This window comes from Chryseobacterium sp. BIGb0232 (assembly GCF_024810195.1).
GTDB classification, from domain to species: Bacteria; Bacteroidota; Bacteroidia; order Flavobacteriales; family Weeksellaceae; genus Chryseobacterium; species Chryseobacterium pennae.
Genome location: NZ_JANUEH010000015.1, coordinates 57672 through 115342, shown reverse-complemented (window position 1 = coordinate 115342; position 57671 = coordinate 57672). Strand labels below are relative to the sequence as shown.

The following is a 57671-nucleotide window of genomic DNA, read 5'->3' as shown; positions in this document are numbered from 1 at the left end:
AAATTCTAATCTTTTGTCAATATAATATTGCCTATTAGGAATTTTTTGAAGTATTGAATTTGAATAATTAGTTTGTGAGTGCATCCAATTAATAACCGAAGGATCTTTCAAATTTTCTAAATTTCTATACTCATCAGCTATTTTGACTCCAAAGTAATCATCGGTAGATGTAACTGATGGTGCTAAATTACTTTTTTGGGCAGTAATTATTCCAAAAATGAAATTGATAAAAAAAAAGAGAATTGATCGACAGGTCATATACACAAATTATCTTGTTTTCCCTGTTCCTGTTGGCTCTCCTTCACCTTCTAAATCAGTATTTAGGTTATATCCTCCTACACCTGCATAGCCTCCTTTTATTATTTTAGCATTACTAATTCTAACCATTTGTAATTTCTCCAATGAAATTTTCTTTTCTGCTTGTTTCTTATTTTTCATAACGTACTCTATTTTTTTATTTACAAAGAAATAAAGATATATATATTTTTTCAAAAAAAAGATACCGAAATTTATAAATTTCGTATCCAAAAAACGTATAAAAAGCTAATAATCAACATTAAAGCTATTTATTATTTTCCTGTAAGGCTTTCATAAAATAAGAAGGCAATGTATCTGTTATTTTCTTAAAAGCATTGGTAAAAGACTCCACATTATTGTATCCGGCTTCATCAGCAATGGCAGCTATGGTAAGTTTCTGTAGATTTTTATTTGTTTTTAATTCACTGACAATATATTGAATCCTTAACGCATTCAGATATTGTGAAAAGTTTTGTCCTTTCAATTCGTTTACTGATCTTGATAAATAGGCTCTGTTTGTATTAAATTCCTTAGATAAAAGATCTAAATTAATTTTCTTATCTAAGAATCTCTTTTCTATTTCAAATTCATTTAACTGCCTGCTTAGTTGTTCCAGCTTATCGTTTGACAATGTTGCTTTAGGTTTCTCTTTTTGAAAATCTACTGTTTCAATACTATTAGTAGGAGGAGGAGGACTAACTGGATATTCTGTGAGTAAATCAGCTTTATTCTGGTAGTTTTTTAATTTTTTCCTGTTTTCCTTGTATAAATAAACCAAATATATCATGATTCCTCCGACTATTCCCAGGATCCAAAATAAAGTATAGTTCTTCGAGTTTAAATCTGAAATTAATATTTCTTTTTCTTTTAAAAGAAGCGGGGTATCATATTTATTATTTATTTCAGTAGTTAAAAGCTTATTATTTTTACTTAAAATACTATCTACAGACAACAAATGTTCAATATAAAACAATTGTTTTTCTTTATTTCCTGTTTTTTTATAATATTCTATCAGTATTGGGTACGTATTTCGTAACTCGTAAGATACATTTTTCGTTTTAGTAATGATAGAATCCACTTTTTCAAATCTATCTAAAAACTTTTCATTATTTGCATGATATAAAATCTTACCTATATAATATTCAACTAAAGCAATGTTTTGAACATTATTGGGGTTTTCTTTAAAAAGTTGAGACGCTTCATTTAAGATTGGCAAAGCGAGATTATAGTTTGCCTGTTTAAAAGTATTGATACCTAAAACCAGTGATAAAGAAGCATAAAGATCCTTATCCTTACTTTTTAAATTTTGTTCAAATCCCCGTTTCACATAATAATTTGAAGAATCCAGCTTATTACTTACATGATAGGCATAGGCTAGATTATATAAACATTTTTCGTAATTGATATCATTCGTTAATTTATTTTTTTCCAAATATTGCTTATAGCCTAATAATAAATTCAAAGCTTCCCGATAATCTTCTAATTCAAGCTTCAGTAAACCTATACAGGAATTAATATTATAAAAAATTTCACTTCCTTTTTTAGCATAGTTTTTAGCTATCAGGTAATTATCTAATGATTTTGAATACTCAGCTGTATAGTAATAATAAACTCCTTTATTTCGATAAGCTTTTGATAAATATTCGGAGTCCTGTATTTTTTTTGACACAGTAATCATACTGTCCAGGTACAATAATGCTGATTTATCATTATTCAGCTGGTATAACATCTGATATCCTTCAGCGATTTTCTCGTTATTTCTATTCTTTTTCCCTTCTACAAGGGCTGTATTGGCATAGACTTCAGCTTTAGTTTTATCGGTATAAAGAGTTTTTTTGAAAGAGTTTTCTACTTGTTTAATATTTTTATTTCTCAGAGAATCAGGAATATGAAATCCTTTTATACTTTGTGAAAAATATAAATTCTGGCAAAGAATCAAGAAGTAAATAAAGATTTTCTTTTGCATACAAGGTCTTAATACACAAAAATACATATTTAAAAGTTTCTCTTATACAAGCAAACAACAAAATAAAATGGCTCACTCAAAAGTTAACAACTGAAATCTCCTTTTATTATTATAAACATTGAGCAGTACCCATTTCTTCCAATCTAAAGAATATATACTTTCGGTATTCTTTTTAACAAGAATCTCGCTTCTTTTACCCTCTGATTTATTTTTTTGCATTTCCAATGATATTCTGCTTTTAATTGATAGACTATATAGCTGGATTCTTAGTTAAATTCTTTCTTATTTTACGAATAAATGATACTCTTTCACTTAGCCTCCCGTTGTCTTTACAAATACAGAATCAAAAACACAAAACACTGACAATCAAACACTAAAAAGCCATTTTTTTATCTGAATTTATAAATATACTATTAGTTTTTCCCGAAATTTATAAATTCAGACATACTTTCCTTGTGTCATTAAAAAAGCACATGCATCTTTGTCTCAGGTAAAAACACAATGATTTATTTTTTTGTATGTGTACAGTACAAAATATAAATATATGGGCTGATCAGCACCTTCCCATGCCAGGGATAAATGGCAAGTAAATATTAATACAAAAAAATTTTAACAATGAAAAAATTAACAGGAATGAAGAAAGGATTTTCTTCTCTAGAAAACAAAAAACTTAAAAGAGACGATTTAAAAGTGATTGATGGTAGCTTAAGATCTTATGCTATCGAATCTAGTGCTGCAGTTACAACACCAGGATGCTATGAAGCAGACCATTATTCTTCTAACGGAGGTTCTTATATTGGTAGACTAGAAGTTTGCTAAGCATATGAATAAAGGAAAAGGGAGGGTGAATTTCCCTCCTTTTTATCCATATATCATTAAATTGAATTGTTTATGAAAATTTCACCGTCAATAAGATATAGTCTCTCTCTTATCATTTTATTATTCCTTACCTCTTGTAAAAAGAACTATATCACTTATTATAACAGAATTAATGATGCCGACAGCATATACAGGTTAGCTAACAATCCTAAGCTAGCTGTAGAAGAGTATCGGGAAATTTTCAAAGATTATGCTCCTAAAAATCAGGACCGTATTGAAGAATATGCGACTTATATAACTCTTGCTGACCAGTATCATGAAGACTTTGGTGGAAAAAAAAGTCTTTATCAATTGATTTCTCTGTTAGCTCCTTATGGTGAAGAATACAAAAAATATTTACCCCTTTTTAATAAATATGGAATAGACAATCCATCTGTAGAACAAAAAATCACAGAATGGAAACAAGGACTGGATAAAAAACTGGTTGATTCTTTTAAGATTGCCCTACAAAGGGACCAGATGGGACGTCCCCTTGATACAGCATTAACCAGAAAGAATGTGGAGAAAAATGCAAAACTTCTGATATGGACCTTTAAAAATCATGGATTTCCAACACCTGAAAAGATAGGCTGGTTTCCAATGCCAACCTTTATCACTCATATGGTTGAATCCAAAAAAGACTATCCTTTTATAAAGGAAAAATTATTGGAATATGTAAAATCGGGAGACCTTTCACCTCGTGATTATGCACGAATGGATGACACTTACTTAGGAGCCCATAAACAAATCACACTCTACGGTTTTAATATGATCCCTGTAAAAGACAGTGCACAGACCAACCGTAACCGGAAAACCCTGGGCATCCCAAGCATGAAGCATAGCTCCAAAATAAGAAAAGATTTTTTTAAAAAACTAAAACAGAATGATTCTCATAATATCGAATAACGGAGACTCTACCACTACAAGAGTTGTCAAATATCTTTCAGCAATGGGAAAGAAGTTTATTCGTGTTCATGAAGATGAGTTTTTTGAAATTAAAACAGATAAAAAAAGAATGTATCTGGCCAGTGAGAGAAACAAATTTTTCCTGGATGAGATTACAAGTACATGGTACAGAAGAGGAGGACTAAAATTCAAACGTCTTTACTATGATAATAATGCTGCCAACCACCATATGGATGAACATCAGCACTGGCTTGAAGATTACGTGATAAAAAAACTGGAATCACAAAAGACTATTAATAAACAAAGTAACAATCACGTCAATAAACTCCTGGTTCTGGAACAGGCAAAAAAAACAGGATTAGATGTTCCTGAATATTTTTTAGCAGAAAATACAGATGAAGTCATTATCAATGAAACCATTACAAAACCTATTACAGAAAATGTGATATTAGATTCTGTCGATAGAAATTTCAACGGCATCATTTACACTTCAGTAGTACAGGAAAAAGAGAAAGAAGATTTTTTTATCACATTTTTTCAGGAAAAAATTGAAAAAGATTTTGAAATAAGAACTTTTTATCTGGATGGTAAAATGTGGTCTACCGCTATTATTTCTCAAAATGACGAGCAGACTAAAACCGATTTCAGAAAATATAATTATAAAAAACCCAACAGAAAGGTGCGATATCAACTTCCTGAAGATATAGAAAAAAAAACACACCAGCTCATGCAATCGCTGGACTTAAGCTGTGGCTCAATAGACTTTATAAAAAGTGGGGATACCTTCTATTTCCTGGAAGTAAATCCTACGGGGCAGTTCTTAGGACTATCAGAAATCTGCAACTACTCATTGGAAAAAGAAATAGCACAATATTTATGAAAAAATTATTTAAAGAAGAAAAGAATAAATTACCTCTTACCTTTAAATTTATTGAGAAGTTGGGCTCTAAAAAATCCAATGATAAGGAAAGCATTAGCACAAACTATATAAAGTGTGAAACTTATCAGACGGATTATCTTATGAGGGAAAGACCAATAAAAGCACTTACTAGACTATTATGAGACATTTTAACCTATTCAGTAATATTTTAATCACCAAAGGAGCCGGAAGAATCCTGATCTCTGATCTTCAGAGGAAGATCTCTGATCTTTATCCTTTGGAATTGTATGATGTTATTGAAGAGTTGAAAAATGAGTCAATTGAAAATATCTTAGAGAATTATGACATTGAATCTCAACAGATCATTCATGAATATATAGACTTTTTGCTTGAAAAAGAATATGGTTTTATCACTCATGGGGATTGGGATAAAAACTTCCTTCCATTGTCCAATGAGTTTCAGGAAGTAAGCAGAATTTCCAATGTTTTCATTGAAATTGATAATGTCATTATTTTAGACAAAATAAAAAACTCTGTCAACAACTTAGGGGTAAAATATTTGGTAATTTACTGTAACAAGGAACTTTCTCTTAAAGAATATCAGGATATCGACAATAAATTTAAAGACTCTGTTTTAGAAGGAATAGAAATATACGCACCATTTCATAATGCCTTAAATAAAGAGTTTTTTCAAATCCTTAATCAAACAACCACAAGAATTTATAATTTCGTTTTCTATAATTGTGACGAGGTTCCTTTGAAGACCAAAGAAGTATTTAGATTTAATATCAACTTTAACCATGAAAACCTCAAAATATCCGCTTGCGGAAAGGTAGATCTAAAATATTTCAATACTAATCTTCCAAAGGTTCTTGAAGCAATCAATCACAATTCCTGCCTGCACAAAAAAATAGGAATTGACATCCATGGTAATATTAAGAACTGTCCATTAATGCCTGAAAACTATGGAAACATTCATCATTCGAGTCTTGAAGAAGCCGTGATGCAAAATAATTTCAAAAAATACTGGAACCTTACCAAAGATAGTATAGAAACCTGCAAAGACTGTGAATTCCGTTATATATGTACAGACTGCAGGGCCTATACAGAAAACAATCACAATAATAAAGATGGACTTGATGTCTCGAAACCTTTAAAATGCGGTTATAATCCATATACCTGTACCTGGGAAGACTGGAGTAAAAATCCTTTGAAACAAAAGGCTATGGAACATTACAATATGGAAAATATACTGAATTAAAAAATTAAAGCACAAATATGTTTTTCCAATCCCACAGATGCGCTAATTATGAATGCAAACATTAACCATGAAACTCTTTATATATCCATCTGTGGGAAATTGGAAACAAAAATCAACAAAAAACTTCTATTGAATATTTTTCTTTCAGATTTATTTTATACCAGATAAAAATACTTTTGCAAATTAAATCCTATAAAATAAAATATTGAAATTCAAACTATATTTAGTAACTACCGGTTATATCTCACTAATAAAAGAAAAATATTTTTGTTAATTTAAAACATCTGTGTATTTTAGATGAAAATATTAATATGATTTTTGATAAACTAATTAACTATCTCAAACTTGATAAACAGGAATTTATTTTCCAGTTTAATTCTCACCCCAACTATCCGTCAGCATTGGCTTTCAGTGATACACTAAACTTTTTGGGGGTAAAAAATGATGCATACCAACTTGATAAGGAATATTGGGATGAACTTCCGGAAGAATTTATTGCTATTGTTGACAATGCATTTTCTTTAGTAAAAAAGTCAGGAAGCAGTTACTCCGTTTATTCAGAAAAAGCAAAAACTTTAGATAAAGAAGAGCTTTACAAAACCTCTACAGATTTTGTATTGCTGTTTGAAAAAACAGAGCAGGCAGAAAATAAAACAGCATTCAATTTCAAGCCGGTTTTATATGCTGTTTTTGCTGTCATTCTTATTTATTCTTTTATATATCAGAATCTCTTTGAAGCAGTTTTTAATCTTCTTTCACTAGCAGGTGTTTATATCTCTATGGAGATATTCAATCAGAAATTTGGTAATACATCTACTGTGATAGGAAGTATTTGTGGCGCTGCTCCTGCTACTCAAACAGCTAACTCCTGTGACAGGATTATCAAACAGGACAAAACAAGTATCCTGGGATTAAAATTCTCAGATTTCTCATTGATTTACTTTACCGGGCTTGCCATATTGGGATTATTTTTACCAGCTACAGCCTATATCCTAAAGGGATTTACCTTTGTTTCTATACTTGCCATTGGCTATTCACTCTACATCCAGGCTTTTGTTGAAAAAACATTTTGCAGGGTTTGTCTTTTAATTATCTCTATTCTGGTGGGGCAATTGGTGATCAGTGCTTTCTTTTTCCAGAATCTTTCCTTTGGAATCGGAGCGCTTTTACTGACAGTCATTTTATGGGCAATAATCTTTTCAGCAGTAATCTATTTCAATACCCTGCTTGAGCAAAAAGAAGAACTTCAAAAATCCAACGCCAAGAATCTCAGATTCAAAAGAAACTATGAACTATTTAAAAGTCAGTTATTGGAAAGAGACAAAGTCGAATTTCAGGATACTGAAACATTCTCTGTGGGGAAAAAAGATGCAAGACTTCGTATTTCCATTATTTCAAACCCTTACTGTGGTTTCTGTAAAGATGGTCATAAACTTGCTGAAAGTCTTTTAAAAAAATATCCTGAAGATGTTTCCCTGCAGATGAGATTCAATTATACAGCTGAAAGATCCAATGAGAAGTACAATGCATTGATCTCAGATTTTACATCTATCTACAACAATAAACCGGAAAAAGAATTCCTGCACGCTGTGGAAGAATGGTTTGAAACAAGGGATGAAAATAAGATCAACATTTTAGCAGGAGGAACTCCTACATCTGAAAACCTGGATCCATTGATACAAATGACTGTAGAAAACAGTAATGCAGGACTTAACTTCACCCCTATCCTTGTGATCAACGGGTATCAGTTTCCTGAAAAATATGACAGAGAAGACATTCTGTTCTTTGTGGATGAATTAATAGAAGACGAAGAAATTTAGTCAGCATCCGTGATTTTAAAATTCATTATCTTAGGAAAAATAAAAGCAGTATCCGAAAAGCTATAAAAGAGTAGGTAAACCAAAACTATTTATTATGAAAAATCTAAAAGAACTTTCAAGAGAAAACCTAAGAACACTGAAAGGTGGTATTACTCAGGAATGCGCAAGGATTCAGTATGAAGCAAGCTATTGTGAATCCAAAATCAAAGCACCTAAAGAGGGCGCTGTAGATGCATGTAACAAATGGTGCTATTACTAGCATACCATTTCATTGAATTATAATATTGAATAAAGTAAAAAATGTCGTCAGCATATGACGGCATTTTATAATGATTAATAGCTTTGAAAAAATTTCCTTTTTATAAACAGCCAGACACAAAAGACTGTGGACCCACATGTCTTAGAATTGTAAGTAAATATTACGGTAAAAGTATCTCCCTTCAGCAGATCCGGGCCCTCTCTGAGACGACCCGTGAAGGAAGCAGTCTCCTAGGATTAAGTGATGCAGCAGAAAATCTGGGTTTCCGTTCACTGGGAGTTCAGGTCGACTTCAAAACTTTCGTAGAAGAAGTTCCGTTTCCATGTATCGTACACTGGAATAAGAATCACTTTGTGGTTGTTTATAAAGCCGATAAGAATAATAAAATTTATATATCCGATCCCAGTTATGGATTGATTACTTATACCCAGGACGAATTTATCAAATTCTGGATCGGAGAAAATGCCAATGAAACCACTGAAGAAGGAATAGTCCTTATCCTGGAAACGACACCAGCCTTCTTTCAAACTGAATTTGACAATGAAGAAAGCAAGGCAAGCTTTTCTTTTCTTTCAAGATATCTATTTAAATACAAATCACTTGTTATTCAACTGGCTGTAGGACTTCTTGCCGGAAGTTTACTATCTCTGGTATTCCCGTTTCTTACCCAAAGTATTGTAGACGTCGGGATACAGAATCAGGATATTAACTTTATTTATCTGGTCCTGCTTGCTCAGATTATGTTATTTCTTGGCAGAATGGGGATAGAAACGATCCGAAGCTGGATCCTTCTCCACTTATCTGCAAGAATCAATATTTCGATCATTTCCGATTTCTTTATCAAACTTATGAAGCTTCCTATAAGCTTTTTTGATACCAGAATGACCGGGGATATTATGCAAAGGATCAATGACCACCACAGAATAGAACAGCTCCTTACGAGTTCTTCATTAAATACCCTATTCTCTCTCGTCAATCTGATTATCTTCAGCATTGTCCTCCTACTTTATGATTACAGACTTTTCATTGTTTATCTCGTGGGAGCTGCAGCTTATATTGGATGGATCACTTTCTTCCTGAAGAAAAGAAAAGAACTTGATTATAAAAGATTTTCCCAGGTTTCTCAGGAACAGAGTAAAGTCATTGAGCTGATCAACGGAATGCAGGAAATCAAAATGCATAATGCTGAGAAGCAAAAAAGATGGGACTGGGAATTTCTTCAGGTAAAGCTATTTAAAATCAGAATAAAATCATTGTCCCTGGAACAATGGCAATCGGTAGGAGGAAACTTTATCAATCAGATGAAAGACATCCTGGTAAGCTTCCTGTCTGCAAAATTAGTATTAAGCGGAAACTTGACCTTAGGGATGATGCTTTCTGTACAATATATCATTGGACAGCTGAACAGTCCGCTTCTTCAACTTATTGATTTTATTAAACAAACTCAGGATGCAAAAATTTCCCTTGAAAGATTAGGTGAAATTCATGATAAAGAAGATGAAGAGCGTAAGGATGAACAATATGCTATGGAAATTCCACAAAAGGATATTGAGATCACAGATATGTCATTCCGATATATCGGATCTGATGTTCCGGTTTTTGAAAATCTGAACCTTACCATTCCTTATCAAAAAACTACAGCAATTGTTGGAGCCAGTGGAAGCGGAAAAACCACCTTATTGAAACTTCTGATGAAGTTTTATGAGCCAGACAATGGAGATATTAAAATCGGAAACACTGCTCTGAAAAATATTTCTCCGCGATTCTGGAGAGATCATTGCGGAGTTGTGATGCAGGAAGGATATGTATTTAATGATACAATTGCCAACAACATCGGAGTTGGTGAAGATCATATCGACAAAAAGAAATTAAGACGTGCAGTAGAAATCGCAAATATTAAAGACTTTGTAGAAAGCCTGCCGCTAAGTTACAATACCAAGATCGGAAATGAAGGTGTAGGAGTAAGTGGTGGACAGAAACAAAGACTTTTCATTGCGAGAGCTGTCTACAAATCTCCTGAATATATTTTATTTGATGAAGCCACCTCTGCATTAGATGCCAATAATGAAAAGGTCATTATGGAAAACCTTGAACAATTCTTCAGAGGTAAAACAGCAGTTGTTATTGCCCACAGACTTTCCACTGTAAAACATGCCGATAAGATCATTGTACTGGATAAAGGAAAAGTTGTAGAAGAAGGCAGTCATGCCGAATTGGTAGATCTGCGTGGTGAATATTACCGATTGGTAAGAAATCAGCTTGAACTGGGAAATTAATACTGAACCTATCACCAAGATAATAAACCTGAAGTCCTAATTTATTTACATTATATCCCTTTGAAATATAAAGTGGAAATTTTATCAGAAAACAATGAAAGAAGACGTTTTAGACAATATTGAACTCCGCTCAGAGAGCGTACAGGATATCCTTACCCAACCACCCAATTGGATGATTCGTTGGGGGAACACTTTGATATTTATAATTATCCTGCTCATTTTTGCAATGAGTTACATTATAAAATATCCGGAATTTGTACCGGCTCCAATTATAGTAACTTCTCAAAATCCACCCGAAAAATTAGAAGCAAGGATCAATTCTAAGATTGAAAAAATATTCATCAAAGATCATCAGGAAGTAAAGAAAAATGATGTGTTGATGGTCATGTTGTCAGCTGCCAATTATAAAGATGTTATAGCATTAAAAAAACTGGTTGATTCTATATCACCTAATCAGCTTAATAGTTTTCCTATTGCCCAAACTTCAAGGTATAAACTTGGGGAGCTGCAGGGAGAATACAACAGCTTTGCAAAGGCTTTCCAGGATGAAGAACTTTTTACAAGGCTACAGCCTTATGCTCCTGAAAATATTGCAACCAACCAAAGCTTATCTGAGTCCAGAGTAAGAATTGCTACCTTAAAGCAACAGAAAAGCCTGGAGTCAGCCAAGTATGACCTTACCCGAAAAAATTTCCAACGGTCTCAGGATCTTTTTAATCAGGGAGTAATCTCTGCTATGGAACTTGAGAATGAAAAAATAAAATATCTTCAGGCTCAGCAAAACCTTGAAAACATCAACATCTCAATTTCACAGACTGAGGAGGGAATTTCCAATCTTAACAAAACCAAAAGCGGAACGGTTATTAATACCGAAAAAGATAAAATCAACTATTCTTCTCAGACATTGCAGTTATTTGAACAATTAAGAAAGTCTCTAAAACTTTGGGAGCAAAATTATCTTGTTATTTCATCTACAGATGGTGTTGCCAGTTTCCAGCAGTTTTTTGGTGAAAACCAGTTTGTAAAAGCAGGAGAACCTATTGTATCTATCCTTCCGAAGAATAAAGAACAATTAGTAGGCCGAATGTCAGTTCCTACCACCAATTCAGGAAAGATTATTCCGGGTGAAAAAGTATTGATCAAACTAGACAACTACCGTTTCCAGGAATATGGAATCATTGAAGGAAAAGTTCAGAATATATCACTTATTCCTGATGATAAAGGAAATTACTATGTGGATGTTATTTTACCGAAAGGATTAAAAACAAGTTATAATAAAAATCTGAAATTTGATAAGGAACTTAGAGGAAGTGCAGAAATTGTAACTCAGGACCTGAGACTTATTGAAAGATTCTTCTATCAGATCAGAAAGTTATTAGGATATCAGGCCTAATAAAAGCTTTACATAAAATAAAACATGCCGTTCCAAAATTAAGGGACGGCTTTTTTACACCCATATCCGGTCTATTATTCAACATTGCATAATCAGATCCAACAATACAAAATAATTCAAAAAATACGCTATTAATAAGGGTTTACTAACATTTATTAGAACTATTTTTAAAGAAGGGTATTCTATGGATAATGAAGTTGAAAAAATAAGTTCTAAAAATGGGATAAGATATAACTATAAAGAAAATATAAGCCAAGGAGAATATTTCATTTTGAATAATGATATCCTTGAATTTTACAATGCGGAAGACAAAATATTTACGAAAGGAGGGTAAGCTTCAATAGACTGATTGACAGTTAAAATTAAGTTTTGTTTTCTCCTTTTAAAAAAGAAAAAAATGATATAAGATCATACAAATTAGATCTTTAATTTCATAATTAAATGTGCAAAAAATAATAAATTCAATTTCAAATCATAATAACTAACTATATATCAATCGTTAACATAATAAAATTTTTCCCACTAATTAGAATTAAATTTATATATTTGATTTAATATCCTAATCAAAATTCACCAATTATGAAAAAATTAAATGGAATGAAGAGTTTCTCTTCATTAGAAAACAAGAAATTAAATGATTTATCAAAAATCAATGGAGGGCTAATGGCAGAGACCAGTATGCAATGGACACATGAAACAGGAAGCGGTTCTGATACAGGAGTATACAGAGATAATAAATTAGTAGCTGTCATTACAGAGCCTAACTAAACAGATCATTTTAATTATTAGAAGCTAAAGAGAGAATTTTTCTTTAGCTTTTTTAATTTATAACAATTAGTGGATCTATTAAAATTTTCTTAATGAATAGTTGTATTAAAAAAAATCAGATAATAGGATTTTTTCTTGTTGTCAGTTTCTTATCCATGACTTCCTGTCGAAATAATGGGGCTGATTACATTTCTTACTACAATAGTGTAAATTCTATTGATAGTATCTACCGGATGAATAATGATACTCTTACCGCAATCAAGAAATTTAAAAAGCTATTCCGAAATTTTGACCCAAGAAATGATGAAAGAATGGAAGAATATGAAAAATACATTAAGTTTTCAGATAAATACAACAAAAAATTTGGAGGAAAAAAAAGCCTATATAAACTTATCCCCTTAGTCGCTCCATATTGGAAATTCAAACGAGAAGACACAGATTTTTTTAAGCTATATAAAAAGTATGGGATTGATAGGAATACAGTAGAGCAGAAAGTAGCAGAATGGAAAAAATCGTTAAACAAACAACTTATTGATTCTTTTAGAATAGCTTTTATCAGGGATCAGGCTAAAGATTCGATAACAGGGCAACAATCACTTAATAATTTTAGAAAAAATGCTGCGTTGCTAAAATGGACACTTACAAATTATGGCTATCCATCAATGCAAAAAATTGGACTTGAAACGGATGATGGTGTTTTTATGCCAATGTTGATTTATTTAAACCATATGGCACAAATAGAAGACTATGAATATTTCAAAACGAAGCTAGTAGACTATGTAAGATCCGGTGATCTAGCACCAAGAGATTATGTAGAAATGGTGGAAAGATATATTCAGATTAATCATTTAAAGCCTATATATGGCGTGAAAAGCACTGATGAAGAAATCATGAAGGATTCAGCGAATATCAATCGTAATAGAAGACTTATCGGGCTACAAAGCTTTAAAGTTAGAAGAAAAATAACAAAAGAATTTTTAAAGAATAACTCAAGTGAAAAATGATACTAATAATTTCTGATAATAATGATATTTCAACTACAGAAGTTATCAAATGGCTTCTTGTGATGCAGAAAAAATTTATTCGAGTGCATGAGGATGAAATATTTGAAATTAGAATTTGGGAAAAAAAATTTTTTTTAGAGAGCACCAATAACCATTTCTTTTTGGATGAAATACATAGTGTGTGGTACAGAAGAGGAGGATTGAATTTTAAACGTCTGCGATATAAAAATGAAGCCATAAATATCAATATGAATGAGGCACAGCACTGGCTGGAAGATTACGTGAAGAAAAAGCTTGAATCAATAAAACATATCAATAAAGAAAGTAACAGCCTTGTAAATAAACTTTTAGTATTAGAAGAAGCTGAAAAAGTTGGTTTAGATGTACCGTCCTATTTTCTTTCAGAAAATACTGATGATGTTATCTTCGGGAAAACGATAGTAAAAACTATAGCAGGAAACCCAATGCTTGAATCTTTTTACAAAGATTCAAATGGAATGATGTTTACAACGATAGTAGAAGAACATGAAAATGAAAATTTCTTTCCAACCTTTTTTCAGGAAAAGATCGAAAAGGATTTTGAAATCCGAACTTTTTATTTAAACGGAAAGTGTTGGTCAATAGCCATTTTTTCGCAAAATGATGAACAAACAAAAGTTGATTTTAGAAATTATAATTACGAAAAGCGTAACAAGAATGTAAGATACATGCTTCCAAAAGAGATAGAAGAAAAAATTAATCACTTAATGCAGAAGCTCGATTTGAACTGTGGATCTTTGGATTTTATGAAAAGCGGAGATCAGTATTACTTTTTAGAGGTAAATCCAATTGGACAATTTGGATATTTATCAAGTATATGTAATTATTCATTAGAAAAAGAAATAGCAGAATACTTATGAAAAATAAGCTGGGAGAAAAGCATAAACTCCCTCTAACATTTAAACAAATAACGAAATTTGGAGGTAAAAGTAATGTAAAGCCTAACAGTAATACAGTATACTTCTTACAATCCGAAAAATTCCGTTCCGATTTTTACATTCGAGAAAAACCGTTTAAAGCACTTACAAGGTTACTATGAAACATTTCAATTTATTCAGCAATACCTTAATTACAAAAGGTGCAGGCAGAATACTTATTTCTGATCTCCAAAGAAATACTTCCGAAGTATATCCATTAGAATTTTATGACGTAATAGAAGAATTGAAAAACAAGTCTATAGAAGATATATTATCTGATTATGATGATGAATCTAAAGAAATTTTTCAACAATATTTGAATCTGCTACTTGAAAAAGAATACGGGTTTATTACACAAAATGGTTGGGATAATAACTTTCCACCTCTTTCCTATCAGTATAATAATTATTCATCTATTTCAGATTTGTTTATAGAACTCAACGATATTTCTATTTTGGAAAAAATAAAACAATCTGTAGAGAATCTTGGAATAAAATATTTGGTGATACACAGTAAAAAAAAAATTACAATGGAAGATTTTATCCGCATTGACCAAACTTTCGCAAGTTCCGTTGTTTCTGGAATTGAAATTTTTGCCCCTTATCATGATGCAGTTGACAAAGAGTTCATCCAAGAAATTAATACAAAAACATCCAGAACATATAACCTTACTTTTTATAACTGTAAAAAAGTCCCATTCAAGGTAAAAGACGAGTTCAGGTTTATTGTAAATTTTACTAAAGATCCCATACATATATCTTCCTGTGGAAAAGTCGATGTAAAATACTTTAACACAAACATCACAAAAGTCATTGAAGCCATCAATCACAACTCCTGTTTACATAAAAAAATTGGAATTGATATACATGGTAACATTAAAAACTGCCCTTTAATGCCAGTAAATTTTGGTAATATCAATACACATACTTTGGAGCAGGTCGTTAATCAAAACGATTTCAAAAAACTCTGGAATCTCACCAAAGATAAAATAGAAATATGCAAAGATTGTGAGTTTAGATACGTCTGTACAGATTGTAGAGCTTTTACAGAACAATCCCATATAGATGAAAATGGTTTAGATACTTCAAAACCGCTAAAATGTGGTTATAATCCTTATACAAATATATGGGAAGATTGGAGCAAAAATCCATTGAAACAAAATGCAATTCAATGCTATGAAAAAATTGGTTATCATGAAGGTTTCCCTGTTTAGAAATATCAAACTAAGTCTAAATTCAATACACTTCTAATATAAAAGTAAAACTTCTTGTAAATTAATTTTTTACAAGAAGTTAATGTATTAAATTATGACCACAACAAATTAAAAAATCTACTTCAATTTATGAAAAATCTATTTGCAAAAGAAACAACTATAAAAACAACATTATTACTCTTGATGGGAAAAAACTCACCAAAATAATATTTAATCAATTGAACTATAAAAGTCCATTTAATGATATATTTGAGTTTACAGGTGACCTAATTTTAGGCTATGTGAATGAAAACTGAATAACATAAGTAGAGTTGTTGTTTTTCAAATGAAAAAAATAAAACCGCAACCATTAATAATGATTGCGGTTTTTGTAGCGAAGACGGGAATTGAACCCGTGACCTCAGGGTTATGAATCCTGCGCTCTAACCAACTGAGCTACCTCGCCGTTTTGGTGGTGCAAATATAGAAAAAATAATTTTAGCTATATTCCTATAATGCAAATAAAGACTAAATATATTAACACTTAAGTCTTCGGATAACATTTTCTAAGGAGAACGAACAATAATAGGAGAAAGTAATGCAAAAAAATAACAGCTTTCATATAAAAATTAAAACCGCAACCATTAATTAATGATTGCGGTTTTTGTAGCGAAGACGGGAATTGAACCCGTGACCTCAGGGTTATGAATCCTGCGCTCTAACCAACTGAGCTACCTCGCCGTTTTGGTGGTGCAAATATAGAAAAATATTCTTTACCTCCAAAATTATTTTACCTTAAAATATTCCAAAACATCTCCTACATGATCTGGCTTACTGATTATCTTACTGTTAGAATCTAAAATAAAATAGGTCGGAGTCGCATGAACATTGTAAGTATCTACGTAAGTACTATTCCAGCCTCTCAATTCTGAGTCATTGATCCATGGGAATGCAGCAATCTTTGTAGAATAAGAATTTTTATCCACATCTAAAGACAGAGCAATCACCTGAATATTTTTTGATTTCAGTTCATTGTATTTTTCCAATAGCTTTGGAAGTTCACTTTCACAGTGTGAGCATGTAGATGACCAGAATATAATAACCTTTTTATCAGCCTTTACATCATGAATTGATTTAGCAGTGGTATTGGTTGCTGACTGGAACTTATAATTAGGAAAGACAGCCCCCGTTTCTACATTAGCATTAGATTTTAATGTAGAAGCTAACCTATCGTTGATGGTACATTTAAGATTTTTAGCTAAACCAAGATATTTGTTCTTAAACTCATCCATCTGATAAACATCAAAAATATCGATAAGTTCTGATAATACAGTCTGCCCTCTTGGGGTTTCAACCTTTAAGCGGTCTAAAAGTTTATCTACAGAACCTCCGACATTAGTATTTCCTCCTGAATTCAGGTAAGCTACCAATACGGGTCTTAGTAATGATGAGCTTTCAAGCATATCGTTAGACTTATCCAGGAAATTAATAATATCATCCTGGCTAACCTTTTTATTATCTGCCGGATTTCCAATAAATTTGCTGTAGTTGGTATTATAATAAGCTACAAATGGATGTTTTGCTGCATCAACGGAGCTCGATGTACCGGAAAGTCTATCTATTTCAGTTTTCAGAGCTTTTCCAAAGTCTGTATTATCTTTATAATATTCTTTAATCTGGGCTAAAGCAGGAAGAATAAGTTCTTTCTTTTGTGAACCTTCCTGTTGTTTACTCATGATCTCATTAGCTTCATCCAGATAAATAACATCTTTCACTTTATTATTCTGAATATCCAATTTGATATTTACATTTTTATTTTCAGAAATAAAGCTGATTGTATTGTTGGTTGAAGGGAAATAGAGTTTCATCATTCCCATATAGTGATTTGGATATTTAAACGTCCAGGTATTATTCTTACTCTGTTCTTTGGTAACAATAATATCTTTTGAACCGTTTAATGTATATAGAATAGCATCTTTATCTGTAAAATCTGCCGGTGTCTGAACTGTAACTGTAAACTGAGCCTGCAGTGCAAATGTAGCTAAAACTGCAGATAGCGTATAAATCTTTTTCATAGAGTAAAAATAAAAAAACTCTCTGATTAATCAGAGAGTTTAGTATTATTTTAATAAAATTTTATGCTTTAATGCTTTTATATTTCTTTGTGTAGAATGCAATGAATGCAACAGCTACTACAGCAAGTAAATACACATACATATCAATTGGTGCTGATGGTGCTCCACCTGTACCGTGACCACCGGTTCCTCCTCCTCCGGGAACTGGCATATCATCAGGATCCGCACTTACCAATATTGTGGTAAAGAAAAACAATGCAAATACTAGTTTATTTATGGTTTTCATATTAATTTTTATTTTAAGATTTTGGTGTTAACTATTACTCCTTTATCCGAAACAACTTTTACAATGTAAGAACTCTTCACTGAACCATCAAGTTCAATTACGAAATCCTTAGATGTATCAACAGTTTTCTTAGAGATGATAAGTTTACCACTCATATCATAAACTTCAATATCTGCTTTTTTCCAATCTGGGTCAAATCTAACGATATAATTACTGATTGCAGGATTGTATACAACTGTTGTTCTGGAAAGTGTAGCAGTTTCCTTAGCTGCAAGAGTTCCTTTATTAGGCTCTCCATAATATAAATTATAAGATTTAGAGCTTACAGGAACTACATCTCCTTGTTTTGCTTGTTGTACAGATCCATTAGATGCTTTATAGTAGAATCCTGTTCCTGAAGACAACTGGTGTGTTCCGGCAGGAAGCATTTCTGCATTCTCTCTGATTTCAAATTTATAAGAAACTATTTTTTTATCCGGTTTGCTAAAATCAAAATTCCATAGTAATAAATCTTTTCCTAAGAAATCTTTTTCATTAGCTTCGTTGATATATAGCCAATATTTTGCATTATAGTTTGGATCATAACCTCCATTTGGTGCTTCCTCAAAAGTACCGATAAGATTACTGCTGCTAGCGGCAGCCTGTACTGTAGTTGCAATAGAAGTCTGGTGACCGGTAGTAGCTGTAGCAGAAACTACATAATAAGCTCTTCCAAGCTCATTACCATTAGCATCAAGACCGATAACTCCTAATTGCTTAATACTTGCTCCAGCAGATTTATTAGCTTTACCAGCCATTTTAGCAGCATTTACATTATAGTCTGTTCCATCAACTCTCACTACATCCTTAAATCGTCTAAGGGTACTGAAATTCAAATTTTGAGCACTATTGTCTCTAAGCTTAATAATAAATGGCTGCATTGGTTTAATAATTAATCCAATATCTCCAACAGGAGTTCCATTTAAATTAAATGTCTGCTTTAATGCGCCTGTAGTAAAAGTATACCCATTAGCCTGTGTTACCACTGAACCTGATGTATACTCAATACCCATGATATTAGCAACATTATTACCGTCTGTAATCGCTCCGCCTTCAATATAACCAATCTTAGAAAGGTCCAGATTTGTAAGGAACGGGTTACCAAACTGGTAAATATTTTTACCATAAGTTACATTCCACTCTCCGTTAGGAAGATCAAACTGATCCTGAAGGTAAGAGTTATAAGCTTCACCGTAACTGTTTGCTCCGTTACCGCCAGGACCGAAATATACATTTCCTCCATTTTGTAAATTCACAGGAGCAAAGGTAGCATATGGTCTACCGCTTATCTTATTCACGGAACCTGATACAGGCGTATTAAGATTTAGGTTGTTATTTCTAGAACCTAACATATAATATGCCGGACCATTACTGGTTGTACTTGACAAATCAGTAACATGATCAGATTTAGCCTGGGCATTATTCCATTGCAAAATAAGATCATTGTTTACATTACCAGGATTCTGAATATTTCTTACAGTACCGAATGTTTTTCCTAATTCGGTTGATAATGAACTGTAAGTTTTACCGAAGAAAGGAAGTGCAATTTGTTGGAAATAATTGCCGTTACCTTGTTTGTCTGTCAGGTATTCTTTAGTTACAATACCTGTAATGTTGGACTGAGTCAATCCATCAATGTACAATTGACCGTACGTAGAAGAAGCATAAGTACCAGGGGTATTCAGCCTTAAAACAATATTATCTCCATTGGTGGTTTTATCCGCACCTAATGCATCAATTGTTTTTAAAGCATCTGTACCTGATCCTACAATCATGACATTTCCACGTACATCCAGAACGCCTGTGTCTTTTGTTTGGACACCGCCACCGCTAAAAACTAGGGTGCCTTCGCTCACATACATTTTAGCATCAGTGTCTACGTGACATAATATCTGCGCCTGAACAGAATAACTGATTGCTAAAAGACCTATAGCAAATAAACTTTTTCTCATTGTATAAATTATTTGTGTGTTAATACAATCTTCACCCGCAAAGGTATTATTTTTTTCTTTAAAAAAAAAACATTTTATCTATTAATCAAAATATTATCTTCTGTTAAGACAATCTTTTTTTCTTCTCCGATTGAAAACATATAGTCTTCCAGAACCTTTTCTGTGGTACCTCTCAGACCTCTTGCTCCTAATCCTTTATCAATAGTTTCCTCCACAATTTTCTCGATTGCCCCGTCTGTAATTACCAAATCTGTGCCATCCATCTTAAAAAGCTCCACAAATTGATTCACGATCGAATTTTTAGGTTCTTTCATAATTCTTACCAGTGTCTCTTTTGTGAGTTTATCAAGGTAAGTGATGATTGGAAACCTTCCTAAAAGTTCGGGAATTAATCCGAAAGAACGTAAATCAATCGCATTAATATTTGTTAATACATATTCATCTTCATCTGTTTTATTGATTTTTTCTGAACTGAAACCAATGGCCTGCTTGTTCATTCTTCTTTCGATGATCTCCTTAATACCGTCAAAAGCTCCTCCGGCAATAAACAGAATATTCTGAGTATTCACCTGAATATACTTTTGGTCAGGATGTTTTCTTCCTCCCTGTGGCGGAACGTTTACAATACTTCCTTCCAACAGTTTCAGTAATCCCTGCTGTACTCCTTCTCCTGATACATCTCTTGTAATACTCGGGTTGTCTGATTTTCTTGCAATCTTATCGATCTCATCAATAAAGACAATTCCTCTTTCAGCTTTTTCCACATCATAGTCTGCCACCATCAATAGTCTCGAAAGGATACTTTCAACATCTTCCCCTACATATCCTGCTTCTGTCAGAATTGTTGCATCCACGATACAGAAAGGAACATTAAGCTCTCTTGCAATCGTTTTAGCCAATAGGGTTTTTCCTGTACCGGTCTCTCCTATCATAATGATATTGGACTTTTCCAACTCTACTTCTCTGTTTTCGTCCTGAGCATGAAGCAATCTCTTATAATGATTGTACACGGCAATGGAAAGCTGTTTTTTTGCCTGATCCTGTCCTATTACATACTGATCAAGAAATACTTTAATTTCTTTTGGTTTTTTAAGATCTTCCATATTGTCTGCTGGTGAATGCCCTGATTTCGAGGCACTGTCTTTTACAATTACATGTGCCTGCTCTATACAATTTTCACAAATAAAACCGTCCTGCCCAGAAATCAACATCTGTACTTCATTTCTTTTTCTTCCACAGAAAGAACATTGGTTTGGATTCATATTATATAATATATGTATATGTTAAAGAAAATCGTAAAAAATTACTTTTTTACGATTTCCTGTGTTTTAAGAATTAATAATTGAGTTTTGGATCTCTGTATATTCTTCGTTCGTTAATTTTAGTCTTTCATTTCTGAAGTTCATGTCTTCCATCTTGTTTAAAGGAATAAGATGAATATGGGCATGAGGAACTTCAAGTCCTACAACCGCTACTCCTACTCTTACACATGGAATTGCAGTTTTGATCTTCTTGGCAACCTCTTGGGCAAATCCCCAAAGGTTTTTGTATTCTTCACTTTCAAGATCAAAAATCAAATCCACTTCTTTTTTCGGAACTACTAAAGTATGTCCTTTCACCAAAGGCATTGCATCGAGGAACGCAATAAAGTTTTCGTTCTCAGCAATTTTATAAGAGGGAATTTCGCCGTTGATGATTTTTGTGAAGATAGTGCTCATTTTTTTATAAGTTAGAGATTAAATACTGGAAGTTTAGAAATGAAAGGGTGTATCAGACTATAGAGAAATGTCTAATACTTCAAAAGAAAGTTTATTTCCGTTTGGTAAAGTAATTTCAGCAGTTTCACCTTTAACTTTACCTAATAAACCTTTAGCAATTGGAGTGTTTACAGAAATTCTTCCTGTCTTAAGGTCGCTTTCGTTATCCGGCACCAATGTAAATACCTGCTCCTGCTTCGTTGCATTATTCTTAAGCTTCACTGTAGTTAAGATAGAAACTTTTGAAGTATCTAATTGGCTTTCGTCTATAATTTTAGAAGTTGAGATAACATCTTTCAGCTTGGAAATTCTCATTTCAAGCATTCCCTGAGCCTCTTTAGCCGCATCATATTCTGCATTTTCAGACAAATCACCTTTGTCTCTAGCTTCTGCGATCTGCTGAGTAATTTTTGGCCTTTCCACAGTTTCCAACTGTTCCAGCTCAGCTTTCATTTTCTCAAGGCCCTCCTTTGTTACATAGCTTGCCATAATTTTCAAAATTTAGTTTTAGTATAAAAAAATAATCCGACATTTGCCGGACAATGTTTTACGTGTTATAATCGTTTAATTTTTACAAATATATAAAAATTTAAATTGAAATGAAAAAAACTTTTTCGATACTATCTATTTTCATCCTATTGATTTTCAGTAATTTATCTATAAACTCATGTGGAAGCAGAGAAGATACAGTAAGCTGCTTTCCCAATGTTCCTATCAATGTAACCATTAATCTAAATACCATGCCTAAGTATAATGCTTTGAATTATGACAATGGCTGGGCTTACGTCAACGAACAGCAATCCGGAACCAGAGGATTGATCATTGTACGTACGGGAAATGTATTTAAAATATATGATCGTAACGCTCCTCATCTATGTCCGGATAATGATACAACACTTGAAGTTAAAGACAATATCGCTATTATATGTCCGAAAGATAATACAAAATGGATTTTAAGGACAGGTCAACCTGAAGCCGGCTCTAAAACTTCATTACCACCCAAAACATATCCTTACAATTATGACGAGGTTAGTAAAACTTTAAATATTTACTTTTAGAATAATAAAATGAAGATCGTTATACAAAGAGTTTCTGAAGCCAATGTAAAAGTAGACGGAAAAACCGTTGGCGAAATAGAAAAGGGATTAATGCTGTTGGTGGGTATTGATGAGAATGATGAAAAAGCAGATGCAGATTGGCTGGTACAGAAAATACTCAATCTGAGAATCTTTGGTGATGAAGATGACAAGCTTAATCTTTCTGTAAAGGATATTTCCGGGGAGATCCTCTGCATCAGCCAGTTTACTCTGATTGCAGATTATAAAAAAGGAAATCGTCCTTCTTTCATTAAAGCAGCCAAACCTGATAAAGCCGTCCCTCTATTTGATTATTTTAAAGAAGAGATGGCAAAATCCGGATTAAAGACAGAGAGCGGTATTTTCGGGGCAGATATGAAAGTTTCACTGATTAATGACGGGCCTGTAACCATCGTTATGGACTCAATAACCAAAAGCTGATTGCAGAAGTAAGTATATGAAGAACAAGAATATTATCATCGCTTATCTTGTATTGACATTGATTTTCCTGAGTGAAATTGTTTTAAATTTTAATAAATACAGTTATGCCGGATATTACACGGATAAAATTATGGGCTGGCTCTGGCTTGCAATGACTGTTTTTATCATTATCAGGCTTTGGAAGAAAAAAGCAATAAAGGCTTATTTTGGACTTTTGATTGCAGGAATTATTTTGAGTATCCTACCCATGATGATTCCTTTTTTTGCTATTCTCGGTTATTTCTCAACTTTTGACAACTACCAGAGAATTCAGCTTAATAATGACTACCGAATTGAGAGATATCGTCCCGGAGCACTGTCTAAACCGCATATAGCTATTTACAGGCAGAAAGGTATTCTGGAAAAAAATATCAGCAAAGTGCCCTATATTGATGTTTTGGAAAGAGTTTTACAACGTTCTTCGATTGACATTCCAAGTGATGAGAGACAGGAAGGAATTCAGGAAGCCAGATTCGTTAATGCAAACAAAGACAGCATCGGCATTGAATACCAGATCATGAATAAAAAGCAGATTTTTTATCACAGAATCTACGAAAATCAATTTGAAGATTAACCGCATTGATCCTTCACTGTATACCAATAAGGAAATACCTTTCAGCAAAACTGAAAGGTATTTTTTTTAGAAAAATATAATAAATCCTTTGCACAAAGGACAAACCGGTTCATTGAAAAATAAATTCACAAAAACGTGATTTGTTTTCATTTTATTATTATTTTTGATATTATCCAAACCAATTCACAACCATTTAATAAAAATAACATGAAAACAAAAATCAAACTTCTTACATTATCTGTATTCTGTTTCTCCTTTTCCTTTGGGCAATCTCAATCAACACGCAATGATGATCAAAACGATCAGATATACGTATGTTTTTCAAAGGGTATCCATTCGGAAAAGGCTGCATTTACCAGAAATCCTGAGCTGGAAAGGTTTGCCAGGGAAAATGGAGTTTCATTTACATATGATCTGGGATTCAGTGATGCAAAGATCAATGAAATGACAGAAAGCAGTAAAGTGAATGGAAATACCGGTGAATCTGTTCAAAAACTTAAAAGGATATTTAAAGCTGATCTTTCTGTTCAAAAGGACGGATCTTCTAAAAATCTGATTCGTATTCTTGAAAAATTCCCGGAAATAGAATATGTATCTGTGATGAGTGGCACTCCTATTGAGCCCCCATTTGTTAATATGTTTGTTGCCACTCCGGATCTGGAAAACCTTCAGACTTACCTGAATGACAATCCGGGAATCAATGCAAAATATGCATGGTCTAAGGGAATTACGGGACAGAATGTACGTATCCGTGATGTGGAATATGGTTTTTACAAAACACACGAAATGCTCTCCAACCAGAATTCAATTCAATTAGAACCCGGCTATTCTCCCAATTCAGGATTAGCCAACAATAACTATCGTGATCACGGAACAGCTGTGGTAAGCATTTTGGGATCTGTAAAAGATAATATCGGGCTTACAGGTGCGGTTTATAATGCGTCAGAAATAAAAGGATATATGGAATGGACTACTGTTGGATATAACAGAGCTTCAGCGGTAAGCAGATCGATCAATGCTTCTCAGGCCGGGGATATCATCCTGTATGAAATGCAGACTGGTGGAAAAGATGGCCAATATTGTCCTGCAGAGTACGACAGTGTGATCTGGGATCTTACAAAAGCGGCTACAGATTCAGGAATTATTATCATTGCAGCAGCCGGAAATGGAAATCAGGATCTTGATGATCCTTTTTATGCTGCATACAGAGCAAGAGGAAACAGCGGCGCAATCATTGTAGGAGCAGGAACTCCTAATACCACTCATTCTAAACAAAGCTTCAGTACTTATGGAAGCAGAGTGGATGTACAGGGTTGGGGAAGCAGTGTTCTGGCAGCCGGATACGGATCGTATGCAAAGTATGATAACGATAACAACAGAACATATAACTATTTCAGCGGAACCAGTTCTGCTACCCCTACTGTGGCTTCTGCAGCTGTACTTCTTCAGTCTTATTATCGTCAGAGTACAGGGCAATATTTAAGCCCTACCGCTATGAAAAATCTTTTAGTTTCTACCGGAATTCCACAGGGAGGTACTGATGTTAATAAAAAAATCGGACCTCTTCCTAATGTGAAAAATGCTATTTTACAACTGGAAAGCAAGTCTACGGTTTCTACTAAGGCTTTGCCTGCTTTGGAGGTAAAAATTTATCCCAATCCATCCAGCAGCTATATAGCTATTCAAAGTACTGAAGATAAAAGACTGAGCATAGAAATCATCAATATGCATGGAAGGTCAGTGATAAAAAACACGGTTTCTTCCGGTGAAAAGATTAATGTTTCTCAGCTTCCTGTAGGCCAGTATATCATTAATATCAATGAAGGATCAAGACGGGTTGTGGAAAAGTTTACTAAACTATAGTTAGGAAGCGGGAAGATTGAAGCTGGAGGTTAATACTAGCCCTAGTATTACTAAAGATATAATAAAGCGATCTTTGTAAAAGTAAAAAGGGACAGTAGTTATTCTGAATGACTTTGATAACTGTCATCTTCTATTCTTTCTTATTCAAAGTAAAAAACTCCTTTCAGCGATTGAAAGGAGTTTTTTGTTCTTAACTTTTATAACAATTATTTCGCAGGGACGCTGCTGAAATTAAGGGCTACTTTAATATTCATGTCTGAAGAGGTTTGGTTCTTCAGTTCATAAACTGTTCTTACCGTAAGTCCTGAACTTTTTACAATGCTATCCAGGAATCCTGTGTCATTCAGATCCAGACTCATACTGGATGAATTGGTAGAGATATTTGAGCGGGATGCGATCAGTTTTTCTCCTGTTCCACTGGATGAAACGTATACTTTAATAGTTTTAAATGCGCTTAAATTTCCTCCTGAAGGAGATACTACGGATATTTTAGCATCAGAGATTCTTACATCCTTAATCTGTGCATTATTATTTCCTCCAAACCAGGTTTGTACATTGGTAGCGGTTGCGGTTGAAGAGACTTCTTTATCAGCAGGCACTCCTGTAGAAACTAAAACATTTGCTGTATAGGGAAATGTATTCTGAACCAGCGACTGTACGGTTCCACAACTTACAAGTACAGCTGAGGCGGCCATTGCTGTTAGAACTATATTTTTCATAATTTTAAAATTTAAACTTCATGATGTTAATTTGCAGAAACTGTACCAAATTGACTGATGCTACTCAATGCTCACTGTAAAATGTCCTTTAGTGTTTCCAGAAGCCATATTACTTTTTCCTATGATCAGCCATACTTCTCCTTTTTCAGGAATATCATAGGTGATTTCTCTTCCGAAAGGCCCATCATAATTTCCATTGGGAAGTTTTATCTGATTGAATCTGATATTAAAGTCTTTCTCTTTCGTCGAAATCTTTGCTTTGATATTAGACTGCTCAAAATTGGTAAGCTTTAGAATAAGCTCCTGATCATCATTTTTAAATTCTTCTCCCAAGGTAAAAGGAAGCTGAGAAGCGTCTGCTGTTCTCACAATCTGACCTTCTTTTTCATTTCTCATCACGCCTTTACGTAATACTTCTCTGGTAGCAGGAGCATTGTTAATAATTGAATCTTTCTTTCTTAATGCTACTGAATCTGCCTTATGAACAGAATCCGGCATTTCCGTTACAATGGTAGAATCTTTATGAGACACATCCGTTACAGCAGGATCTTTTTTACAGGAAATAATAATCAATGGAATTAACAATAAGCTTTTTTTCATAATAATTAATTTTAAGGCTTGAAGAAGATGGAAGATGGAGGCCGGGAGATGAAAGTTATTGTAGTTTTCCATACTTCCGAAGTTACATTTGATTGAATATTATCAATACTTACATATTTTGAGATGTACCATCATTTTCCACTTTCAACACAATCCTGGTTAATCAGGTCTTTTTAAATGCTAAAATTGTTCCAACTCTCTTAACGGTCTATATTTTCAGGCTGCAAAAGCTTTTCGTTACTGTTTCTAATGAGCTTAAAAGTGAAATACATAAAATTGAGCATAATGCCCATTAAAAGGGTAACACCCCAGGTCTTTGTATATTCCAGCGGATAGATAAAACGTACTACAATATCATTGAATAACCCGAAAGGATTATTGAGAATATCCCAACTGTTCCATCTCAGAAATCTTCCCAGATACACTCCAAAACTGCTCATGAAAAGAAAAAGCGCTACAATACCGTTAATGATTCTCTCTTTGGTATAACCGGAAAGAAGTTTTTCAATATCGTTGAGACTTATAAAACCACATATTAATCCTGTCCAGGCATAAGAGAGGATAACAATCAGATCGTACCAGATAGGAATGGTATTTCTTGCCTTTAAATGAAAAAGATCGGTCAGAATATAGGGTGAGTTCGGAAAAAACAAGATCCAGACCACAATAATGAAGACGACAGATATTTTACTTTTCATATTGAATATCAATATCAGGCTACTCAGAAATAAAGGGATCCATGCCAGAAACAGATTCCAGTTCAGAAAGAAAAACACCTTTGTTTCGCTGATATAATATCTGAAAACAGAGAGACTGAAACAGAACAATGTCATGAATACAAGCAAAACATTTATTTTAAATCGTGGAGATTCCATTAACTTTTTCATTGCGTTCTATTGTTATTTGATCGTTTGATAATACATAATTTTTGAAAGGAAAGATTTGGATTTTTCTACCTTAATTTTATTCTGAAGATCCTTTTTAAGCTTTTGATTATTCTTTTCATCTGCATATTTTAGCAGACCTTTTTCACTGAAGTTAACTGACCCCAAATGATAGTTCACTGCAAAATCTTTCCGCTTCATATTCTGTGAAGTAATAATACCACCCCAGTTGATATAGCTGCAAATCAAAATGGTTCCATAAAGATACCACGCCATGGTATTGAAGAGGAAGGCATTTCTTTTTTGCCTTTGAATTTTAATGAAAGTTAAACCAAGTCCTGCCAGAGATAAAAGAAGGAATACAAAAACACCCAGCCTTTTATACGTGAAGGCGTAGTTGACAATATATTCATAGTTTTTAGCAGCTGCAGACAGAATAAGAATAGCATTCAAAATAATCCAGACTTTAGCTAAAATTTTCAGCAGCTTTGCTTTGGAATCAAAATTGAAACCTGATTTAAAATAGAACATGATCACCAGAATAGCCATCACAATAGACATAATCACAGCATTGACACGCTCATGCGTCTCTTCCGAAAGCTGAACCGGTGTTTTTGAAACTTCATAGAACTGCTCATAATTATAGGTGATAATGAAAAAAACCAGCAAAATATTCAGACAAAAGAAAGATATTACACCACTCGTTCTTTCTGCGTCCAGATCAAGGAACGAATAGGTTGACTTAGGTTCCTTGGCGTTTTCCTGAAAGTCATTATCCAAAAAATGATGATTTTTATAGATCAGCCTTTCCACAGCGAAGTTCCAGAAATTAAAAGCAATAAAAAATCCTAAAACGGAAAGACAGAAGACCTGCCAAAGATTGATATCCAGTTCATAATCTGTGAAAAGAGCTGCAAAATGATCACTTCCTGCGGCATAAATTCCAAAGAAAACGGAAATAAGGACTAAAGGAATGAGTACAAAGGCCAAGATCTTCTGCCACATTCCCGGAATGCTCTTTTGAGGCAGCCATTTATCAAGCATAAAAATTCTGCAGATTGAAGTACAGCCATTGGTTATAAAAACAGGAATTAAAAAAAGAACCTTCATTTTTTTGTTTCTTGATTTATAAGCTAATAGAAGCAGTGAACTTGCCACCGCCAGAAATGACGGAAAGTCTCCATACCAAGCAAATGCAATCCCCGAAAGTATACTTGTCCCTGTAAGCAGGTAAAATACTCTGGTTTTGTTTTTTTGAGGAGTTTTAAAGAAATTCAGAATTGCATATAAAATTCCAAGGATTCCAAAATTCAGCCCCATATCCTGATCATAAAATAGAATGACAAATAGGGCTGTTGTTAGAAATATATAGTGATGTGTTTTCATGATAATAAATATTTAAAAATTAAATTATGAAAAATTGAAAATAATAAGAAGATACATTGCTGCGATTGGAATATTTGCCAACAAAAGGAGAACAGAGTTTCCCGAATCTTTTCTTTCGGAAATATCCATCAGGAAATGAAGCAACTCATATAAAAGCACTGTCATGTTCACAGGTATTGCAAAAATTACATAGATCAACCCACAAATCAACAAGTCTTCATTTCTGGTGATAAAAAATAATAAAAACAAGAATGTACCAAGACCGAAAGAAATAAGAAAAGTATATCTCCCGTTAGAACTTAACTTTATATTTTCCACGTCATTTGCATTTTAATGTAAAACAACCGGATCTTTCTGTTGGATAAAATCTTTCAGATGCTCAAAGTTCTGCCAGAGTAAACCTTCAAAATCCCATTCGTAGAAGGCTCTCATCGTCTGTCCTTTCCGATAGGCATTAAAGTAAATTTTCATGTATTCCGGAAGAATAAGGGTTCCCAATACAATAGCTGCCAGCAAATGGGCATTGAGCTTTCCGTTTCCAAGCAAAAGATATTGCATGGCAATTTCATCCTCAAAGTTGGTCCCGCAGCCAGTGATCAGATGGTGAACATCATGATTTTCCATTTTGGGAATCATTGAAAACCCATGTTTATGGTAGAATTCTCCTAGTTTTCTTCCCAGTGAATCTTCCCGAAACTCCAGCAGCTGCCTTTCATTGAACTGCCATTGTCTTTTTTTCTTTTTAAAGTATTTTCTGTAGAGCTTTTGAGTTTTATCGTACACAAAAAGCAGAAACTGAACGCGTATTTTTTTCATAGTGTATGTATTAAAAAAAGAATGAGAACTATTATGATTTAAAGATTACCAATGTCCATCAGAAATTAAACAAATCCCGATGACAGCATACAGAATTGCAATGGGAATATTGATAGAAAGTATACCAATTGCTTTTATACAAGTTTTTAAACTGGATCGATTCACAAGTCCATGGATTAAAAAAGCGAGTACCAGGAATAAGTTAACGGGAGTAGCAATAATGAGCAGCATATAACCGGCCGCGACGAACGGCTCCAGTTTAAATACGCCTCCTAAAAGACAAATTGTTCCCAGGGCAAGACCCCCACCGAATATTGATTTACTTAAATTGATGATATCTTTATCTTCCATTGATGTAATTATTTAAGCTTGGGTTAATGTAAAAACAGTGATTTCGGGACGTACCATAAATCTTATCTGAAAAGAATGCCCAAGGGCACGATTGATATACAACTTTCTCCCATCTTTCAGATCAATCTCCCCGGAGATATATTCTTTATTCTTTACCGGAAGTATAGGGGTAATGATTCCTGGAATTCTACATTGCCCCCCATGGGTATGTCCGCTCAAAATCCAGCCTTGATACCCATTCCATATATCCAAATCACAGGCATCAGGGTTGTGACAAAGTACAATATTGGCTTTTGATGGATCATATTTCGCCATCGCTTCTACAGGTTGAAAGCGGGATGACCATAAATCTTCGAACCCTATAAAATTCAAACCATAACTTTCCTCCTGAGTATTCCTGAGCATCGTGATCCCTGAATTACTAAGTGTATCACATATTTTCTCTGAACATTCTATATCCTCCCAGTTTTTTCCATAATCATGGTTTCCTAAGATTCCAAAAGTTGCTAAAGTCCCCAGAACACAGTTTTCCATTACTTTTTTCAGATCTCTCTGTTCCTGAAGGATTCCTGTATTTACAAAATCTCCGGTGTACACTACAAAATCGGGTTTGTATTGTTTAGCTTTTTGAAAAGAATCAATGAGAAAATGCCAATCGAAATAAGCCCCTACATGCAAATCAGAAATCTGCATCAGTATCTTTCCTTCTAATGCCTGAGGTAAATTTTTCACAGGAAGCTTTCTTTGAACAAATTCTATCCAAAAAGGTTCTACCTGCCAAGAATACAATCCAGGGAAAACACCCAAAACTGAAATCTGTAAGATCTTTTTTAAAAATGTTTTTCTATCCATTACATCTATTTTAAAACAAAGAACTTTGAATTACAAAGTTAAAATTCAAAAAAATATAGGACTACCGTCCCAATAGTTTTTCAAGGGCATCCAGATGATCTGTAAAAGCCTGTCTGCCACTTTGTGTAACACGGTAAGAGGTCTTGGGCTTTTTTCCTACAAATTCTTTTTTCACTTCAATGTACCCTACTTTCTCTAATGCATTACTGTGACTGGCAAGATTTCCATCAGTAATCTCCAATAGTCCCTTCATTTCGGAGAAATCAACCCAGTCGTTCACCATAAGAACGGACATAATACCCAATCTTACACGACTTTCAAATTCTTTATTGAGTTGACTTATTTTGATCATTTTTAATTTATTTATTAGGAAAACATTGTGGTCCTATAGCTCCACCTCCATATTCAAGGGCTAGATTATGATTACGCAAAATATATTGGCAACCATCATTAAACATATTTCTGTCTGTATCCCTATTTTGAAAAACATTAAAAGAATACATTCCTAAGCCACTTCTTTTAAAGCCTATTTTAACAGGTTCTCCGTCTTTAATGGAAATACAATTCGCATTATCCAGTTTTTCCTTTAGGATTTTAATCTCATCGTCTGTCCAGTTTAATTCAGCTTTTAGCTTTGATACTGTTAAATCAGTAATATTTATATTCCAATTTTGGTAGGTCTGTTTACTCTTACTGAGATGAGTAATTGTTATCCTCTCCAAAACTTTATCATTTTTAAACTCTATATCAACAACTTTATCCGAAGGTTTGATTTTATAATAGTATTGAATCAGATCATTAATTTCAGCTTTATTCTCTAAATATTCTTCTTCAAGTTCTGTAACGGAATAGCCTTTACCTCCAAAATCAGAAAATACTATTCCTATAAAGACAATGCAACTTATAATAAAAAGAATCACCCCTCCAGCTAAACCGATAAAAATATAATTAAAGGTTTTAGACATTTTTACTTATATTTCTTATGCATAATAAGCCCGTAGACAATATGCAGAATACCGAAACCTACTGCCCAGAAAAACAATCCCCAACCCAGAAAAAACAGAGACAATAATCCAAGAACAACCTCACAATATCCCAGATATTTTACATCCGGAAGAGTGTATCTTTCAGCACTTATAAGGCCCAATCCATAGAAAATCAAAGTTGTAGGAGCAATCCATACTACTAAATGATGCTCAATAAGAGCTGCACAAAAGATTCCTCCTGCCGCTAATGGGACTGAAAAGGTGACTAAAAGTCTTTTGGTAGTGGCATCCCAGATCTTTAATCCTTTCTTTTTACTTTTATTGGCTGTAAAAATATACCCACTGAAAACTGCTGCTACCAGAACTACTAATCCAGTGATGACCAATTCCTGAACCAATTCAGAGGTAAAATGAAGTCTACCTCCGTTAATGTATTCCATTTTTTTACTTTCCATGGCAAAATAGGCATACCCAGCACCTAAAAGTGCTACTACACCAGCCACAACTCCTGAGAGCCCGCTCAAAGAAATAAATCTGGAAGACCGTTCCATCATGGAACGGATATGGGACAAATCTTCGTGATAGTTTTTTGAATCCATAAAAAGAACTTTGAATTACAAAGTTATAATTTATTTTTAATCTGCAAAATATTTTTTTAAAACTTATACTAATTTTTTATCAAGCCAGTCCTATAATTTTTAACTTTAAGATGATCAAAAATATAGCCCCTATGAACTGATCACTATTCATCCGGGAAAGTAAACAGAAGAATAATGTCCAATTTTAATTATCTTATTATGACAAAAGTTTTAATTGATTATTCTCAGATACACTTACAGGAAAATATTCCTTTAAACGAGGAAGAGCTCAATAGGATAGCCATCCACAAAAGAGATTTTTATAAGGATTTTTCAGGAGTTGTAATTGCCGTTATTATGATTGTCATGATTATGGCCGGTTATTTTTTAAAAAACGAGTTAAAGAATTTTAAATATTACCATTACCTTTTATTTATTGGTGTTGCAGTAGCATTCTATCTATTTTTTTTGCTAATGCATCGGCTTCTCTATCAATATTTCAAAGGGAGATGGAAAAAGGATATTAAAAACGGCAAAAACAGGTTGGAAAGCATAATTATTTCCAAGCATAAAACGGAAGGTGATGAGTACATTATTACTTTTGCGGGATGTCACAAAGGAAAAAAGATAAGGCTTCCTGTTGAGAAAACAGATTATGAGCAATATGAGATGGGAGCAAAAGTAGTGGTAAATTATTTCAAATACAGCCAGGAAGTTCTTTCTCTTGAACATTTTGAGAGTAAGAATTAAAAAAGCCGCTGAAGTGATCAACGGCTGAATATTTTCAAGAACTAAAAACTATTTTGCTCTTAGTCTTTCTTTAATAGCTTCAATATTTTTCTTAGCAGAATCTTCCAGAATAAGGCTGGCACTCATGTGAATCCTTGCTGGCATCAGTTCATTGAAATGATCTGTTCCTTCCCATGAAACCTTTTTGATCAATGCCAAAGCATCGCTGCTTCTGGAAGCCAGGGTCTGCATAAACTTGTCAAGTTTCTCATCCATTTCCTGAATATTTTCTGAAACAGAATGGTATACATTATGCTGTTCTGCCCACTCAGCCGATCTGAAGTCTGCATCAATAGCCATTGCTGAGAACTGTGATTTTCCGATTTTTCTTTCTACATAGGGTCCGATTACGAAAGGTCCGATTCCTAAATTGATTTCTGTAAGTGCTAATGCTGAGTCTTTTGTTGCAAAGCAGTAATCAGCACCACAGGCAATTCCTACTCCACCTCCGGTTGTTTTTCCCTGCACTCTTACTACCACAATCTTTCCACAGTTTCTCATTGCATTCAGAACTTTAGCAAAGCCACCGAAGAACTTAGTGGAAGCATCCAGCTCTTCAATGGCCAGAAGCTCATCAAAACTTGCTCCTGCACAGAATGCTTTTTCACCTTCACTTTTTACTAAAATAGCCTTTACCTCATCTTTAGCTCCTTCTTCTAAAATAGTCTGAGCCAGTTTTTCTAAAATAGCTCCCGGAAGGGAATTACTTTTTGGGGTTCCGAAAGTAATTTCGGCAATATTATTTTTGATTTCTGATGCTACGAATTCGTTCATTTTAATTTTTATTGGATTCTTACAAAAATACTAAATACAGTGCTTTCGGAGAAACTTAGAGAGAATAATTTCATGCTATTTTTAAGGTTGGAAGCAGGAAGAGAGAAGTCAGAAGCTATTATTGAGCTAATATCTACTATTAGTTTTTATTTTAAATATATAATTCTGTTTTTAAGAGTAGAAGAATATCTCTTTACGTAGAAATACGGAGTCTTCAATTTGGTATTTTCTACTCTACTGCAGCTTTTATATTAGTTGTTCCTTTGGGTTAGAAATAAACGGCGGAATCTGAAAAGCCATCAACAGAGTAAGACTATTAAAGGCTAAAAAATATTGACCATGGACGAATACATTGGAATCGTTAAGTTATTTGCAGGAAACTTTGCACCTAAAGGCTGGATGTTCTGTGACGGAAGTTTACTAAGAATCTCAAGCAATTCAGCGCTGTTTTCCATTCTGGGAACCACTTATGGTGGAGACGGAATCACCACGTTTGCTTTACCCAACCTAAAAGGGCGTACTGCTATTGGGGCTGGAAATGTAAATGCCAACGAATATTATCCACTCGGTGTAATGTCAGGAACTACACAAAACACTCTTCTACAGTCTAATCTTCCAAGCATTGGAGCTGGCTTTCAATTTAAAGTGGCAAACAAAAATGCCAATACTTCTACCCCTACTGCCGCAACAGCTATTGCTATCACTGGAACACAGGTAGGAAGAGACTTCAATCCTGTTACAAGTTTTGTAAATAATGCAAATCCCGATACGGCTCTTAATAGCCAGAGCATTTCTTTTATAGGACAAAATTTACCGGTGAATAATATGCAGCCTTACCTGGGATTGAATTATATCATCTGCATTGCAGGTATTTATCCTCCACGAGATTAATATATCATAACCTAATATTTAAAACAAAGATCATGAAAAGCACTACTATTTTTACAATTTGTAGTCTGCTCATTTCAATTTTCTCATTTGGGCAGACCAGTACAGAGCAATTTGAGACAGAATCAAACGGAAGCACAAGCTTCACTGACAATGGAGTGATTTTTAATGTCATTTCTCACGTGAGTGTTTTTGATATCCAGGCTAACTTTCCGGGAACAGGCTGGAATGGAACGGCCAATGATAACCGTTACATTGATAATTCTAATAATCCGGATTCTCCGCCATCATTTAGTATTAAAACCACTTCTAATTTATTTAAGGTGAACAAATTCTGGATGTATCTCTCAGCATTGAATCTTGAACTTAATGTAGCAGGTTCCATTACGATAACCGGAAGGTTGAGTGGTGTCACAAAATTTACCCAAACAAAAACAAATGGGTTTGCAACAAGTTTAGGTAGCACCAACGGATATACTTTAATTGACCTGACTAACCTAAATGGACAAAATTACTCAAACATTGTTATTGATGAACTTCGTATCACGGCAAACGGAGAGTTTAGGTATGTAGCTCTTGATGCTTTTACCTGGGTAAAAGACAGTAACATTGTGTTAGGAACCTCAGAAGCCAAAAGCACTCAAAAAAACTTGATTCTTTATCCTAATCCCACTCATGGCCCTATTTCTATTAATTCAGAAAAAAATTCGGAGGCCAAAATTTACAGTACGGATGGCAGAATCCTAAAAACTTTTCAGATTCAGAAAGGTTCTAATGAAATCAGCATTTCAGAATTACCGAAAGGAGTTTACTTTATTAAAACAGCCACTGAATCTACTAAGGTTATTAAAAATTAATATTTACAAGTCTCATATCCGATCTTGTTCCCACAAAGATTCTAATTCATGAACAACACCCCTTGATTATATTAAGGGGATTGTTTTTTATCTTGTCCATTTATGGAGGTGTTCTATTCTCCCATTTCTTTTTAAAAGGGCTTCAAACCTCAGTTTTAGCAAGATATTGCGGCCGTCAATGGTTCTTGTAAAAATAAGTTCTGATGCTCCAACGGTTTTATTCCAGGTTTTAGTAAAAAATTCTGCACTTTTTTTATTTTTTGCAAAAATTTCAGGTACCGGAAAATACTGTTCTTTTTTCAGAAAGAAAAAAATCTTTTTCTGTTTCAAAATATATCGTGGATTATCTACCGGAGAGACCATTTCCTGTAAAGTCTGAATAAACTGCGTGCTTTCATATTGACTGCCTCCTTTCAGGTAGCAGAATGCTCCTTCGCTGCTATTGGATGAACTTATAATATTCAACTGTTCAAAAGAGGTTCTTATCACTCTTTCATGAATCAGCCCGTGTAAGACTACTTCTGCAAGTGCTCCAAGTTGTTTCCCAATATCCCGGTATCTCCAGTATTGCTTTACTGATATATATAATTTTCGCCCATATACGATGAAACCTGCTAATCCAAATAAGGATACAATCAATGAAAAGGTTTTTACAGAATCAATCGCCTGTATATTTCTGAGAATACCGAATAAAAGATTCTGCCAGAATAATAATACGGAAGATGCCATTACCTTCACTATATTTCCTGACATTTTTCCGACATAGTCCATCTTCACGTCCTTCATCGCTGTCATATTGATGGAGGGAACCTGTATTTCTTCTACTAAAATATTTCCAAGATCAAGTGCTTTTCCCCAACGGCTGATAAGATTCTTTCTGTCCTGGGCCAGAACAAAAAATGACTGATTAATTTCTGAAATTTTGCTCTTAGTTTCTATGGTCTTAACATTAAGCCTTTCAAAATTGTTTTCAATAGTAGGAATATCTTTATTGGAAATCCCAACAAAGGTTTTAAACCGCCGCTTCATAATATTCAGATCCTGCCCGCCAGTTTCATCATTAGGATCAAAGCAGACAAGATGCCATATATTGCCTGTCTTATGAGGAATATCTTTATCTGTTCTTATAACTCTTCCCCTCATCTGATTGGACAGTACAAAGGAACTTATAAAGCTTGCCAGAATTAAAGTATTCATTTTTGGAGCATCCCACCCTTCTCCCAGCAATGATTTGGTTCCTATTAAAACATGAATACCTCCACACTGAAAGATTTCCGTAATAATGTGTACAATATCACGCTTTACCTGTTCCGTAAGGTTGATCATAAGATAATCCGGATCATAGCTCAATGGTGAAAGCCGTATCCCCAAAACTGCTCTTTTCATACAGAGTTCCTCAAATACACTTTTAGCATTTACCGGAATAATCACCAGACTCCCTGTAAGAATCCCTATTTTTTTCTGCCGGAAGTTTTCCCGCCTCAGTTTTTCAAAGATGGGAACGGTTCCTATTTTATCAAGGGTGAGGGTATTCTGGGTTCCGTTATTCAGATATTCTTTTTTTATAAAATCAGTTAGGATAACCATTCTCAGATCATCTTTAAGTACGGAAGATTCAAAATCCACGATATCCTGTATTCCCTGAAGTTTACCTATACTTGAATTGAGAATCTGATTTGTATTTTTATTATTAAAGAAACTCAGAGTATTCTGTTCCAAAAATCCGTGCCTTTTTAAACGGTTACCTAAGTCTGTATGGTGATCTTCATAATTTTTAAAATGAACTTCATCTACCAGTAAATAGAAGTCGAGAAGTTCTTCCATCCAGAAGAAATCAAATTCAGGAATATATTTCTGCTGATCACCGATAATTTCAAAATGAACTTCGGGAATTTCTTTTTTCCTGAAATGAAGATAAACCAGCCCGGAAGTATAGGAAGATATATTTTCATAGATCCAATCCAGGTGGCTCAACGGCTCCTGATATACAGGATGCTCCTCAATAGCATTGAGAAGAATATCGTCTTTTTTAATTTCTTCAAAGAATCCTAAGGCCTGCTTATGATAATATTCAATTTTCTTTTGCTCTTCCAGAGAGGGTAATGTAAAGTGTACCAAATCCTGATGTGGGCAAAGATCTCCTTCAATCATCAGTTCAGGAACTGATATTTCTGCATCTATAGGACCATTCAACTGGATATACTTTTGCCATTCTGTACCGGAAACATCAAAGGGAGGTGTCGCAGTAAGGGAAACAACAGTGGGTTCAATTTTATTTTTAAGTTCCGTAAGACTCCTCCACCAGGCATTTTTCAAATGGTGAGCTTCATCCAGGATAAGGGTTCCTACTTTTTGTTTCTGAAGGCGTTTTATAATTTCTGAAGCTGGTACTTTTGGAGATTTTCTCATAGTTTCCTCCTCTTCTTCAGCCGTTTCAGAAGCAGCATGAATTCCCTGATAGGTTGTTACAGTAATAATTCCCGGCTTTCTAATATCTGAAGATATCCATTCGGGAACCGTTTCTGTATTGAGGAACAGTTCACAAAATCTCTGAATCCACTGATTTTTTATGGCTAAGGTAGGAGCTACAATGAGTGTAGGTTTGCCAAGCCTCAACATGACTTCCAGCCCGAGAACTGTTTTCCCAGAACCTGGAGGTGCAGAAACATGAAGATGATTATCTATAAGATATTCGTCAAGATGGTCCAGAAATTTCTTCTGATAAGTTCGCCAGTTATATTTAAAAGTCGTGTTTTTAGGGAAAACATTCATGTTCACAATTTAATAAAAAACAGCCTCAAAGGAATTACTGATTTTTATCTTTTAATGATAAAATATATTTGTCTATATACAGCTGTTTTTCTTTTGATTTGTATTGCTGAATATATCGGGGATGCTCCAGAACCGTCATGGTATCGAAAAGCTGGGCCTCTTTATTGAGCTTTGAGATAAATTCAGCATTTTTCTTCCCAAGAATAAACACTTCTGAAGTATCCAGATTCAGGCTGATATGTTTTTTGAGGGAATCTATCATAAAAACTTTTACAGCTTCAAACAGTTCTTTATCGTCATAATAATTGGCATTAAGCCATCCGTTCTTTGTTTTTCTTACAATGGCTAAAGGGAATGGAGAATTGATATAAATATCTTTATAAAAAAGATCTGCACCACCATAATCAGCAATCATATCATACATAAATACGGAGGAAACTTCATGAGTACGGGCAGATTTCATTGGTATTCCACAGACGCTTTCCAATCGTTTGGTATCTGTAAAAGGAACTCCTGTTACTCCTGCCCCATGGCGGCTGGGATTAATACCAACAATAAACTTTCTTTTGCCGAAGTCGTTATAATATTTGTGATAAAACTTTTGCATGACCTCCATCGTCTCCGGATTGTCCAGATACGGATTCAATGCTTCAAAGCCTTCGGGAAGGTTTCCTGAATAGTTTAGATTTTCATTGAATTCAATAACCTGATCTGCAAAAGTTTTACTCATCAGTTTTATTTATTTTAGAAAAACAAAATTATCTGCCGGGCCTGTTTCTTGATCTTCGTCATCCTCCTCATCTTCGTCTTCATCATATTCAGACAATTCTAATTCAATATCAATAAAATGAATATATACTCCGCATAATTTGTCATTTTCATCATAAGCAAAGTAAACCGGATATACTCCATCTCCTACTCCACTTGCAAATATTGGAATCTGATATTCTGTATTGGGTACTTTCCAATTGATCCAGTCTCCCAGACCTCTTTGGTTTCTCGGATCTTCTTTATAACTTTTGGCAAACAGTTCTGCAAAATAATCATCGTAAATATTCTCTACGTCCAGTTCTGAAATAAACTTATCCACATGAGGAACCACTTCAGGATCGGTAATACACGCTAAACCGGCATCAACATTAAATCCAAAAAAACCGTCCTCACTGGCACTATCAATATTTTCTATACCAATTAATGCTTCTCTGTAAATAGCCGGTTTTTCTTTAGTAAATTCAACTTTTACTGCGGCATAGCGATCTCCCCAATCTTCCAGCTTTACTACGGCAATGGTTACAGGAAAATCTCCTTTGGGAACCTCAACAAAAAAAGGCTGCTCCTTCTGATTCAGATATACAAGGGGATCTCTTACAATTACTTTTCCTGATGGCAGGGAAACATTACCTATTCCCATCGTCTCCATCTTTTGCTCCATAATTTCATCAGAGGTAAAATAGGTCTCAATATCTACAGGAGATATCAATTTGTCTTTTATCTCTTCCCATTTTTGCATCCAATTTTCGTTCATTGTTTCTTATTTTATGATTGAAGTTTAAAAATACTATTCATTTATTGATTTTCAAAATACTTCGGTCTGGTTTTTTTGGCTTTTTATCCTTGTCAAGGTTTTGAACCTTGACAAGGATAAGTTAAAACTCAGCATCAAAATCAATCGTCTTTTGATGTGACAGGATAAAATTTTGTTTATTATCGAATAGTTTAATAACTTCATCCCTTTTCAATAGCGTTTTTGAATTACTCAGAATTGACTGATAAGAGGAAAAATTATATTTTGAAAACTGATCCGTGACAGCATATTTTTCCGGATTTTGATGAATATAAATAATTAGGTTAATTAAATACTCATCCGAAGTAATCAACTTCCTTTTAAATGGGGATTCAATAAGAGCTCCATGTCTTTTATTTTCTTTATTAAAAGCTTGGGAGTAAGAATTAAAAATTTCAGCAAATTGTTTTGAGAAAATATTCTTAAGAGAATGAAGTCCCAGCGGAGTGGTCTCAGCAGCCTTGTCAGGGTTTTGAACCTTGACAAGGCTACCCAACTCAAAATCAGATTTTATTTTAACTAAAAGATGAAAATGATTAGGCATCAAGCAATAGGCATATACATCACAGACGGAAATAAGAAATTCAGACATTTTATTGAGGAAAAACAAATAATTCCGATCTGATTTGAAAATATTCTCTCCGTTAATACCACGATTATAAATATGGTAAAAACAATCTGCTTCAATTGAAGTAGTTCTGATATCTGCCATCTTTGTGTTTTTAAGCTAACCTTAGAAAGATAAAAAATTCCGTTTAAATTTTATTAACCATGTCAAGGTTTTGAACCTTGACATGGTTAAATTAAAAACAGCATCCAGTAAACTGAGTTCCAAATTCACTTTTGCAATTCCTTGCTTTGCACTACTTTTTTATGCAATTTAGTTTTCAATGAAATACGCTTTATTTCATAAGCAATTCGAAAGGATTATTTCATGATCCCAAAACAATAACATTTCAAAAAACGAAACTTTTTGTATCAAAACAACAATCAATATTGATACAAAATAAATCCAAATATTATAAGTTAATATTCCAAAGGCTTATAATTTCTAAAGACTCTGTAAAAATCCTCTCCTGAATCCAAGAATCGCTTTTTTTGAATAACTCTGAACTTCCCTGCAGCATCTTTTTCTTCTACCAAAATCGTATCTGAAACCTCTACTCTTGCAAACTCATCCAAAGAATCCTTTTTTATCTTAAGGAATTCTGTGGTAGTGGAGCCTGTTAATATCAAAGAATTGATGCAATTTAATTCTGCATTATAACTTAAGTTCGGATACCTTTCAGAGTTTTTGATGTGAATAAAACCTTTACTTTTTGGATCATATACAAATAGAGTCATCACAATATTTCCTCCTCTTCCTGCTATGGCACTTTGGTAGGTTATATCATTAAATCTATCGTTATTAAAATCTTCAATCTCTACATTAAGATCTGAAACTCCATCTTTATCAAATTTAAAACTGTTCTTCAGCTCCCAGATATTAAATTCTGAGCCTTTGGATTCCACCCAGGTCTTTTTAAGGTCATAAAAATGAATGGAAGCATATGCATCTCCATTTCCGGAATGCCTAAATTTTTCAAATACAACTTTCGTTTTACCTTTTGTGCCTGCATTCAGACTGTCTACAAATTTTTCTTCAGAAAAATAACCTTCACTTCCAGGTTTGGGATTCCCTGAACAGGAAAAAAGAGCCAGTCCCAAAAAAGCCACAAAAAGAATCCAATCCCTCATGTTTAAAAGTTTTCCTGAATTTAGAGAATAAAAACAGAATAATAAAATCCCTTTCAACATAGAGCTGAAAGGGATTTTAATAAGTATTTATTTTGAATTAAATCAATCCGAATTGTTCAAAATGATGGGTAAAATGTTTCTTATGCATCAGTTCCCACATTTCTTTATTCAGTTTTCCGAATACAAAGTTCATGTGCTCCGCCTGTGGATTTTCTTTGTAATACACCACAAATCGTTTTAGATTATCAGTGAATGCCTGTTTTGCAGATTCCAGATTCTTATGGGTAAGTTCCGGAAGTGAACCATCCTGTGGTAAAAACGGAGCGGTAAAGTCCTTCGGCATTGCTCTGTGGTTATAAAGAGAATCCTGCCATTTTTCAAGATGTTCTTCAGGAGTGAAGCATTTATCTGCTTCAGGCTCACCTAAACTTACCAATAAAGCCTGATCCAGGTGCTCAATCATTTGCTGTGGAGACATTTTACCCCAAAGTGCAGGAGTACTTTCTGTTAATCCACTTAAGATCTTTTGAACATTCTTCACAGTAAGGTCGATGAAAGGAGATTGTTTTGCCACCAGGGTTAAAATAGTTGCTACACAAACCACCTCATCTCTTTGGTTTACTACTTCCACCAGCCATTTTACAACTCCTGACGGAATATTTCTTCCCTTAACTCCTCTGTTAACCTTTTCTTTTGCTGTTAAATAAACGGTAATGGTATCACCAGCATATACAGGTTTAAAGAAACTACATTCTTCTAACCCATAATTGGCGATAACTGGTCCTTTTTTCCCGGACACAAATAATCCTGCTGCTGCTGAAAGGATAAAATATCCATGCGCAACTGTTTTGTCGAAAATAGTTCCCGTTAAACTTGTAGCATCAGTATGAGCATAGAAATGATCCCATGAAACATTGGAAAAATTTACAATATCCGCATCAGTAACAGTTCTTCCTGCTGTTTCCAAAGAATCCCCTACTTCAACTTCTTCGAAGTATTTCTGGAAAGGATGTTTGTCTGAGAATTTCTTCTCCGCTCCTTGCTGGTAAATTTTAGTAATCGCTTTCAACACATCCGGTGATCCCTGAATTGCAGTTTTCTGCAGGAAAAAATGAAGACCGCTTAATCCGCCCATTTCCTCTCCGCCTCCTGCTCTACCAGGTCCGCCATGCATTAGTGTCGGAAGTGGTGAACCATGTCCAGTGCTTTCTTTGGCATTATCTCTGTTCAAAACAAAGATTCTACCATGTTGGGAGGCCATTTTCCATGAGGTTTCTGCAATAAAGTTCTCATCATGAGAAACGATAGATCCTACCAAACTTCCTTTTCCTCTTTTTGCCAAAGCCGCTGCTTCTTCAGCATCTTTATAGGGCATTAATGTAGATACCGGCCCGAAAGCTTCTACATCGTGGGAGATATTTTTTTCGAAAGGCTTATCATTCAGGAATAATTTAGGACTCATAAATGCTCCGTTGTCATAGTTAGCATCTACCAGTTCATGTTTTCCATCATAAACAAGCTCTGTTTCTGATTTTAGAATATTTACTTTTCTCAGAACTTCCTCGTATTGCTGTCTTCCCACTAAAGATCCCATTCTGGTTTCTCTGCTTAACGGATTTCCTATTTTTGTTTGGTCCAAAGCTTTAGATAAAGCATTCTGAACATCTCCTATTAAGTGCTCAGGAACAATAATTCTTCTGATCGCTGTACATTTCTGACCTGCTTTTGTGGTCATTTCGTTACGAACTTCTTTGATGAATAAATCAAATTCCGGAGTTCCCGGTTTTGCATCCAATCCAAGAATAGAACAGTTCAGAGAGTCTGCTTCCATATTGAAACGTACTGCATTTCCGGCAACAGAAGGAAGTGATTTCAATTTCCTTCCTGTAGTAGCTGAACCTGTAAACAGAACTGAGTCGCCATCCTGAATATAATCCAGAATATTCCCCGGTTCTCCACATACTAACTGTACTGCTCCTTCCGGTAAAACTCCACTTTCAATCATATCCTGGAATACCGCATTCGTAAGGTAAGATCCGAAAGGAGATGGTTTCACAATAGAAGGAACACCTGCCAATAAGGAAGTAGAAAGCTTTTCCAACATTCCCCACACCGGAAAGTTATAGGCATTGATCTGTACAGAAACACCTTCGCTAGGCGTTAAAATATGAGTTCCCAAGAAAGTTCCGTTAGCTGAAATTTTCTGAGTATCTCCATCTACCCAAAATGAAGTATTGGGAAGCATTCTTTTTGCCAGTCCGGAGTAGGTAAAGAAAGTTCCGAAACCTCCTTCAATATCCACCCATGAATCCACATGTGTAGCTCCTGTTTTATATGATAAGTCGTAATATTTTTTCTTTCTTTCCAGCAGGTAAAGTGCCACTTTTTTCAACATTTCCCCACGGTCGTAGAAAGTCATTGAAGAAAGGTTTTTATATCCTACTGTTCTTCCATAGTCAAGAGCCTGCTCAAAATTAAGTCCTTCTGTATCAGAAACAGCTACCTGCTCTCCTGTAACGGCATTGTACAAAGGGATTCCGTTTCCGGTGCCTTCTACCCATTGTCCGTAGATATAGTTTTTTAGTTTTTGCATAAAATATTTAATTTAACCATATAAAATGTATCGGTTGATCAATGGGTGCTTCTACTTCGTTCAGCATGACTATTGATTGTTACATTTTTACATTGGTATAGTGTTATATTGATTAATTATTTTGGTTCCTGATATGGAAACATTTTCACTAATCCTTCATATAAGCTTCTGTGAAGAATGGTTGCGTGATTGTCTGTTTCCATCATTTTGTATTCTACTGTCCAGTTTTTCTTTCCTGCTTTTTTCAAAACATCATATAAACCTTCTGCATCTTTTATCATCACAGGGTGTTCTCCTTTTCCTACAGAAACATAAACGAACTTTTTAGTATCCGCAGATTTTGAAAGTAATTGAGGTGCCTGCTTTAAAAGGCTTTCATCATCCCACCACAAACTCGGGCTGATGATGAAATAATTGTTGAACATTTCAGGTTTTTTCAATAGGATTTCTGTTGCTAAAAGCCCACCAAGCGACTGTCCGAACAGATACTTTTCTGTAGTTTTAAACTGGCTCTCCACATAAGGTTTCAGTTCTTTTTCAAAAAAGGTGATAAACTTATCTGAATGCCCTGTTGTAGGATAATCTTTCTGCAAGTCTTTTAAATCTGTATGAAAAGTAAAATCTCTTTTTCTGTCTATATTCGCAATTCCAACCACAATGGTTTCCGGCATGGCATACATCTGGTTAAAGAACTGCACCAATCCTGTAACATGGATAAAGTCTTCATTCATACTTCCATCTAAAAGATAGATGATTGGATATGATTTTGCTTTATCAAAGTTTTGAGGAAGATAGATGTTCAATGTTCTTTCTTCATTCAGAGTTTTAGACTTAATAGTCCTCACTTCTCCTATTGTAAGCGGTTTTGTACTGACAGTCTGTGCTGATAAGCTACAATTTACCACAAACATCATGCTGCATACAAGAGCAATTCTTTTAATCATATTTAATTTTAAGGTCATTTATTTTATATCATCCCAAATACTGTAATCTACAATCTTTGTAGGGATCTGCTGAACGTATTCAGTAAATGGTTCACAAGGAAGAATGGCTTCTTTTCCTTCTCTTGCCAATTCCTGGTATAGTTTTGTTCCTTCTGTTTTCCAATGAATCATTTCATCAGAAACATCACGGATAATTTTTGCAGGGCTTCCTACAATTAGTTTCCTCGGTTCACATCTGAAGTTAGCAGGAACAAAAGCCAGAGCACCTACGATGCTTTCATCACCGATATACGCTTTATCCATCACCACAGAATTCATTCCGATTAAACAGTTCTTTCCGATATGTCCGGAGTGAATAATTGCTCCATGTCCAATATGAGCAGATTCTTCCAAAATCGTTTCTATATTCGGGAAAACATGAAGCGTACAGTTCTCCTGAACATTGGCTCCATCTTTAATGATAATTTTCCCCCAGTCACCACGAATCACTGCATTGGGACCAATATAGACTTCTTCACCAATTTCCACATTCCCGATAATTACAGCCTGTGGATGAATATAGGCCGATGGTTTTATAATGGGGCGGATACCATGATATGAGTAGATGTTCATATTTTTTAATTTGAGAATTTGAGAATGGGATAATTTGAAAATAAATAATGTCACTAAACATTTTCAAATTCTCAAATTATCCCACTTTCAAATTGATTATACTTTTTCAATGATCATTGCATAGCCTTGTCCGACACCGATACAAAGGGTACACAATGCATATTTTTTATCTTGTTTCTGAAGTTCCATGGCTGCAGAACCAATGATTCTTGCTCCGGAAACTCCCAGTGGGTGACCGATGGCAATCGCTCCTCCGTTTGGGTTTATTCTTGCATCATTATCCTGTAAACCTAAGCTTCTTGTTACAGCTAATGCCTGTGCTGCAAAGGCTTCATTTAGTTCGATGATGTCCATATCATCAAGAGACAGGTTTAATCTCTTTAACAGCTTTTGAGTGGCTTCTACAGGCCCGATTCCCATAATTCTTGGTTCTACACCAGCTACAGAAGATCCCAGGATTTTAGCTTTTGGTTTTAATCCGTATTTTTTTACAGCTTCTTCACTGGCTAAGATCAATGCAGCAGCTCCGTCATTCATTCCTGAAGCATTTCCGGCAGTTACTGTTCCTTCTTTTCTGAAAGCCGGACGAAGTTTTCCTAATCCTTCAATGGAAGAAGTGGGTTTAATAAACTCATCTTTTTCAAAAACAATCGGATCACCTTTTCTCTGTGGAATTTCAACTTTTACAATTTCTTCTGCTAATCTTCCGCTTTCCTGAGCTTTGGTTGCTTTTTGCTGAGACCAAAGGGCAAACTTGTCCTGATCTTCTCTGTTGATCTGGTGCATGTCTGCCAGATTTTCTGCAGTTTCACCCATTCCGTCAACGCCATACATTTCTTTCATTTTCGGATTGATAAATCTCCATCCGAAAGTAGTATCATACATCTGACTGTCTCTTCCGAAAGCTGCACTAGGTTTAGACATTACATACGGAGAACGTGTCATATGCTCTACTCCACCGGCGATATAAATTTCTCCTTCACCCGCTGCAATCGAACGGAAAGCATTAGCCACAGCAGACATTCCTGAAGCACAAAGTCTGTTTACCGTCTCACCTCCTATTTTATAAGGAAGTCCAGCTAATAAAAGTCCCATTCTGGCTACGTTTCTGTTATCTTCACCAGCCTGATTAGCGCATCCAAAAATTACATCTTCAATTTCCTCTACAGGAACTTGAGGATTTCTTGCAACCACTTCTTTGATAACAATAGCTGCCAAATCATCGGCTCTTACTTCTGATAATCCTCCCTGTAGTTTTGAAATGGGAGTTCTGACATAGTCTATGATGTATACGTTGTTCATAATTTTAATTTGAAAATGAGTCAATTTGAGAATTTGAAAATGTCTGATAGTAAGATTTAAAGAATACAATAATTTTCAAATTACCTCATCTTCAAATTTTCAAATTCTTTATAATTCTGTTACTTTTTTTCCGATTTTATATACTGTTCCTACAAACTTAGCAATCAGCTCATTGTTCTGATTGGTGATCTTAATGTCATAAACAGCCGTCTTTCTGGTATCATTCACCAGAATGCTCTCTGCTCTGAAAACATCCCCTTCTTTCCCAGCTTTGGTAAAATTGATAATACAGTTTAAAGCTACAGCAGCATCTCCTGTATTGTTGGATGAAAATGCCAGTGCAGAATCTGCAAAAGCAAACGTTACGCCTCCATGCACTGTTTTAAGCCCATTAATCATATCTTTCTTAATCGGCATTTCTATTAAACAGTAATTTTCTTTTACTTCAATCATCTTGATATTCATCCATTGGGAAAAATAATCCTGATTGAACATATAATCTGCTACTTGTCTTGGATTCATTTCTACTATTCGTTTGTTATTTCTTCATATAATTCATCGGATAATTTGTCGTAAACACTCATGGTCTTACCCAGAATCACCTGTTCATATGAAAGATGAGTACCGGAATTATCAGAGCTATTTTCTCCTTCATACATTGCGTTTAAATCAATTCCACTTTCATTAGCAAGTCTTTGAATTAACGTTCTGTATTTTTCATTAAACTTCCCCAACAATTCAAGTCTTTCCTGACTATCTTCTATGGATGAAGCTTCCTGAGTCAAATACTGTTTCTCAATTAAAAGCCTTGTTTCCAGTTCTGCTCTGAATTCTTCTATATTCATTTTTTAATTTAACAATATATCAGCTTATCAATGTTTCTCCAAAGAATCACATTGGTAAGCTGATATATTTATGTAGTTTATAGTTTACGAAGTAAAGGACTTTGTCTGTACCTTTCTTCCTGATATTCATTGTAAAGGTTCTGTAGGGTCTCAGAGATTTTTAAGTATCCGATTTCTTTTCCCCAACCTAATAATCCTTTTGGATAGTTTACTCCTTTCTGCATGGCCAGTTCGATGTCTTCATCATTTGCAACCCCTAATCTTTTAGCTTCCACAGCTTCATTGATCAGCATTGAAATAATTCTTAAGAAGATCTGCTGATAAAGAGCATCATCTTTCTGTGCTTCCGGTTTTACAGCGTCTTCACTGTAATCGTAGAAACCTTTTCCTGTTTTTCTGCCATGAAGTTTAGCTTCAGACATTCTCTGTTGAAGTAAAGATGGTTTATATTTAGGATCATAGAAATAATCTTTATAAACCGTTGTTGTTACGGCAAAGTTCACATCTACTCCAATAAGGTCCATTAATTCAAAGGGTCCCATTTTGAAGTTTCCTACCGTTTTCATTGCATCATCTACCTGTTCTGGTGTTGCAATATTTTCTTCAACAATTCTTAATGCCTCACCATAATATGGACGGGCAATTCTATTGACGATGAACCCAGGAATATCTTTAGCTATAACAGGCGTTTTCCCCCAATCTTTCATGAGGTTGTATATTTTTTCCGCTAAAGTTTTTTCTGTTAATAAAGAAGGAATTACTTCTACTAAAGGCATCAGAGGAGCCGGGTTGAAGAAATGAATTCCGATGAAACGCTCTGGTTTCTTGAGTTCTGCCCCCAGAGAGGTGATAGAAATGGATGATGTATTGGAACCGATGATACAGTCTTCGGAAACATAAGTTTCAAGCTCTGTAAAAACTTTGGTTTTGATATCTTTATTTTCAATGATCGCTTCAATAACCAGATTAGAATCTTTTAAATCCTGTAAGGCTTCACCTTTAACGATATTGTTTCTGATCTCTGCAGCTTTTTCCTGGGAAATTTTCCCTTTTTCAGCTAATTTCTGAAGGGTTTTCTCTAACCCTGTAAGTGCTTTATCTATTTGTGGAGCATTAGCATCGAATAAAACGACCTTGCATCCTGCTGTTGCAGCTACCTGGGCAATTCCAACACCCATGGTTCCTGCCCCAATAATTCCAATATTCATTTTTATCTGTACAATGTATTAATGTAAAATGTATTCATGTAAACAAGTTTTAAAATCATTAATACATTTTACATGAATACATTAATACGAATTTTACCTTCCTTTATAATCAGGTTTTCTTTTCTGTAAAAAGGCATTTACACCTTCTATGAAGTCTTCTGTTTCTGCAGCTTCCTGTTGTAAGTCTCCTTCCAATTCCAATTGCTCTTTTAAAGTATTGGTGTAAGAATTAGCAAAAGCTTTCTTTGTTAACTTAATTGCTGCGGTTGGCATGTTTGCCATTCTTTCAAGAATTTCCATTGATTTTGGACCAAACTCTTCTTCATTGAAAACCTCAGCGACAAGACCATGAGTTTTAGATTCTTCAGCAGATAATTTTTTACCTGTGAACGCTAAATAATTGGCCAATTGTCTACCTAAAAGCTTCGGTAAGAAGTAAGTTCCTCCTGTATCAGGGATCAAACCGATATTTGAAAATGCCTGAGCAAAATAAGCTTTGTTGTTGGCCAATACGAAATCGCAAATTAAAGCCAGCATTGCTCCTGCTCCTACTGCAGGTCCGTTTACCAATGCAATAACCGGTTTTTTGCAACGGGTAACTTCCATTACCAATGGATTGTAGTAGTCTACCACAATTTTTCTGATAATATCCTGATCATGGTGCTCTTTACCTACCGCAAAAGCTTCTTCAAGATTCTGGCCTGAACAAAAAGCTCTGCCTCTTCCGGAAATAGCAACACATCTTACGGTTTCATCTTCACTGCATTCTTTAACGAAATCTTTAAGATCTGCTAAAGCTGGCTTTGTAAGCGCGTTCATCGTTTCAGGCTGATTCAGATAAGCTATTTTAAGCTTCCCGTCAAAATGCGATTCAATATCGAGTTGTGTATACATAGTGTTGTATTTTATATTTAATAATGCACTAATTTAACAATATTAATCAATGTAATTGTCTAACAATTTAACAATCTAGCACTATCATCGTTATGTTTTGCATAGTCCGTAAATTTTAGGGCTAAACTGATACTTTGATTCAGTGTTACCTATCAGTGACATTTAAAATAATCAAAAGGTTCCAGACAATCTAAGCACTGATAAGAAGCCTTACACAAGGTAGACCCGAACCTGCTGATCTGTTTGGTATGCTCCGAACCACAGCGTGGACATTTTTTCGGTTTCCCGATGTGATTCTCGTCTGCTCCTTTTTCAGGAGGCGTAATTCCGAAAGCACGTAGTTTTTCTCTTGCTTCATCGGTCAGCCAGTCTGTTGTCCATATCGGAAACATTTTGGTGACTACTTTTGCTTCCCATCCGTTTTCCTTCATCATCTTGATAATATCTTCTTCAATGGTAAACATTGCAGGACAGGCGGAATATGTAGGAGTAATTATCACCTCACAGGAATTTTCACCTGTTACCTGTGCGTCTCTTACAATTCCTAATTCTACAATATCAATCACCGGAATTTCCGGATCGGGAATTGTTTTTAATAAATCTAAAAGCTGATTCATATTCTATTTTTTATCAGAACCAAGAATTATTTTCATTGAATTCTGATAGTCCAAATTATCTGTTATTCCGTTGTGATACTGATCTTTTAATACGATCAGGCTATCCCTTTTTTTGAAATTATTTTTAAGTTTTAAAGAGGCATTATAATGAATAACCTCATCTTTATCACCATGAAAAATAATAACAGGTGATGGAACAGTTTTTAAATATTCGTTGGTCTCAAAATTATATTTCAGTAAAAACTTAGGAAGAAATGAAAATTTCTGACTCATTTCATCTTTCATACTGTAGTAAGGTGCTTGTAAAATTAACAATCTTGCCTGATGGTCTGATGCTAATTTCGCTGCCAATCCTGTTCCTACAGAGTATCCTAAAATAATAATTTTGTTTTCCGGATATCTTTTTAAAAGCTCCTGGTAAGCATTCTCAACATCTGAAAAAAGCTGATCTTTACTATTAATATGATCTTCGCTTTTACCGTAGCCTCTGTAATCCAATATAAACGTATCATAATTCATACTTTTATACAATTGAGCGACTTCACTCCAGTCTTTTATTGATCCTCCGTTTCCATGAAGGTAAAAGATAACTCCTTTGGGATTTTGAGTTTTAAATAATACTGAACTCAAATGCTTTTCATCCTTTGTCCGGATTGTTATTTCTTCAAAACTACCATCAAAATTAAACTTATAATTTTCAGATAATTTTTCTGGATAAAAAATTATTTTCTCCTGATAGAAATAGATTCCCACACATAATACGACATATGCTGTAAGAAAAAAAGCAAGTATTCCCAGAAGCATATTTTTCATGACTTACTACCAGGTACACCCAGGATACGCTCTCTGCATATACTGAAGCTCACAAAGGATAAACCCAAAGTATTCTGTATGATATCCTGTTCTGGATTTTGGCTGCATGAAAGGATTCGCTGGATATTCTAACCCAAAACTTTGGAAATCTTTCTCTGTAATCGCAACAAACTCTTTATATAGCTCATCAACATTAGGAACGATATTTAAAACAACAAGATCATCTTCACCTTCTGATTTGGCAAACAGTCCTTTTGTATATTCCCAGATATTTTCGATGGCTTTTTCCAAACGCTGGCGGCTTTCTTCTGTTCCCTGAGCAAAAATCTTCATCCAGGATGCCGTATGAGTATAATGATATCTTACTTCTTTTAATGATTTTTGAGCAATAGCTGATAACTCTTCATCTGCAGAATTTGATAATGCTTCATACATCAGTTTCTGATATATAGAGAAAACATATACTTTAAGAATGGTCTGTGCATAATCTTCGTTAGGAAGCTCAGTCCAGTGTGCGTTTAGATATTCGTGTTCATATCTTAAAAAGGCAATATCATCCTCATTTTTACCGTTATCAATCACTCTTGAAGCATACACATAAAAGTTATTGGCCTGCCCAAGTTCATCCAACGCAATATTCGTTAATGCAATATCTTCCTCTAAATAAGGACCTTCACCGCACCATGCAGACAAACGCTGTCCCATAATGAAACTGTCATCTGCTAGTTTTAATAAATAATTATATAATGGGTTCATTGTTTAGTAGATTTGAAGACTAACAGATGATAGACGGATAGATGATAGATAGGTACACTTTAATGCCTTTTATCTCTTCGTCCATTATCTCCAAGTCTTATTCTTATTACATATTTTTTACGTCGTTTGGAATATCGTAGAAAGTTGGGTGACGGTATAGTTTGTCATCAGCCGGATCGAAGAACGCTTCTTTATCTATCCCTTCCGAAGTCACAATATATTTACTTGGAACTACCCAAACAGAAGTTCCTTCTTTTCTTCTTGTATAAACGTCTCTTGCGTTCTGTAAAGCCATTTCTGCTGTTGGCGCCTGTACAATTCCAACGTGTTTGTGAGATAATCCCGGTTTAGTCTGAATAAACACTTCCCACATATCTAAATTTGCCATAGTCAAATTAATTTAACAATGTATCAATGTACCAGTTTACCAATGAGATTCTTCGCTTTGCTCAGAATGACAATTGATTGTTACATTTTTACATTGGTATATTGTTACATTATTATATTACTTCTTTTTGTTGTTTCTCTGCAAAAGCCGCAGCTGCTTCTTTTACCCAAGAATTTTCTCTTTGCGCTTTTCTCTTCGTCTCAATACGTTTTTTATTGGCAGGTCCGTTTCCTTTTAAGATTTCCATGAATTCACCCCAAGGAAGTTCTCCGAAATCATAATGCTGTCTTTCTTCATTCCATTTCAGATCTTTATCCGGAATCGTTAATCCTAGGAATTCAGCCTGAGAAACGGTAACGTCAATAAATCTCTGACGAAGACTGTCGTTACTTTCTCTTTTTACTCTGTAGTTCATAGAGATTTTAGAATTTGGCGAGCTGTCATCATTAGGACCAAACATCATTAAAGCCGGCCACCAAAAACGATTTAAGGAAGCCTGAGCCATTTCTTTCTGTTGTTTTGTACCACGGCAAAGCGCCATCAGGATCTCATACCCTTGTCTTTGGTGGAAAGATTCTTCTTTACAGATTTTCACCATCGCTCTTGAATAAGGACCGTAAGAGTTCCCCATCAACATTACCTGGTTCATAATGGCAGCACCATCAACCAACCAACCGATAGCACCGATATCAGCCCAGCTTAGAGTCGGATAATTGAAAATACTGGAATATTTTGCTTTTCCTTCCAGCATATCATCGTAAGTAGCATCTCTGTCTGCTCTGATGCTTCCGTTTCCTAAGGTTTCTGTTGCAGAATAAAGGTATAAACCGTGTCCTGCCTCATCCTGAACCTTAGCCAGAAGTGCCATTTTTCTTCTTAATGATGGAGCTCTGGAAATCCAGTTGGCTTCCGGTAGCATTCCTACGATTTCAGAATGTGCATGCTGTGAAATCTGGCGAACCAATAATTTTCTGTAATCATCGGGCATTACATCTTTTGGCTCTACTTTATTTTCTTCGTGAACGTATTGAACAAATTTTTCTAAGTCCATAATCTTTTAATTTGAGAATTTGAGAATTAGTTAATTTGAAAATTATTTAGAGAAACTGAGAATAAACTATTACCCATTTTCAAATTTCCAAATTAGCACATTTTCAAATTGAATTAAACATCATAATTAAGCATCACCACATTTGTTGTCGGGTGACATTGGCAGGTCAGAACGTAACCTCTGGCTACTTCATCTTCGGTAAGCGCGTAGTTTTTCTCCATGAAAACTTCTCCCTCCAAAACTTCCGCTTTACACGTACAACAAACTCCTCCTTTACATGCAAAAGGCACAGGAAGATTGTCTTTCAATGCTTTATCTAAGATACTCTCTTTTTTGGAATTAAGGTGGAATGAATATTCATCATCATCAATAATGACCGTTACCATACTTTCAATATTGGCAATCGCTTTGAATTCATCACTCATTTCCTCCGTATTCTCTTCATCAGGGGCTGTGAAATATTCAAATAGAACCTGAATTGCCGGTACTTTTTTATCTTTCTTTAAATAATCTGCAATCCCTTTAATCATCTCTGAAGGACCACAAATGAAATAAGTTGCTTCTTTTACATCGATCTCGGTGTATCTTTCAAACAGCTGATCTAATTTTTCTGCGGAAATTCTTCCTTCAAAAACCGGATCTTCATGTTTCTCACGGCTTACCAGATAAATCACTTTCAGTCTTCCGTTGAACTGCTCTACCAGCTTATCAATTTCAGCCTTTCTTAAAACATGATTCATACTTCTGTTGCTGTAAAACAGGTAAGCATTGCTGTTAGGCTCCTGATAAAGGCTTTCTTTGATATTGGATAAAACCGGTGTAATTCCGCTTCCTGCAGCTAATCCTATATAAGTTTTTATATTGGTAGGGTGATAAGAAGTGTTGAAACCTCCCATTGGAGGCATTACTTCCAGCATCTCATCCATATGAAGATGCTCATTGAAATATCCTGATACTTTTCCGTTTTCCAGCAATTTCACCAAAACTTCCAGGGTATTGCTTTTTTCGCTTGGAGCATTGCAGATAGAATAAGAACGTCTCTCTTCATTTCCGTTGATCATCATTCGGAAATTAAGGTACTGTCCCTGTTTGAACCTGAACTTGTCTTTCAGTTCTTCAGGAATTTCTACCGCTACATTCACAGCGTCTGAAGTATCCTTCTGAACCTTTACAGTTTTAAGTTTATAAAATGAATTCATTATTTTTTTAGTATTCTATTAATTTTTCCACCTTCGCACTTCGGCAAACTGTCCTGAGCATGAACTTTCACCTTTGTAGTGATTCCTACTCTCTTTTTTATTTCGTTTTCAATATTTTTCCCAAAGCTTCCGACAAAATTAAAATAATCATCGGTATTTGCTTGTATTTTTTGTGTATTGACCAGCTCATCATCTATTTCAACATCAATATCTAAGGCGACACACATATGTTCTTTTTCTATTGGAGTTAAATAATAATTGGGAACCACTCCTTTTACATGAGAAAATACCTCTTCAATCTGGCTTGGATATACGTTTACCCCTCTTACGATCAGCATATCATCTGCTCTGCCAATAATCGGCTTCATCTTCACCATGCTTCTTTTGGCATTTTCATCATAGTAAAGACTTGTAATATCATTCGTCCAGTAACGCAGAAGCGGCATTGCTTTTTTCGTTAATGTGGTAATTACAAGCACTCCTTCTTCCCCAAACGGAACAGGCTGCTTGGTAATTGGGTCCAGAATTTCAGGATAGAAATGGTCTTCCCAAATGTAAGAACCTCCTTTTTCTTCAAAGTCTTCCATAGAAACTCCAGGACCGATAATTTCACTCAAACCATAAATATTGGTTGCATGAACACCCAATCTTTCTTCAATATGCCCCCTGATAATTTCTGTCCATGGTTCTGATCCCAATACTGCATACTTAAGACTGATTTCATCGGCAGAAATTCCTCTTTTAGCAAATTCATCAGCAATGGTTAAAGCATAAGATGGGGAACAGCAGATTACTTCCGGTTTGAAGTCTACAATAAGATCTACCTGTCTGGCTGTCATTCCTCCTGAAATAGGAAGAACACTCATTCCCAACATTTCTGCACCGTAATGAAGCCCTAAACCTCCGGTAAAAATCCCATAACCATAAGCATTATGCAGCTGCATTCCCGGTCTTGCCCCTGCTGCATGTAATGATCTTGCCACCACTTCACTGAAAAGATCTACATCTTCTTTAGTGTATCCCACCACTGTTGGTTTTCCTGTAGTCCCACTTGAGCAGTGAATCCTCTGAAGTTCAGTTTTAGGAACTGTAAATAAACCGAATGGGTAATTGTCTCTTAAATCCTGTTTATAAGTAATCGGAAGTTTCGTGATATCATCAATTGACCTTATTTCCTGTGGAGAGATCTGCAATTCATTAAACTTTCTTCTATAAAATTCCGATTTCTCGTTCAGATAACCCATGAGATTTACTAACCGGTCGGATTGAAGCTGTCTCAATTGACCCAGCTCCAGATATTCAACTGAAAAATCCATAAAACTAACTAACATTTGTTAGGTGTAAATTTAAAAAGATTTTGGAAGCTGGCAAAATTTTTATGATTTTCGTCATATTTTGAATGATTCTAAATAACTAATTTGAAATTACTCATGAATCATTACAAATCAAAAAAATACGGAAAAGTTGATAGAAGCTGCTCCACATGCTATTTACCGTTCAAAGCGGAATGAAATGAACGTGGAATCTCAAGAAAATTTCTTTAAAATGTAAAACTAAATATTAAGTAAGATCTGATAATTATGAGATTCCTCATTCGTCAGAATGACAAAACTATATTACTTGCTTTGATTCCCCAGAAGTCCATAAAGAATTTTATCCCTTATTTCTTCAGTAATCTCATCTGTAGAATCACTGCTTCTTTTAAACCAGAAATAAGAATTATTCAGGGTATGAAGAATGAATCTTGTTGTAAAGGAGGGCGATTTCAGTTCCCAGTTTTCGGCCTGGTAGATTTCGGAAATCAGCTGCTCTACTTCCTGCTGATAATTTTTCCTTAATTCTATAAATTCAGGAAGTCTTTCTTCCAGATGTCTCCACTCTATGGAATAGATGTGGGTAACATCACGGTTTTTAAGAACAACTGACAGGTGTTTATCTAAAAACAAATTCAGTTTTTC

62 protein-coding genes and 2 tRNA genes (2 of these 64 cut by a window edge) are annotated in these 57671 nt (G+C 34.6%); 20 read left to right on the top strand and 44 right to left on the bottom strand.

What is annotated here, in order from left to right; genetic code table 11:
• The 3 genes from M2372_RS23885 to M2372_RS23875 form a co-directional block, all read right to left on the bottom strand.
• A protein-coding gene (locus M2372_RS23885; RefSeq protein ID WP_123321587.1) for a prolyl oligopeptidase family serine peptidase crosses the window boundary here: on the bottom strand, window positions 1-258 show its beginning. 1926 nt of this gene lie to the left of the window's left edge; 258 of the gene's 2184 nt are visible here — the first part of the coding sequence; the start codon lies at window positions 256-258; the stop codon falls past the left edge of the window.
• 9 nt (window positions 259-267) lie between these two features.
• Window positions 268-438 (bottom strand): hypothetical protein, encoded by a 171-nt coding sequence (locus M2372_RS23880; RefSeq protein ID WP_165852322.1) that lies wholly within the window; start codon window positions 436-438, stop codon window positions 268-270.
• Window positions 439-562: 124 nt separating this feature from the next.
• Window positions 563-2263, bottom strand: a complete 1701-nt coding sequence (locus tag M2372_RS23875) for an AraC family transcriptional regulator (protein WP_185018989.1) — start codon at window positions 2261-2263, stop codon at window positions 563-565.
• 615 nt (window positions 2264-2878) lie between these two features.
• Between M2372_RS23875 and M2372_RS23870 the strand changes: the two genes are divergently transcribed.
• The 13 genes from M2372_RS23870 to gwsS (M2372_RS23810) all read left to right on the top strand — a co-directional run bounded on the left by M2372_RS23870 (window position 2879) and on the right by gwsS (M2372_RS23810) (window position 15857).
• A complete protein-coding gene (locus tag M2372_RS23870) occupies window positions 2879-3082 on the top strand; it encodes a TIGR04139 family peptide modification target (protein ID WP_123321585.1) in 204 nt (67 codons plus the stop codon).
• Window positions 3083-3154: 72 nt separating this feature from the next.
• Window positions 3155-4027: a hypothetical protein gene (locus M2372_RS23865; protein WP_123321584.1), complete on the top strand. Its 873-nt coding sequence runs from the start codon at window positions 3155-3157 to the stop codon at window positions 4025-4027.
• A complete protein-coding gene (gene gwsG / locus M2372_RS23860; RefSeq protein WP_123321583.1) occupies window positions 4005-4907 on the top strand; it encodes a grasp-with-spasm system ATP-grasp peptide maturase in 903 nt (300 codons plus the stop codon). The genes M2372_RS23865 and gwsG (M2372_RS23860) overlap by 23 nt, the downstream gene beginning before the upstream one ends.
• Before the next feature lie 178 nt (window positions 4908-5085).
• Entirely contained in the window at window positions 5086-6168 is a 1083-nt protein-coding gene (gene gwsS, locus M2372_RS23855) for a grasp-with-spasm system SPASM domain peptide maturase (RefSeq protein WP_123321581.1), read from the top strand.
• Between the two features lie 311 nt (window positions 6169-6479).
• Window positions 6480-7988: a vitamin K epoxide reductase family protein gene (locus M2372_RS23850; protein WP_123321580.1), complete on the top strand. Its 1509-nt coding sequence runs from the start codon at window positions 6480-6482 to the stop codon at window positions 7986-7988.
• Window positions 7989-8082: 94 nt separating this feature from the next.
• Window positions 8083-8247 carry a bacteriocin-like protein gene (locus M2372_RS23845; protein WP_165852324.1) on the top strand — a complete coding sequence of 55 codons (165 nt, stop codon included), beginning with the start codon at window positions 8083-8085 and terminating at the stop codon, window positions 8245-8247.
• Between the two features lie 83 nt (window positions 8248-8330).
• Window positions 8331-10523: a peptidase domain-containing ABC transporter gene (locus M2372_RS23840; RefSeq protein WP_123321579.1), complete on the top strand. Its 2193-nt coding sequence runs from the start codon at window positions 8331-8333 to the stop codon at window positions 10521-10523.
• 94 nt (window positions 10524-10617) lie between these two features.
• Window positions 10618-11916, top strand: coding sequence for an HlyD family secretion protein (locus M2372_RS23835; protein WP_115973744.1), 1299 nt, complete (start codon window positions 10618-10620; stop codon window positions 11914-11916).
• Between the two features lie 184 nt (window positions 11917-12100).
• On the top strand, window positions 12101-12250 hold the full coding sequence (locus tag M2372_RS23830) for a hypothetical protein (RefSeq protein WP_185018987.1): 150 nt from the start codon (window positions 12101-12103) through the stop codon (window positions 12248-12250).
• Between the two features lie 245 nt (window positions 12251-12495).
• Window positions 12496-12684: a grasp-with-spasm system A modified peptide gene (locus M2372_RS23825; protein ID WP_123321578.1), complete on the top strand. Its 189-nt coding sequence runs from the start codon at window positions 12496-12498 to the stop codon at window positions 12682-12684.
• Window positions 12685-12776: 92 nt separating this feature from the next.
• Window positions 12777-13688, top strand: a complete 912-nt coding sequence (locus M2372_RS23820; protein ID WP_185018985.1) for a hypothetical protein — start codon at window positions 12777-12779, stop codon at window positions 13686-13688.
• Complete coding sequence (gene gwsG / locus M2372_RS23815; protein WP_123321577.1) at window positions 13685-14587, top strand: grasp-with-spasm system ATP-grasp peptide maturase; 903 nt, start codon at window positions 13685-13687, stop codon at window positions 14585-14587. Before M2372_RS23820 ends, gwsG (M2372_RS23815) begins: the two co-directional genes overlap by 4 nt.
• Before the next feature lie 175 nt (window positions 14588-14762).
• Window positions 14763-15857, top strand: coding sequence for a grasp-with-spasm system SPASM domain peptide maturase (gene gwsS / locus M2372_RS23810; protein ID WP_123321575.1), 1095 nt, complete (start codon window positions 14763-14765; stop codon window positions 15855-15857).
• Between the two features lie 371 nt (window positions 15858-16228).
• On the opposite strand, the gene M2372_RS23805 is transcribed toward gwsS (M2372_RS23810), so the two are convergent.
• The 8 genes from M2372_RS23805 to greA all read right to left on the bottom strand — a co-directional run bounded on the left by M2372_RS23805 (window position 16229) and on the right by greA (window position 22434).
• Window positions 16229-16302 (bottom strand) — tRNA-Met (locus M2372_RS23805).
• Between the two features lie 201 nt (window positions 16303-16503).
• Window positions 16504-16577: transfer RNA gene (locus M2372_RS23800), tRNA-Met, on the bottom strand.
• Window positions 16578-16621: 44 nt separating this feature from the next.
• Complete coding sequence (locus M2372_RS23795) at window positions 16622-17911, bottom strand: TlpA disulfide reductase family protein (RefSeq protein ID WP_123321574.1); 1290 nt, start codon at window positions 17909-17911, stop codon at window positions 16622-16624.
• Window positions 17912-17972: 61 nt separating this feature from the next.
• Window positions 17973-18197: a signal peptidase gene (locus M2372_RS23790; protein ID WP_115972697.1), complete on the bottom strand. Its 225-nt coding sequence runs from the start codon at window positions 18195-18197 to the stop codon at window positions 17973-17975.
• Between the two features lie 8 nt (window positions 18198-18205).
• Window positions 18206-20188, bottom strand: a complete 1983-nt coding sequence (locus M2372_RS23785) for a T9SS type A sorting domain-containing protein (protein ID WP_123321572.1) — start codon at window positions 20186-20188, stop codon at window positions 18206-18208.
• A 74-nt stretch (window positions 20189-20262) separates the two neighbouring features.
• Window positions 20263-21450 (bottom strand): ATP-dependent Clp protease ATP-binding subunit ClpX, encoded by a 1188-nt coding sequence (gene clpX, locus M2372_RS23780; protein WP_115972699.1) that lies wholly within the window; start codon window positions 21448-21450, stop codon window positions 20263-20265.
• A gap of 66 nt (window positions 21451-21516) precedes the next feature.
• On the bottom strand, window positions 21517-21906 hold the full coding sequence (locus M2372_RS23775; RefSeq protein WP_002981730.1) for an HIT family protein: 390 nt from the start codon (window positions 21904-21906) through the stop codon (window positions 21517-21519).
• Window positions 21907-21963: 57 nt separating this feature from the next.
• Window positions 21964-22434, bottom strand: coding sequence for a transcription elongation factor GreA (greA, locus tag M2372_RS23770; protein ID WP_115972700.1), 471 nt, complete (start codon window positions 22432-22434; stop codon window positions 21964-21966).
• Between the two features lie 110 nt (window positions 22435-22544).
• On the opposite strand from greA, the gene M2372_RS23765 reads away from it, so the two are divergent.
• The 4 genes from M2372_RS23765 (at window position 22545) to M2372_RS23750 (ending at window position 25938) form a co-directional block, all read left to right on the top strand.
• On the top strand, window positions 22545-23003 hold the full coding sequence (locus M2372_RS23765; RefSeq protein ID WP_123321571.1) for a hypothetical protein: 459 nt from the start codon (window positions 22545-22547) through the stop codon (window positions 23001-23003).
• A 9-nt stretch (window positions 23004-23012) separates the two neighbouring features.
• Window positions 23013-23462: a D-aminoacyl-tRNA deacylase gene (gene dtd, locus M2372_RS23760; RefSeq protein WP_123321570.1), complete on the top strand. Its 450-nt coding sequence runs from the start codon at window positions 23013-23015 to the stop codon at window positions 23460-23462.
• A 16-nt stretch (window positions 23463-23478) separates the two neighbouring features.
• A complete protein-coding gene (locus M2372_RS23755; RefSeq protein ID WP_123321569.1) occupies window positions 23479-24075 on the top strand; it encodes a hypothetical protein in 597 nt (198 codons plus the stop codon).
• Window positions 24076-24282: 207 nt separating this feature from the next.
• A complete protein-coding gene (locus M2372_RS23750; RefSeq protein WP_123321568.1) occupies window positions 24283-25938 on the top strand; it encodes a S8/S53 family peptidase in 1656 nt (551 codons plus the stop codon).
• A gap of 206 nt (window positions 25939-26144) precedes the next feature.
• Here M2372_RS23750 and M2372_RS23745 read toward each other — a convergent pair whose 3' ends face one another.
• The 11 genes from M2372_RS23745 to M2372_RS23695 all read right to left on the bottom strand — a co-directional run bounded on the left by M2372_RS23745 (window position 26145) and on the right by M2372_RS23695 (window position 33131).
• Entirely contained in the window at window positions 26145-26657 is a 513-nt protein-coding gene (locus M2372_RS23745) for a hypothetical protein (protein WP_115972705.1), read from the bottom strand.
• A 60-nt stretch (window positions 26658-26717) separates the two neighbouring features.
• On the bottom strand, window positions 26718-27257 hold the full coding sequence (locus M2372_RS23740; RefSeq protein WP_123321602.1) for a hypothetical protein: 540 nt from the start codon (window positions 27255-27257) through the stop codon (window positions 26718-26720).
• A gap of 200 nt (window positions 27258-27457) precedes the next feature.
• Complete coding sequence (locus M2372_RS23735; protein ID WP_123321567.1) at window positions 27458-28144, bottom strand: DUF1361 domain-containing protein; 687 nt, start codon at window positions 28142-28144, stop codon at window positions 27458-27460.
• Window positions 28145-28156: 12 nt separating this feature from the next.
• The gene (locus M2372_RS23730) at window positions 28157-29527 is read right to left on the bottom strand and encodes a DUF4153 domain-containing protein (RefSeq protein WP_123321566.1); all 1371 of its coding nucleotides are present in this window, start codon (window positions 29525-29527) and stop codon (window positions 28157-28159) included.
• A gap of 24 nt (window positions 29528-29551) precedes the next feature.
• Window positions 29552-29845: a hypothetical protein gene (locus M2372_RS23725; protein WP_123321565.1), complete on the bottom strand. Its 294-nt coding sequence runs from the start codon at window positions 29843-29845 to the stop codon at window positions 29552-29554.
• A 12-nt stretch (window positions 29846-29857) separates the two neighbouring features.
• The gene (locus M2372_RS23720; RefSeq protein ID WP_123321564.1) at window positions 29858-30343 is read right to left on the bottom strand and encodes a Coq4 family protein; all 486 of its coding nucleotides are present in this window, start codon (window positions 30341-30343) and stop codon (window positions 29858-29860) included.
• A 45-nt stretch (window positions 30344-30388) separates the two neighbouring features.
• Window positions 30389-30694: a hypothetical protein gene (locus tag M2372_RS23715; RefSeq protein ID WP_123321563.1), complete on the bottom strand. Its 306-nt coding sequence runs from the start codon at window positions 30692-30694 to the stop codon at window positions 30389-30391.
• A 12-nt stretch (window positions 30695-30706) separates the two neighbouring features.
• On the bottom strand, window positions 30707-31546 hold the full coding sequence (locus M2372_RS23710; RefSeq protein ID WP_123321562.1) for a metallophosphoesterase: 840 nt from the start codon (window positions 31544-31546) through the stop codon (window positions 30707-30709).
• A 61-nt stretch (window positions 31547-31607) separates the two neighbouring features.
• Window positions 31608-31898 (bottom strand): transcriptional regulator, encoded by a 291-nt coding sequence (locus tag M2372_RS23705; RefSeq protein WP_045492574.1) that lies wholly within the window; start codon window positions 31896-31898, stop codon window positions 31608-31610.
• A gap of 7 nt (window positions 31899-31905) precedes the next feature.
• Window positions 31906-32511, bottom strand: a complete 606-nt coding sequence (locus tag M2372_RS23700; protein ID WP_123321561.1) for a hypothetical protein — start codon at window positions 32509-32511, stop codon at window positions 31906-31908.
• A 2-nt stretch (window positions 32512-32513) separates the two neighbouring features.
• Complete coding sequence (locus M2372_RS23695) at window positions 32514-33131, bottom strand: hypothetical protein (RefSeq protein ID WP_123321560.1); 618 nt, start codon at window positions 33129-33131, stop codon at window positions 32514-32516.
• 198 nt (window positions 33132-33329) lie between these two features.
• On the opposite strand from M2372_RS23695, the gene M2372_RS23690 reads away from it, so the two are divergent.
• Window positions 33330-33860: a hypothetical protein gene (locus tag M2372_RS23690; protein ID WP_123321559.1), complete on the top strand. Its 531-nt coding sequence runs from the start codon at window positions 33330-33332 to the stop codon at window positions 33858-33860.
• Between the two features lie 48 nt (window positions 33861-33908).
• Here M2372_RS23690 and M2372_RS23685 read toward each other — a convergent pair whose 3' ends face one another.
• A complete protein-coding gene (locus tag M2372_RS23685; RefSeq protein ID WP_123321558.1) occupies window positions 33909-34673 on the bottom strand; it encodes an enoyl-CoA hydratase/isomerase family protein in 765 nt (254 codons plus the stop codon).
• 339 nt (window positions 34674-35012) lie between these two features.
• Between M2372_RS23685 and M2372_RS23680 the strand changes: the two genes are divergently transcribed.
• Both M2372_RS23680 and M2372_RS23675 read left to right on the top strand, forming a co-directional pair.
• Entirely contained in the window at window positions 35013-35564 is a 552-nt protein-coding gene (locus M2372_RS23680) for a phage tail protein (RefSeq protein ID WP_123321557.1), read from the top strand.
• Between the two features lie 32 nt (window positions 35565-35596).
• On the top strand, window positions 35597-36418 hold the full coding sequence (locus tag M2372_RS23675) for a T9SS type A sorting domain-containing protein (RefSeq protein ID WP_123321556.1): 822 nt from the start codon (window positions 35597-35599) through the stop codon (window positions 36416-36418).
• 87 nt (window positions 36419-36505) lie between these two features.
• On the opposite strand, the gene M2372_RS23670 is transcribed toward M2372_RS23675, so the two are convergent.
• From M2372_RS23670 to M2372_RS23570, 21 genes are all read right to left on the bottom strand, one after another.
• Window positions 36506-39190 (bottom strand): DEAD/DEAH box helicase family protein, encoded by a 2685-nt coding sequence (locus tag M2372_RS23670; protein WP_123321555.1) that lies wholly within the window; start codon window positions 39188-39190, stop codon window positions 36506-36508.
• A 34-nt stretch (window positions 39191-39224) separates the two neighbouring features.
• Window positions 39225-39920, bottom strand: a complete 696-nt coding sequence (locus M2372_RS23665; protein WP_123321554.1) for an SMUG2 DNA glycosylase family protein — start codon at window positions 39918-39920, stop codon at window positions 39225-39227.
• A gap of 9 nt (window positions 39921-39929) precedes the next feature.
• Window positions 39930-40715, bottom strand: a complete 786-nt coding sequence (locus M2372_RS23660) for a DUF4241 domain-containing protein (RefSeq protein ID WP_123321553.1) — start codon at window positions 40713-40715, stop codon at window positions 39930-39932.
• Window positions 40716-40836: 121 nt separating this feature from the next.
• Window positions 40837-41466, bottom strand: a complete 630-nt coding sequence (locus M2372_RS23655; protein WP_123321552.1) for a transposase — start codon at window positions 41464-41466, stop codon at window positions 40837-40839.
• Window positions 41467-41780: 314 nt separating this feature from the next.
• Window positions 41781-42491 carry an XAC2610-related protein gene (locus tag M2372_RS23650; protein ID WP_148060827.1) on the bottom strand — a complete coding sequence of 237 codons (711 nt, stop codon included), beginning with the start codon at window positions 42489-42491 and terminating at the stop codon, window positions 41781-41783.
• Between the two features lie 97 nt (window positions 42492-42588).
• The gene (gene paaZ / locus M2372_RS23645; RefSeq protein ID WP_123321550.1) at window positions 42589-45084 is read right to left on the bottom strand and encodes a phenylacetic acid degradation bifunctional protein PaaZ; all 2496 of its coding nucleotides are present in this window, start codon (window positions 45082-45084) and stop codon (window positions 42589-42591) included.
• Between the two features lie 116 nt (window positions 45085-45200).
• A complete protein-coding gene (locus tag M2372_RS23640) occupies window positions 45201-46046 on the bottom strand; it encodes an alpha/beta hydrolase (protein ID WP_228455804.1) in 846 nt (281 codons plus the stop codon).
• Window positions 46047-46640 carry a transferase hexapeptide repeat family protein gene (locus tag M2372_RS23635; RefSeq protein WP_077413742.1) on the bottom strand — a complete coding sequence of 198 codons (594 nt, stop codon included), beginning with the start codon at window positions 46638-46640 and terminating at the stop codon, window positions 46047-46049.
• Window positions 46641-46736: 96 nt separating this feature from the next.
• Complete coding sequence (gene pcaF, locus M2372_RS23630; RefSeq protein WP_123321549.1) at window positions 46737-47942, bottom strand: 3-oxoadipyl-CoA thiolase; 1206 nt, start codon at window positions 47940-47942, stop codon at window positions 46737-46739.
• 108 nt (window positions 47943-48050) lie between these two features.
• Entirely contained in the window at window positions 48051-48464 is a 414-nt protein-coding gene (locus M2372_RS23625; RefSeq protein WP_115972722.1) for a PaaI family thioesterase, read from the bottom strand.
• 5 nt (window positions 48465-48469) lie between these two features.
• On the bottom strand, window positions 48470-48787 hold the full coding sequence (locus M2372_RS23620; RefSeq protein ID WP_115972723.1) for a hypothetical protein: 318 nt from the start codon (window positions 48785-48787) through the stop codon (window positions 48470-48472).
• Between the two features lie 77 nt (window positions 48788-48864).
• Window positions 48865-49995 (bottom strand): 3-hydroxyacyl-CoA dehydrogenase NAD-binding domain-containing protein, encoded by a 1131-nt coding sequence (locus M2372_RS23615; RefSeq protein ID WP_115972724.1) that lies wholly within the window; start codon window positions 49993-49995, stop codon window positions 48865-48867.
• Between the two features lie 93 nt (window positions 49996-50088).
• Entirely contained in the window at window positions 50089-50889 is an 801-nt protein-coding gene (locus M2372_RS23610) for an enoyl-CoA hydratase/isomerase family protein (protein ID WP_123321548.1), read from the bottom strand.
• A 152-nt stretch (window positions 50890-51041) separates the two neighbouring features.
• Window positions 51042-51506 carry a 1,2-phenylacetyl-CoA epoxidase subunit PaaD gene (paaD, locus tag M2372_RS23605; protein WP_123321547.1) on the bottom strand — a complete coding sequence of 155 codons (465 nt, stop codon included), beginning with the start codon at window positions 51504-51506 and terminating at the stop codon, window positions 51042-51044.
• A 3-nt stretch (window positions 51507-51509) separates the two neighbouring features.
• Window positions 51510-52319, bottom strand: a complete 810-nt coding sequence (locus M2372_RS23600; protein WP_123321546.1) for an alpha/beta hydrolase — start codon at window positions 52317-52319, stop codon at window positions 51510-51512.
• A gap of 6 nt (window positions 52320-52325) precedes the next feature.
• On the bottom strand, window positions 52326-53075 hold the full coding sequence (gene paaC / locus M2372_RS23595; RefSeq protein ID WP_123321545.1) for a 1,2-phenylacetyl-CoA epoxidase subunit PaaC: 750 nt from the start codon (window positions 53073-53075) through the stop codon (window positions 52326-52328).
• Window positions 53076-53181: 106 nt separating this feature from the next.
• A complete protein-coding gene (paaB, locus tag M2372_RS23590) occupies window positions 53182-53463 on the bottom strand; it encodes a 1,2-phenylacetyl-CoA epoxidase subunit PaaB (protein WP_034679196.1) in 282 nt (93 codons plus the stop codon).
• A gap of 112 nt (window positions 53464-53575) precedes the next feature.
• Window positions 53576-54514: a 1,2-phenylacetyl-CoA epoxidase subunit PaaA gene (paaA, locus tag M2372_RS23585; RefSeq protein WP_123321544.1), complete on the bottom strand. Its 939-nt coding sequence runs from the start codon at window positions 54512-54514 to the stop codon at window positions 53576-53578.
• Window positions 54515-54627: 113 nt separating this feature from the next.
• Window positions 54628-55713, bottom strand: a complete 1086-nt coding sequence (locus M2372_RS23580; RefSeq protein ID WP_123321543.1) for a 2Fe-2S iron-sulfur cluster-binding protein — start codon at window positions 55711-55713, stop codon at window positions 54628-54630.
• The gene (locus tag M2372_RS23575; RefSeq protein WP_123321542.1) at window positions 55713-57029 is read right to left on the bottom strand and encodes a phenylacetate--CoA ligase family protein; all 1317 of its coding nucleotides are present in this window, start codon (window positions 57027-57029) and stop codon (window positions 55713-55715) included. The genes M2372_RS23580 and M2372_RS23575 overlap by 1 nt, the downstream gene beginning before the upstream one ends.
• A gap of 300 nt (window positions 57030-57329) precedes the next feature.
• Window positions 57330-57671, bottom strand: partial view of a TetR/AcrR family transcriptional regulator gene (locus M2372_RS23570; RefSeq protein ID WP_228455803.1) — the 3' portion only. It continues 309 nt past the right edge of the window; the window shows 342 of its 651 coding nt (coding positions 310-651); its start codon lies beyond the right edge, outside the window; it ends in the stop codon at window positions 57330-57332.

Bases quoted from the DNA above. Each gene is read 5' to 3' on its own strand.
- M2372_RS23880 (WP_165852322.1), bottom strand. From the start codon at position 438: ATGAAAAATAAGAAACAAGCAGAAAAGAAAATTTCATTGGAGAAATTA.
- M2372_RS23875 (WP_185018989.1), bottom strand. From the start codon at position 2,263: ATGCAAAAGAAAATCTTTATTTACTTCTTGATTCTTTGCCAGAATTTA.
- M2372_RS23870 (WP_123321585.1), top strand. From the start codon at position 2,879: ATGAAAAAATTAACAGGAATGAAGAAAGGATTTTCTTCTCTAGAAAAC.
- M2372_RS23865 (WP_123321584.1), top strand. From the start codon at position 3,155: ATGAAAATTTCACCGTCAATAAGATATAGTCTCTCTCTTATCATTTTA.
- gwsG (WP_123321583.1), top strand. From the start codon at position 4,005: ATGATTCTCATAATATCGAATAACGGAGACTCTACCACTACAAGAGTT.
- gwsS (WP_123321581.1), top strand. From the start codon at position 5,086: ATGAGACATTTTAACCTATTCAGTAATATTTTAATCACCAAAGGAGCC.
- M2372_RS23850 (WP_123321580.1), top strand. From the start codon at position 6,480: ATGATTTTTGATAAACTAATTAACTATCTCAAACTTGATAAACAGGAA.
- M2372_RS23845 (WP_165852324.1), top strand. From the start codon at position 8,083: ATGAAAAATCTAAAAGAACTTTCAAGAGAAAACCTAAGAACACTGAAA.
- M2372_RS23835 (WP_115973744.1), top strand. From the start codon at position 10,618: ATGAAAGAAGACGTTTTAGACAATATTGAACTCCGCTCAGAGAGCGTA.
- M2372_RS23830 (WP_185018987.1), top strand. From the start codon at position 12,101: ATGGATAATGAAGTTGAAAAAATAAGTTCTAAAAATGGGATAAGATAT.
- M2372_RS23825 (WP_123321578.1), top strand. From the start codon at position 12,496: ATGAAAAAATTAAATGGAATGAAGAGTTTCTCTTCATTAGAAAACAAG.
- M2372_RS23820 (WP_185018985.1), top strand. From the start codon at position 12,777: ATGAATAGTTGTATTAAAAAAAATCAGATAATAGGATTTTTTCTTGTT.
- gwsG (WP_123321577.1), top strand. From the start codon at position 13,685: ATGATACTAATAATTTCTGATAATAATGATATTTCAACTACAGAAGTT.
- gwsS (WP_123321575.1), top strand. From the start codon at position 14,763: ATGAAACATTTCAATTTATTCAGCAATACCTTAATTACAAAAGGTGCA.
- M2372_RS23795 (WP_123321574.1), bottom strand. From the start codon at position 17,911: ATGAAAAAGATTTATACGCTATCTGCAGTTTTAGCTACATTTGCACTG.
- M2372_RS23790 (WP_115972697.1), bottom strand. From the start codon at position 18,197: ATGAAAACCATAAATAAACTAGTATTTGCATTGTTTTTCTTTACCACA.
- M2372_RS23785 (WP_123321572.1), bottom strand. From the start codon at position 20,188: ATGAGAAAAAGTTTATTTGCTATAGGTCTTTTAGCAATCAGTTATTCT.
- clpX (WP_115972699.1), bottom strand. From the start codon at position 21,450: ATGAATCCAAACCAATGTTCTTTCTGTGGAAGAAAAAGAAATGAAGTA.
- M2372_RS23775 (WP_002981730.1), bottom strand. From the start codon at position 21,906: ATGAGCACTATCTTCACAAAAATCATCAACGGCGAAATTCCCTCTTAT.
- greA (WP_115972700.1), bottom strand. From the start codon at position 22,434: ATGGCAAGCTATGTAACAAAGGAGGGCCTTGAGAAAATGAAAGCTGAG.
- M2372_RS23765 (WP_123321571.1), top strand. From the start codon at position 22,545: ATGAAAAAAACTTTTTCGATACTATCTATTTTCATCCTATTGATTTTC.
- dtd (WP_123321570.1), top strand. From the start codon at position 23,013: ATGAAGATCGTTATACAAAGAGTTTCTGAAGCCAATGTAAAAGTAGAC.
- M2372_RS23755 (WP_123321569.1), top strand. From the start codon at position 23,479: ATGAAGAACAAGAATATTATCATCGCTTATCTTGTATTGACATTGATT.
- M2372_RS23750 (WP_123321568.1), top strand. From the start codon at position 24,283: ATGAAAACAAAAATCAAACTTCTTACATTATCTGTATTCTGTTTCTCC.
- M2372_RS23745 (WP_115972705.1), bottom strand. From the start codon at position 26,657: ATGAAAAATATAGTTCTAACAGCAATGGCCGCCTCAGCTGTACTTGTA.
- M2372_RS23740 (WP_123321602.1), bottom strand. From the start codon at position 27,257: ATGAAAAAAAGCTTATTGTTAATTCCATTGATTATTATTTCCTGTAAA.
- M2372_RS23735 (WP_123321567.1), bottom strand. From the start codon at position 28,144: ATGAAAAAGTTAATGGAATCTCCACGATTTAAAATAAATGTTTTGCTT.
- M2372_RS23730 (WP_123321566.1), bottom strand. From the start codon at position 29,527: ATGAAAACACATCACTATATATTTCTAACAACAGCCCTATTTGTCATT.
- M2372_RS23720 (WP_123321564.1), bottom strand. From the start codon at position 30,343: ATGAAAAAAATACGCGTTCAGTTTCTGCTTTTTGTGTACGATAAAACT.
- M2372_RS23715 (WP_123321563.1), bottom strand. From the start codon at position 30,694: ATGGAAGATAAAGATATCATCAATTTAAGTAAATCAATATTCGGTGGG.
- M2372_RS23710 (WP_123321562.1), bottom strand. From the start codon at position 31,546: ATGGATAGAAAAACATTTTTAAAAAAGATCTTACAGATTTCAGTTTTG.
- M2372_RS23705 (WP_045492574.1), bottom strand. From the start codon at position 31,898: ATGATCAAAATAAGTCAACTCAATAAAGAATTTGAAAGTCGTGTAAGA.
- M2372_RS23700 (WP_123321561.1), bottom strand. From the start codon at position 32,511: ATGTCTAAAACCTTTAATTATATTTTTATCGGTTTAGCTGGAGGGGTG.
- M2372_RS23695 (WP_123321560.1), bottom strand. From the start codon at position 33,131: ATGGATTCAAAAAACTATCACGAAGATTTGTCCCATATCCGTTCCATG.
- M2372_RS23690 (WP_123321559.1), top strand. From the start codon at position 33,330: ATGACAAAAGTTTTAATTGATTATTCTCAGATACACTTACAGGAAAAT.
- M2372_RS23685 (WP_123321558.1), bottom strand. From the start codon at position 34,673: ATGAACGAATTCGTAGCATCAGAAATCAAAAATAATATTGCCGAAATT.
- M2372_RS23680 (WP_123321557.1), top strand. From the start codon at position 35,013: ATGGACGAATACATTGGAATCGTTAAGTTATTTGCAGGAAACTTTGCA.
- M2372_RS23675 (WP_123321556.1), top strand. From the start codon at position 35,597: ATGAAAAGCACTACTATTTTTACAATTTGTAGTCTGCTCATTTCAATT.
- M2372_RS23670 (WP_123321555.1), bottom strand. From the start codon at position 39,190: ATGAATGTTTTCCCTAAAAACACGACTTTTAAATATAACTGGCGAACT.
- M2372_RS23665 (WP_123321554.1), bottom strand. From the start codon at position 39,920: ATGAGTAAAACTTTTGCAGATCAGGTTATTGAATTCAATGAAAATCTA.
- M2372_RS23660 (WP_123321553.1), bottom strand. From the start codon at position 40,715: ATGAACGAAAATTGGATGCAAAAATGGGAAGAGATAAAAGACAAATTG.
- M2372_RS23655 (WP_123321552.1), bottom strand. From the start codon at position 41,466: ATGGCAGATATCAGAACTACTTCAATTGAAGCAGATTGTTTTTACCAT.
- M2372_RS23650 (WP_148060827.1), bottom strand. From the start codon at position 42,491: ATGAGGGATTGGATTCTTTTTGTGGCTTTTTTGGGACTGGCTCTTTTT.
- paaZ (WP_123321550.1), bottom strand. From the start codon at position 45,084: ATGCAAAAACTAAAAAACTATATCTACGGACAATGGGTAGAAGGCACC.
- M2372_RS23640 (WP_228455804.1), bottom strand. From the start codon at position 46,046: ATGACCTTAAAATTAAATATGATTAAAAGAATTGCTCTTGTATGCAGC.
- M2372_RS23635 (WP_077413742.1), bottom strand. From the start codon at position 46,640: ATGAACATCTACTCATATCATGGTATCCGCCCCATTATAAAACCATCG.
- pcaF (WP_123321549.1), bottom strand. From the start codon at position 47,942: ATGAACAACGTATACATCATAGACTATGTCAGAACTCCCATTTCAAAA.
- M2372_RS23625 (WP_115972722.1), bottom strand. From the start codon at position 48,464: ATGAATCCAAGACAAGTAGCAGATTATATGTTCAATCAGGATTATTTT.
- M2372_RS23620 (WP_115972723.1), bottom strand. From the start codon at position 48,787: ATGAATATAGAAGAATTCAGAGCAGAACTGGAAACAAGGCTTTTAATT.
- M2372_RS23615 (WP_115972724.1), bottom strand. From the start codon at position 49,995: ATGAATATTGGAATTATTGGGGCAGGAACCATGGGTGTTGGAATTGCC.
- M2372_RS23610 (WP_123321548.1), bottom strand. From the start codon at position 50,889: ATGTATACACAACTCGATATTGAATCGCATTTTGACGGGAAGCTTAAA.
- paaD (WP_123321547.1), bottom strand. From the start codon at position 51,506: ATGAATCAGCTTTTAGATTTATTAAAAACAATTCCCGATCCGGAAATT.
- M2372_RS23600 (WP_123321546.1), bottom strand. From the start codon at position 52,319: ATGAAAAATATGCTTCTGGGAATACTTGCTTTTTTTCTTACAGCATAT.
- paaC (WP_123321545.1), bottom strand. From the start codon at position 53,075: ATGAACCCATTATATAATTATTTATTAAAACTAGCAGATGACAGTTTC.
- paaB (WP_034679196.1), bottom strand. From the start codon at position 53,463: ATGGCAAATTTAGATATGTGGGAAGTGTTTATTCAGACTAAACCGGGA.
- paaA (WP_123321544.1), bottom strand. From the start codon at position 54,514: ATGGACTTAGAAAAATTTGTTCAATACGTTCACGAAGAAAATAAAGTA.
- M2372_RS23580 (WP_123321543.1), bottom strand. From the start codon at position 55,713: ATGAATTCATTTTATAAACTTAAAACTGTAAAGGTTCAGAAGGATACT.
- M2372_RS23575 (WP_123321542.1), bottom strand. From the start codon at position 57,029: ATGGATTTTTCAGTTGAATATCTGGAGCTGGGTCAATTGAGACAGCTT.